The sequence below is a fragment of the Microbacterium sp. ARD31 genome (genome assembly GCF_031844425.1).
This window is the reverse complement of the sequence record NZ_JAUZVE010000056.1, coordinates 1-44537: the sequence shown is the minus strand read 5'-3', so window position 1 is coordinate 44537 and position 44537 is coordinate 1. Positions and strand designations below refer to the sequence as shown.

The following is a 44537-nucleotide window of genomic DNA, read 5'->3' as shown; positions in this document are numbered from 1 at the left end:
GTACAACGCGCTGGTCAAGGTCTACTCCATCAACGGGCTGTCCCCGGAGGACGCCGGCAACCGCGTCGAGTTCGGCAAGCTCACCCCGCTCTACCCGCAGGAGCGCCTGCGCCTCGAGACGGCCCCCGAGAAGCTCACGCAGCGGATCATCGACCTGGTCGCGCCGATCGGCAAGGGCCAGCGCGGCCTCATCGTCTCGCCGCCCAAGGCCGGCAAGACCCTCGTGATGCAGGCCATCGCCAACGCGATCGCCGAGAACAACCCCGAGGTGCACCTGATGATCGTGCTCGTCGACGAGCGCCCCGAGGAGGTCACCGACTTCCAGCGTGCGGTGAAGGGCGAGGTCGTCGCGTCGACGTTCGACCGGCAGCCGGCCGACCACACCCTGGTCGCCGAGCTCGCCATCGAGCGGGCCAAGCGGCTGGTGGAGCTCGGCCACGACGTGGTCGTGCTGCTCGACTCGCTGACCCGCCTCGGCCGGGCCTACAACCTCGCGGCCCCGGCCAACGGCCGGATCCTCGGCGGCGTCGTCGACGCTTCCGCGGTCCACCCGACGAAGGAGTTCTTCGGCGCAGCCCGCAAGATCGAGGACGGCGGGTCGCTCACCGTCCTGGCGACCGTGACGGTCGGCACCGGGTCGGCGACCGACGAGTTCTTCCTCGAGGAGCTCGCCGGGACGGCCAACCTGGAGCTCGTGCTGAGCGCCGAGAAGGCGGCCAAGGGCATCGTCCCGGCCGTCGACGTGGCCGCGTCGAGCACCCGGCACGAGGAGAAGCTCCTGGCCCCGGCCGAGGGCGCCGTCGTCGGCGACCTGCGCAAGCAGCTCGCCGCGGCGGACTCGCAGCAGGCGGTGGTCAAGGTGGTCGGCGGCCGCTGACCACCCCGCCGATCCACCCGCCGGTCCGCCCACCGCCGGCGGGAATCCACGGATTGGCGCCGTTGTTCAGACCGGTGGCACACTTGTGCGTCGGTTCCGGTTCACGTCACTACGCGATCCACGCGGGCGACCCGGAGCAATTCGAGAGGACACCCATGAAGAAGGACACCCACCCCGAGTACGTCGAGACCCAGGTCACCTGCACCTGTGGCGCGTCGTTCACCACCCGCAGCACCGCGACCTCCGGCACGATCCACGCCGATGTCTGCTCGCAGTGCCACCCGTTCTACACCGGCAAGCAGAAGATCCTCGACACCGGCGGCCGCGTCGCCCGGTTCGAGGCCCGCTACGCCAAGAAGGCTGCTGACAAGAAGTAGTCCACGCCAGGCGCCGGTCGCCCGCACTCGCGGGTGGCCGGCGCCTTGTCGTCTGTCCGGGCCGTGTGACCTGCAGGAGGAGCGATGTTCGAGGCCGTCGAGGGCATGCGTGAGGAGCACGCCGAGCTCGAGCGACGCCTGGCGCTCCCCGAGACCCACGCCGACCAGCGCCTGGCCAAGCAGCTCAACCAGCGCTATGCCGAGCTGACCGCCGTCGTCACGACGTGGCAGGAGTGGCACCAGCTCGGCGACGACATCGAGGCCGCCCGGGAGCTCGCCGCCGACGACCCGGCCTTCGCCCAGGAGGCCGAGGACCTCGCCGCCCGCCGCGAGACCGCGGAGGAGCGGCTGCGCCGGCTGCTGGTGCCGCGCGACCCCGCCGACGGCAAGGACGCCCTGCTGGAGATCAAGTCGGGCGAGGGCGGCGAGGAGTCCGCTCTCTTCGCCGGCGACCTGCTGCGGATGTACTCCCGCTACGCCGAGGGGCGGGGCTGGAGCGTCGAGGTGCTCGACGCCACCGAGTCCGACCTCGGCGGCTACAAGTCCGTGACCGCGGCGGTCAAGGCGAAGGGCACCGTCGAGCCCGGCCAGGCGCCGTACGCCCTCCTGAAGTTCGAGGGCGGCGTGCACCGCGTGCAGCGCGTGCCGGTCACCGAGTCGCAGGGCCGCGTGCACACCTCCGCCGCCGGCGTGCTGGTGATGCCCGAGGCCGAGCAGGTCGACGTCTCGATCGACGACAACGACCTGCGCATCGACGTCTTCCGCTCCAGCGGTCCGGGCGGGCAGAGCGTCAACACCACCGATTCCGCCGTCCGGATCACGCACGTCCCCACGGGCATCGTGGTGAGCTGCCAGAACGAGAAGAGCCAGCTGCAGAACAAGGAGCAGGCCATGCGCATCCTGCGCGCGCGCCTGCTGCAGGCCGCCCAGGACGCCGCCGACGCCGAGGCCAGCGAGGCCCGACGCTCGCAGGTGCGCACCGTCGACCGCTCGGAGCGGATCCGCACCTACAACTTCCCGGAGAACCGGATCTCCGACCACCGCACCGGCTACAAGTCCTACAACCTCGACCAGGTGCTCGACGGCGACCTCCAGCCGGTCCTCGACTCGTGCGTCGAGGCCGACATGGCCGCCCGCCTGTCCGCGCTGGAGGGTTAGGTGACGGAGAGGCTGCGCGCGAGCACCGCCCGTCGCCAGGGTGCCGTCCGGCTGCGCGAGGCGGGCGTCGCCTCGCCCGAGCGCGACGCCGACCTGCTGCTCGCCCACGTGCTCGACGTGCCGCTCGGCCGCCTGCCGCTCGTCGACGACCTCGGCCGCGACGCCCGCGAGCAGTACGACGCCCTGCTGGCGCGCCGGGCTGCGCGCGAGCCGCTGCAGCACCTGACCGGCAGCGCCGCCTTCCGCCATGTCGAGCTCGCCGTCGGGCCCGGGGTCTTCGTGCCGCGTCCGGAGACCGAGCTGCTGGCGGGCTGGGCCATCGAGTGCGCCAATCTCATAGCTGGTCGAGTAGCCGGCGAGGAACGAGTCGGCGTATCGAGACCCCCTGTCGTGGTCGACCTGTGCACCGGGTCGGGCGCCATCGCCAGGGCGGTCGCCGACGAGGTCCCCGACGCCGAGGTGCACGCCGTCGAGCTCGACGAGGGCGCGCTGGCGTGGGCCGAGCGCAACCTCTCCGGCACGGGCGTCGACCTGCGCCACGGCGACCTCGCCACCGCCTTCGAGGACCTCGCCGGGACCGTCGACGTCGTGGTGTGCAACCCGCCCTACATCCCGTTGGAGGCGTGGGAGTCGGTCGCCGCGGAGGCGCGCGACCACGACCCGCACCTCGCGCTGTTCTCCGGCCAGGACGGCCTCGACGCGATCCGCGTCCTGGAACGACGGGCCGCGGTGCTGCTGCGGCCCGGGGGAGTGGTCGGCGCGGAGCACGCCGACGTCCAGGGCGAGTCCGCACCCGGCGTCTTCGCCGCGTCCGGGCGCTGGGCCGACGTGGCTGACCACCTCGACCTCGCGGGTCGACCCCGCTATCTCACCGCGAGACTGGCACGATGAGCGCCGTGGACAGGCTTGCGACCTCGACCGAGGAGGAGCGGGAGGCGGCGGTGACCGCCGCGGCTGCCGCCGTACGACGCGGACAGCTGGTGGTCATCCCGACCGACACGGTCTACGGGATCGCCGCCGACGCCTTCTCCCACGACGCCGTCAAGGGCCTCCTCGAGGCCAAGGGCCGCGGCCGCGACATGCCGCCGCCCGTGCTGGTCTCGGCCGCGACCACCCTCGACGCGCTCGCCGACGGCGTGCCCCCGTGGGCCCGCACGCTGGTCGAGCGGTTCTGGCCCGGCCCGCTCACGCTCGTGTGCCGCCAGCAGGCGTCGCTGATGTGGGACCTCGGCGAGACCCGAGGCACCGTCGCGGTGCGGATGCCGGACGACGAGGTCGCGCTCGCCGTCCTCGAGCGCACCGGCCCGCTGGCGGTGAGCTCGGCGAACCTGACCGGCCGTCCGGCCGCCACCGACGCCGACCAGGCCGAGGAGATGCTCGGCGACGCGGTGGCCGTCATCGTCGACGGGGGCACCTCGCCCGGCGGCGAGGCGTCCACGATCATCGACGTCACGGTGCCCGAGGGGCGGGTGCTGCGGCTCGGCGCGCTGTCCCTCGACGTGCTCAACGCCGCGATCGAGGAGCACGGGGTCGTGCTCGCGGACGAGGGCTAGGGCGCGTGCGGGAGTACCTGCTCGTCTTCCTGGTCGCCCTCTCGGTGACCTACCTCCTCACCGTCATCGCCCGGGAGATCGCCCTGCGCACCGGCGCGGTGGCCGCGGTCCGCGACCGCGACGTGCACGCCGAGCCGATCCCCTACCTCGGCGGTCTGGCGATGATGGGCGGGCTCTCGGCGGCGTACCTCGTGGCGCGCGAGCTGCCGTTCCTCGGTGGCCGCAGCGAGGTCTTCGTCTTCAAGGACGCGGGCGTGGTGCTGCTCGCCGGCGCGCTGGTGTGCGCCGTGGGCGTCATCGACGACATCTACGACCTCGACGCGCTCACCAAGCTCGGCGGGCAGGTGCTCGCGGCCGGCTTCCTGTTCGCGATGGGGGTGCGGTTCTACTACTTCCCCAGTCCCGACGGCACCCTCTTCTCGCTCGACGACGCCCAGAGCGCGGTGCTGACCCTGGTCGTGGTGATCGGGACGATGAACGCCGTCAACTTCGTCGACGGCCTCGACGGGCTCGCCGCGGGCGTGGTCGGCATCGGGGCCGCGGCCTTCTTCCTCTACTGCTACTTCGCCTCGGCCCAGAGCAACCTCACGCTCGCCACGACGGGTGCCCTGCTGAGCGCGGCGCTGGCCGGCGCCTGCGCGGGCTTCCTGCCGCACAACTTCCACCCGGCGCGCCTGTTCATGGGCGACTCGGGGTCGATGCTGATCGGCCTGGTCATGTCGGCGAGCGCGCTGACCCTGACGGGCCAGTTCTTCGGGATGCCGAGCACGGCGGGCAACAGCCTGTTCGTCACGGTGCTGCCCCTGCTCCTGCCGATCGCGCTGCTGATGGTGCCGATGGCCGACATGGTGCTGGCCGTCGTGCGCCGCACCCGCGCCGGCCGGTCGCCGATGAGTGCCGACAAGCAGCACCTCCACCACCGGCTCCTGGAGATCGGCCACTCCCAGCGCCGCGCGGTCCTGATCATGTGGATGTGGGCGTTCACCATCGCCACCGGCGCCGTCTTGGTGAGCCTGTTCGACACGGTCCTGGTCTGGTGGAGCCTCGGCACGATGCTCGCGCTGACGATCCTCATGACCTTCGTGCTGCCGAAGATGCACCGGCCTCCCAAGACGGGGCTCGGCAACACGGGGCTCCCGGAGAACGCCGTCGTGGAGGGCCGTGCCGAACCGCCGGCAGCAGACGACGTCGAGGCTCGCGCGGACGACCCGGATGAGGCATCGTCGGCCCTGCAGCACGAGCGCCAGGAGCACCTCCCGGGGCCCTGATTGGGGCCGGTCCCGGACTTTGTGATAGTTTTCACGAGCAGTCAGAGACCGCCCCACAACGGACAGGCCGCCGCCATGACGACCGAGTCGACGCAGGACACCCGCACCGGGTTCTCCCCGCTCCTCGGCGCGTTGGCCGCAGCTGCCGCCGCGGTCCTGGTCCTCGTGGTCGTCGCGGCCGTGGTCGACGGGCGCGCCGCCGTGGTGGGAGCCGCCGGCGGGGGAGTGCTGACGCTCGCGGTCTTCGCCTGCGGCGTCGCCGTGGTGAGCGTCGTGGCCCGCATGATGCCCTCCGCCTCGCTGCTGGTCGCGCTCATGACGTACGCCCTCCAGCTCCTGGTCCTGGCGCTCTGCGTGGCGGCCATCGAGCGCGCCGGCGTTGGCCCCGAGGACCTCTCGCGCGGCTGGTTCGCCACCGCCGTGATCGTGGTGACGCTCCTCTGGGTCGTCGGCCAGCTGGCGGCGGCCACGCGGCAGCGGATCCCGGTCTACGACCTCGGTCAGGACGCTGCCCCGCAGCCCGCTCGCGGGGCCACCGACAGCGACGATCTGGTCGACCACCCCGGGGGTGAGCGATGACCGAATCCGCTGCTAGTGTGCGGACCGCGATGGCTCGACAGCTTCCCCCGACGGCCGGACCCGACGAATCCCCCAAGGGCGACCCCTGGCACGCCTTCGGCTACATCGTCTCGGGTGTGGCTGTCTACGGGCTCGTCGGTTGGGCACTCGACCGGTGGCTCGGCACGGACTTCCTCGTGGCGATCGGCATCCTGGTCGGTGCCGGCTTCGGGATCTACATGACATACGCACGGTTCAACAAGGCAAGCCAGTAGGAGACTGACTCGATGATCGGCATCACGATGGCTGAGTCCGGAGGCGAGTTCGTCGCCCCGGGCCCCAACAGCTTCGACTTCTCCGACCAGGCGCTGGGTCACATCGGTGAAGTCGCGATCACCAAGCCCATGGTCCAGCTGGTCCTCGGCGCGGTCCTCGTGTTCGTCTTCTTCTACGCCGCGTTCCGCCGCGCGAGCCTGGTGCCGGGCCGCCTGCAGTTCGCCGGCGAGAGCGCCTACGGCATGGTCCGCAACTCGATCGGCCGCGACATCATCGGCAGCCACGACTTCATCAAGTTCGTCCCCTACCTGGTGACGCTCTTCTTCTTCATCCTGATCAACAACGCGTTCGCCTCGATCCCGCTCATCCAGTTCCCGACGTTCTCGCGCGCCTCGATGGCCTACGCCCTCGCCGGGCTGAGCTGGGTCATCTACAACGCGGTCGGCATCAAGAAGCACGGCTTCCTGGGCTACCTCAAGCTCCAGAGCGTGCCGAGCGGCGTGAGCCCCGTGATGTACCCGCTCCTGGTGCCCCTGGAGTTCTTCTCCAACATCCTCGTCCGCCCGGTCACGCTGGCGCTGCGTCTGTTCGCCAACATGTTCGCCGGCCACCTGCTGCTGATCCTGTTCTCCACCGGCGGCCTGTTCCTGATCGAGTACGGCGGCATCGGCTACGTCGCCGGCCCGCTCGCCTGGGTCCTCGCGATCGCGATCTCGTTCCTCGAGCTCCTGGTCCAGTTCCTGCAGGCCTACGTCTTCACCCTGCTCAACGCGATGTACATCTCCGGCGCCCTCGCCGACGAGCACTGAGCACCGCGCCCGAGCACGCACCCCCGGATTCCCACCCAGGATTCCACCCAGATTTCCACCCTGATTCACACCGAAGCTCCACCCCGGGCTCAACCCAGAGCCCACGCTTCACCAACCGAAAGGAAAAAGCCGTGGAAGGCTCCCTCAACATGGTCGGTTACGGTCTCGCTGCGATCGGCCCCGGTGTCGGTATCGGCCTGATCTTCGCCGCCTACATCTCCGGCGTCGCCCGTCAGCCCGAGGCCCAGAGCCGCCTCCAGTCGATCGCCATCCTGGGCTTCGCCCTCGCCGAGGCGCTCGCCATCATCGGTATCGCGCTCGCGTTCGTCCTCTGACACGACCCGCTTGCACGACTGACGAAGGACTGCCATGCAGAATCTGATCTTCCTCGCGGAAGGGGCCGAGCCGACCGAGGGCGGCCACGCCCCGGAGAACCCGCTCGGCTTCGTTCCCGTCGAGGCTGCCCTGTCGCTGGTCGTCTTCGGCCTGCTGCTGTTCCTCATCTGGAAGTTCGTGGCTCCGCGCTTCGAGCAGACCTTCGCCGAGCGCACGCAGGCGATCGAGGGCGGCATCGCCGCGGCGGAGTCGAAGCAGGCCGAGGCCGACGCGAAGCTCGCCGAGCTGGAGAAGCAGCTCGCCGACGCGCGGCACGAGGCGGCGCGCATCCGTGAGGAGGCGCGTGAGCAGGGTGCCCAGATCGTGGCGGAGATGCGGGAGGCGGCCCAGGCCGAGGCCAACCGCATCGTCGAGCACGGCAAGACCCAGATCGAGGCCGAGCGCCAGCAGGCGGTCACCTCGCTCCGCGCCGAGGTCGGCACCCTCGCGACCGGTCTCGCCGGTCGCATCGTGGGGGAGAGCCTCGAGGACGAGGCCCGCCAGAGCCGCGTCGTCGAGCGCTTCCTCGCCGACCTGGAGGCCCAGAACGGCACCACGTCGGGGAGCGTCAACTGATGATGCGAGGTGCGTCCGCAGACGCCTACGCCGCGGCAGCCGGAGTGCTGCCCGGCACGGGTGACCTGCGCAAGGTGGGTCAGGACCTGTTCGGAGCGGCGGACCTGTTCCGCGCCGAGCCGGGCCTGCGCCGGGTCGCCACCGACGTGTCCGTCCCCGGCGAGGCCAAGGCCGGGCTGGTCCGCGACGTGCTGGCCGGCAAGGTGTCCGACGAGGCGCTCGAGGTGGTGACCACTGCGGTCGCCCAGCGGTGGACCGCGGGGCGCGACCTCGCCGACGCCCTCGAGCAGCTCGGTGTGGTCGCCGTCGTCCGGTCCTCGGCCGACCAGGCCGACCGGCTCGAGGACGAGCTGTTCGCCGTGGGCCGGCTGGTCCAGGGCAGCCCGGAGCTGCGCCAGGCGCTCTCCGACCCGGCCCGGAGCCGCGCGGACAAGTCCACGCTGGTGAGCGGGCTGCTGGCCGACAAGACGCTGCCGGCGACCGTCACCCTGGTGCAGCAGTCCCTCTCGGGCAGCCACCGCACCGTCGGGGTGGCCCTCGAGGAGTACCAGAAGGTCGCCGCGGAGGTCCGCGAGCAGCGGGTCGCCACGGTGCGCGTCGCCCGGCCGCTGGCCGAGACCGACCGCGAGCGGCTCCAGGCGGTGCTCTCGCGCACCTACGGCCGCACGGTCCACCTCAACGTCGTCGTCGACCCCGAGGTCATCGGCGGCATCCGCGTCGACATCGGTGACGACGTCATCGACGGGACCGTCGCGAGCCGCCTCGACGACGCCGGGCGCAAGCTCGCCGGCTGACCCGCACCACCAGACACCCAGACCCAGCAACAACTTTCGAGCAGACCCAGAGAAAACAGGTGAGTGAAATGACGGAGCTGTCCATCCGTCCGGACGAGATCCGGGACGCGCTGCAGCGCTTCGTGTCGGACTACAAGCCCGAGTCGGCGACCACGGAAGAGGTCGGCACCGTCGCGGAGGCTGCTGACGGCATCGCCCGCGTGAGCGGACTGCCCTCGGTCATGGCCAACGAGCTGCTCGAGTTCGAGGACGGCACGCTGGGCATCGCCCTGAACCTCGACACCCGCGAGGTCGGTGTCGTGGTCCTCGGCGACTTCGACAAGATCGAGGAGGGCCAGGCGGTCCGCCGCACCGGCGAGATCCTGTCGGTGCCCGTGGGCGAGGGCTACCTCGGCCGTGTCGTCGACCCCTTGGGCCAGCCGATCGACGGCCTCGGCGACATCGAGACCAGCGGCCGCCGCGCGCTGGAGCTGCAGGCGCCCAGCGTGGTGCAGCGCAAGTCGGTGCACGAGCCGCTCGCCACCGGCATCAAGGCGATCGACGCGATGACCCCGATCGGCCGTGGCCAGCGCCAGCTCATCATCGGTGACCGCGCGACCGGCAAGACCACCATCGCGATCGACACGATCATCAACCAGAAGCAGAACTGGGAGTCCGGCGACCCGGACAAGCAGGTCCGCTGCATCTACGTCGCCATCGGCCAGAAGGGCTCGACCATCGCCTCCGTGCGTGGCGCCCTCGAGGAGGCCGGCGCGCTCGAGTACACGACCATCGTGGCCTCCCCGGCGTCCGACTCGGCCGGCTTCAAGTACCTCGCCCCCTACACCGGCTCGGCCATCGGCCAGCACTGGATGTACGAGGGCAAGCACGTCCTGATCGTGTTCGACGACCTCACCAAGCAGGCCGAGGCCTACCGCGCCGTGTCGCTGCTGCTGCGCCGCCCGCCGGGTCGCGAGGCCTACCCGGGTGACGTCTTCTACCTGCACAGCCGTCTGCTCGAGCGCTGCGCGAAGCTGTCCGACGAGATGGGCAAGGGCTCGATGACCGGCCTGCCGATCATCGAGACCAAGGCCAACGACGTCTCGGCGTTCATCCCGACCAACGTCATCTCGATCACCGACGGCCAGATCTTCCTGCAGTCCGACCTGTTCGCGGCCAACCAGCGCCCCGCCATCGACGTGGGTGTCTCGGTCTCGCGCGTGGGTGGCTCGGCGATGACGAAGGCGATGAAGGCCGTCACCGGCTCGCTCAAGGTCGACCTGGCGCAGTTCCGCGCCATGGAGGCCTTCGCGATGTTCGCCTCCGACCTCGACGCCGCCTCGCGCCAGCAGCTCGACCGTGGTCAGCGCCTGATGGCCCTGCTCAAGCAGCCGCAGTACTCGCCGTACCCGCTCGAGGAGATGACCGCGTCACTGTGGCTCGGCACCACCGGCCGCCTCGACAAGGTCCCGACCGACGACGTGCTGCGCTTCGAGTCGGAGTTCCTCGACTACCTCCGCCGCAGCCACGAGGGCATCCTCGCCGGCATCCGCGAGACGCAGAAGTTCGACGACGACGCCGAGGCCGAGCTCGCGAAGGCCTACGACTCCTTCCTCGACCAGTTCGAGACTTCCGACGGCCAGAGCATCAAGGCCGGCAAGGAAGAGCACGTCGCCCTCGAGGACGAGGACGTCGAGCAGGAGCAGATCGTCAAGCAGAAGCGGGGCTGACGCCATGGCTCTCTCCGTACGCGAGTACCGCGCGCGGATCAAGTCGACGGAGTCGATGAAGAAGATCACGCGAGCGATGGAGCTCATCGCCGCGTCGCGGATCATCAAGGCTCAGCAGCGGGCCCAGGCGGCAGCGCCGTACGCCCGTGAGCTGACCCGCGCGGTGTCGGCCGTGGCGACGTTCTCCAACGTCGACCACGCGCTGACCACCGAGCCCGAGGACCCCAAGCGGGCCGCGGTGCTCGTGGTCACCTCCGACCGTGGTCTGGCCGGTGCCTACTCCTCGAGCGTCATCAAGGAGGCCGAGCGCCTCGTCGAGAAGCTCAAGGAGGAGGGCAAGTCCGTCGACCTCTACACCAGCGGTCGCAAGGGCGAGGCGTACTTCAAGTTCCGCCAGCGCGCGATCGTGCAGGCGTGGACCGGGTTCTCCGACCAGCCGACCTACGACGTGGCCGCCGAGATCGGCGCGACGCTGATCTCGGCCTTCCTCGGCGAGACCGGCGAGGACGACCGGGCCGTCGACGAGGTGCACGTGGTCTACACGCGGTTCCGCTCGATGCTCAGCCAGGAGCCGACCGCCGTACGGCTCCTCCCGCTGGAGGTCGTCGAGGGCACCGAGGCTCCGGCCAAGGACGACGTCCTGCCGCTCTACGAGTTCGAGCCGTCCCCCGCGGAGGTGCTCGACTCCCTGCTCCCGCGCTACGTCCAGAGCCGGATCTTCTTCGCCCTGCTGCAGGCGGCCGCCTCCGAGCTCGCCGCCCGCCAGAAGGCGATGAAGTCCGCCACGGACAACGCCGACGAGCTCATCAAGAAGTACACCCGAATCGCCAACCAGGCCCGTCAGGCCGGCATTACCCAAGAGATCAGCGAGATCGTCGGTGGCGTCAACGCCCTTGCCGACGCCAACGCCGGGAGTGAGTGAGAGAAATGACTGCCACTGTTGAAGAGACCCAGACCTCCGGCGCGGCCGGCTCGGTCGGTCGCATCACGCGCGTCATCGGCCCGGTCGTGGACATCGAGTTCCCGACCGACGCGATGCCGGCGATCTACAACGCCCTCAAGGTCGACCTGACCCTCGGCGGCGAGACCACCACCATCACGCTCGAGGTCGCCCAGCACATCGGTGACGGCATGGTCCGCGCGATCTCGATGAAGCCCACCGACGGCCTGGTCCGCGGCGCCCAGGTGACCGACACCGGTGAGTCCATCACCGTGCCGGTCGGCGACGCCACGCTCGGCAAGGTGTTCAACACCACCGGTGACGTGCTGAACCTCGAGGAGGGCGAGACCTTCGAGGTCAACGAGCGCTGGGGCATCCACCGCAAGGCGCCTGCCTTCGACCAGCTCGAGGCCAAGACGCAGATGTTCGAGACCGGCATCAAGGTCATCGACCTGCTCACCCCCTACGTCCAGGGCGGCAAGATCGGCCTGTTCGGTGGCGCCGGCGTCGGCAAGACGGTGCTCATCCAGGAGATGATCGCCCGTGTCGCCAAGGACCACGGTGGTGTGTCGGTGTTCGCCGGCGTGGGTGAGCGCACCCGCGAGGGCAACGACCTCATCGTCGAGATGGAGGAGGCCGGGGTCCTCGGGCAGACCGCCCTCGTCTTCGGCCAGATGGACGAGCCGCCGGGCACCCGCCTGCGCGTCGCCCTGTCCGCGCTGACCATGGCGGAGTACTTCCGCGACGTGCAGCAGCAGGACGTGCTGCTCTTCATCGACAACATCTTCCGCTTCACCCAGGCCGGCTCCGAGGTCTCCACCCTGCTCGGTCGCATGCCGTCCGCGGTGGGCTACCAGCCCAACCTCGCCGACGAGATGGGCCAGCTCCAGGAGCGCATCACCTCGACGCGTGGTCACTCGATCACCTCGATGCAGGCGATCTACGTCCCCGCCGACGACTACACCGACCCGGCGCCGGCCACGACGTTCGCGCACCTCGACGCGACCACCGAGCTCTCGCGAGAGATCGCCTCGCTGGGCATCTACCCGGCCGTGGACCCGCTGACGTCGACCTCGCGGATCCTCGACCCGCAGTACATCGGCGACGAGCACTACCGCTGCGCCGTGCGGATCAAGCAGATCCTGCAGCGCAACAAGGAGCTCCAGGACATCATCGCGATCCTCGGTGTCGACGAGCTCTCCGAGGAGGACAAGATCATCGTCTCCCGGGCCCGTCGCATCCAGCGATTCCTGTCGCAGAACACCTACGTCGCCAAGCAGTTCACCGGCATCGAGGGCTCGACCGTCCCGGTGGCCGACACCATCGAGGCGTTCAACAAGATCGCCGACGGCGAGTACGACCACGTGGCCGAGCAGGCCTTCTTCATGTGCGGCGGTCTGGACGACGTCGAGCAGAAGTGGGCCGAGATCCAGAAGAGCCTCTGATGGCCGAGTCGACCGACAAGGTCCTCCAGGTCGAGCTGGTCGCTGCCGACCGGCTCGTCTGGTCGGGCCAGGCCACCATGGTCATCGCCCGCACGACCGAGGGCGACGTCGGCATCCTCCCGAACCACGCTCCGCTGCTGTCCTCGATCATCGAGGGCGTCGTGGACGTGCAGACCGTGGAGGGGGAGACGTGGGTCGCCGCGGTCGACGCCGGCTTCCTGTCGGTGGCCGACAACCGCGTCTCGATCCTCTCCGAGCGGGCCGAGATGTCGCACGAGATCGACCTCGAGCAGGCCCGCGCCGAGCTCGAGCGGTGCAAGCAGGCCGGCGAGAACGACGACGAGGCGCAGGAGAAGGTACGCCGCGCCGAGGCGCGTGTGCGTGCCGCGGAACGGGCCTCCTGAGGGGTCTTCCCACGCGACCGCTAGGGTGAGCGCACGAACCACACGGTTCGTGCGCTCACCTGTTTTCTGTCGGCGTGTGGAGGGTGTGGATGCCGGTCTGGGAGTGGATGCTCGACATCGTCGGGCTCGTCCTCCTGCTGGCCCTGCTCTACGGCATCTCGCTGATCGTGCGGCGTCGCTTCCTGGCCCGCAACGGCGGCACCTTCGAGCTCAGCTACCGCGCCCGCAGCGAGCACCCCGGACGCGGGTGGCTGCTCGGCATCGGCCGCTACTCCGGGCAGTCCTTGGAGTGGTTCCGGATCTTCTCCCTCTCCCCGCGCCCCAAGCGGGTCTGGGCGCGCGAGCACCTGGAGTACTCAGGCCGGCGCTCGCCAGCCGGGGCGGAGGAGCTGTCGCTCTACGACGGCCACGTCGTGGCCTCGTGCCACTACGCCGGCGAGCCGCTCGAGATCGCCATGAGCGAGGCGTCGCTCACCGGCTTCCAGGCCTGGCTCGAGTCCGGCCCGCCCGGCACCGACTGGAACCGTCGCTGACCCTGCGGAGCGGGGTTCAGGCCGGGCCGGTCGACTGACCGACCCGGAGCTCCACGGGGAGCACCACGTCGTCGACGCGCTCGCCGGCGATGCGGGCCAGGGCGGCGTGGGCGGCGGTGCGGCCCTTCGCCGCGATGGGCTGCACGACGGTGGTGAGCTCCAGGTCGAGCCACGGGGTCGCCACGCCGTCGAAGCCCCCGACGCTGAGGTCGGCGGGCACGGAGAGGCCCAGGCGTCGGGCCGCGAGGACGGCGCCCGCCGCCTGCACGTCGCTCTGGCAGACGATCGCGGTCACGTCCGGGGACGTGCTGAGGTAGTCCGACACCAGCGCCTGGGCGGCCGCGAGGTCGCTGGCGCACTCGCCGACGATCCGCGCGTCGGGGAACACCTCCCGCACCCCGGCCTCCCGCTCGCGCTGGGGGTGGGACTGCTCGAGGGTCACCAGCGCCACCCGGCGGTGGCCGAGGTCGTGGAGGTGCCGCGACAGCGCGGCCGATCCGGCGCGGTGCTCGATGTCGATGAAGGTGGTGCCGGGCCACGACGGACCCTCCACCACGACCAGGGGCACGTCTCGCGCGACCAGGTCGTCGTACGGCGTCCAGCCGTCCTCGCGCCCGCACACGTCGTAGATGACCGCGTCGAGCGGGAGCCGGGCGTGGCCCTCGTCGTCGCCCATCAGCAGCAGCCCCAGCCCGGCGGTGCCGAGCACCTCCGAGACAGCGTCGAGCATGGGCAGCGCCGCCGGGTCGCGGAACGCCGTGCTGAGCCGGCCGACCGCGATCCCGACCACGCCGCTGCGCCCCTGCCGCAGGTTGCGGGCGAGGGGGTTCGGGCCGGAGTAGCCGAGCTCGGCCGCAGCGGCCAGGACGCGGGCGCGGGTCGGCTCGGAGACGGGCTTGTTGCCCGAGAAGGCGAGCGAGGCGGTCGACAGCGAGACGCCCGCCGCCGCTGCGACGTCGGCCAGCGTGGGCGTGCGCGACGCCGCGGGAGTTGGACCGGACACGGGGGAGAGGCTAGCATCGAAACGATTCGATCACACGTCCCGTCGCGGTGCCGCGGCGATCCCCGCCAGGAGTGCCCGTGCCCACGCTGACCGCCGCCCGCAACGCCGTCGGGCTGTCGTTCTTCCTCAACGGGCTGGTGTTCTCCAGCTGGGTCTCGCGGATCCCGGAGGTCAGGTCCAGCTTCGACCTCTCCAACGGCGGGCTCGGGCTGGTGCTGCTGGCGATCGCGCTCGGCTCGGTGCTGGCGCTGCCGACCAGCGGTGCGCTGATCAACCGGTGGGGCACGGTGGTGATCGTGCGCTTCGGCGCGACGGCGGCCACGATCGGGATGGTCACCGCGGCCCTCGGCCTCGGCCACGTCCTTCCGGTGACGGTGCTCGGGCTCTTCGTCTACGGCCTGGGCATCGGCGTGTGGGACGTCGCGATGAACGTCGAGGGGGCCGAGGTCGAGCGCGGCCTGCGCCGCACGATCATGCCCCGCTTCCACGCGGGCTTCAGCGCCGGTACGGTCGTCGGCGCGCTCCTCGGCGCCCTCCTGATCGAGCTGTCCGTCCCCGGGGTGGTGCACCTCGTGGCGATCGTGCTCCTCTCGGTCGCCCTCGTCTTCCGCACCTCGCCGTCCTTCCTCCCCGTGGCCGAGTCCCACGACGAGCACCCCACCTCGGCCGCCCGGGCGTGGCTGGAGCCGCGCACCCTCCTGATCGGCGTCATGGTGCTGGCCCTCGCGATGACCGAGGGCACCGCGAACGACTGGCTGGCGGTGGCCCTCGTCGACGGCCACGACGTGTCCCACGCCGTGGGGGTGGCCGGTTTCGCCGTGTTCGTGCTCGCCATGACTGCAGGCCGCTTCGTCGGCACGGGCCTGATCGACCGCTTCGGACGGGTCGCGGTGCTGTGGAGCACGATGGTCCTCGCTGGCGCCGGCGTCCTGCTGATCGTCTTCGCCGACCACCCGGTCGTCGTGGTCACCGGCATCGTGCTGTGGGGTGTGGGCGCCTCGCTGGGCTTCCCGGTGGGCATGAGCGCGGCGGCGGACGACCCCGTTCGGGCGGCGTCCCGGGTGAGCGTGGTCTCCACCATCGGGTACGCCGCCTTCCTCGCCGGGCCGCCGTTCCTCGGCTTCGTCGGCGACCAGGTCGGCACCCTCAAGGCGCTGCTCGTCGTCGCGGTGCTGCTGATGCCGGCGGCGCTCGTGGTGCCCTCGGCGCGCGAGCGGCGCAGCGAGGTGCCCGCCGGGCGCTGAGCGCCCGCCGAGGTCAGCGACGCGCGCGCTTGTCGGCGTACATCGCCGCGTCCGCGATCGCCTCGGTCTCGGCCATGGTGCCGACCTGGTCGAGGGTGGCCGACCCGATGCCGGCCGACAGCCCGGCGGCGGCCAGCTCGGCGCTCAGGCGGGCGACGACCGTGGCGACCTCGTCGGCCGTGGTCTGGGGGCAGAGCACGGCGAACTCGTCGCCGCCGAGCCGCGCCACGACGTCGGTGTGCCGACAGCTCGACCTGATCACGCCGGCGGCCCGCTGGAGCATCGCGTCGCCCGCGGCGTGCCCGTCGGTGTCGTTGACCTGCTTGAGCCCGTCGAGGTCGAGCAGGATGATGCCGGCGTGGTCGCCGAGGCGGTGGTGCCGTGCCTCCTCGACCTCGCAGGCGCGCTGCCACGCCCGGCGGTTGCGCAGGCCGGTGAGCGGGTCGGTCTCCGCGTCCTTCAGGGTCGCCTCGAGCTGCCGCGACAGCCACACCGCCTGCGCGTCGAGGCTGCGGACCACCGACAACATCTGCCCGAGCAGCTCGAGCTGCGGCGCGAGGTCGACGAGGGCGTCGTCCTGCACGGACGTGTCGATCCCGCAGACCGTGCCGAACAGCGTGCTGTCCTCGTTGAAGAGCGGGATGCCGACGTAGCTGGCGACCGACAGCTCGCGGGCGGCCCGGTTGGAGGCATAGGCCGGGACGCGGGACACGTCGGGAGCCACGCGGGGGCCGCCCTCGTCCCACATCGCGTGGCACAGGGAGTCCTCCCACGAGGGGCCGTCGCCCACGCCGAGCTCGAGGTCGTTGGGGGTCACGTCGAGGTAGACCTGGCGTCCGTCGATCACGCGCGAGACGGTCCAGAAGTCCATCGGGACCTGCTTCTGCAAGTAGGCCAGCACCAGTCGGGTCGCCTCGTCGAAGGTGGACACCCCCGACAGGTTGGGCATCGCCCTCGGGGCATGGGTGGGCTCCGCGGACACGTGTCTCCTCTGAGCTGGGTGGGAGCGGGTCGGACCATTGTGGGCCACCGATGCCCGGTCCCGGGCGGGAATGGCGCCGTGCGAGGCAGTCAGCGCTCGCCGCCGGGCACCCAGAGCACGTCGCCGTTGTGGCGGTTGGCGTGGCGGGCGAGGATGAACAGCAGGTCGGAGAGGCGGTTGAGGTAGGTGATCGCGAGGGGGTTCATGGTCGCCTCGTGGTCAGCCCACGCCACCCACGCCGCCCGCTCGGCACGACGCACGACGGTGCGCGCCACGTGCAGGTGGGCGGCGGCCACGGTGCCGCCGTTGAGGATGAAGGACCGCAGCGCGGGCAGCGACTCGTTGTAGTGGTCGCACCACGCCTCGAGGCGGTCGACGTAGTCCTGCTCGACGCGCAGCGGCGGGTACTTCGGGTCGGGCACGACCGGCGTGGACAGGTCGGCGCCGACGTCGAAGAGGTCGTTCTGGATCGTGGTCAGCACGGTCACCACGTCGTCCTCGAGCCCGCGGTCGGTGGCGGCGTGCGCCAGCGCGACCCCGATGTGGGCGTTGCCCTCGTCCACGCACGCGTAGGCCTCGAGCCGCGCGTCGGTCTTCGCCGTCTCGCTCATGTCGCCGAGCCGGGTGCGCCCGGCGTCGCCGGTGCGGGTGTAGATGCGCGTGAGGTTGACCATGACCGGAGAGCCTACTGGCGAGGACTCGCCGAAAAGGTGAGGCATCGATGCAACCTGATCGGGTACACATGCGTCGTAGGAAGTGACAGCGGTCACGGGCCTGGCGTCGGGGGACGTCAGTGAGGAGCACCAGATGGACATCGTCTCGGACGGGAACATCCTGGTCCTGCACGGCGCGTTCGACGTGCGCAGCACGTGGGAGGTCCGCGACGCGATCTACCGCCACCTCGAAGGCCTCGACGACGACGTCGTCATCGACATGACCGAGGTGACGACGATCGACCTGACCGCGCTCCGGCTGCTCGCGGTCGCCACCCGCCACGCCTGGCTGAGCGGGCACCACCTCACGGTGCGCAACCCGGGCCCCGCCGTGCGCCGCATGGCCCACCTCGCCCGCCTCGCCCACGCGATCGAGGTCGAGCGGGTCGCCGCGACCGCCTGAGCCCCGCTCGATCCTGAGGGATCCGTCACACCTCCAGCCCGGTGACTCCCGGGTAACCGCGTCCTACCCTGTCGCCATGAGCGACACCGATCGGCCCGCCAAGGACCGCCCCTGGGTGATGCGCACCTACGCCGGCCACTCCACGGCCGAGGCGTCCAACGCGCTCTACCGCACCAACCTGGCCAAGGGCCAGACCGGGCTCAGCGTGGCGTTCGACCTGCCCACGCAGACCGGCTACGACCCCGACAGCCCGCTGAGCCGCGGCGAGGTCGGCAAGGTCGGCGTACCCGTCCCGCACCTCGGCGAGATGCGCAAGCTGTTCGCCGACATCCCGCTCACCGAGATGAACACCTCGATGACCATCAACGCGACCGCGATGTGGCTGCTCGCGATGTACCAGGTCGTCGCCGAGGAGCAGAACCCCGACCTGTCCCCGGACGAGGTCGCCCACCGGCTCGCCGGCACCACGCAGAACGACATCATCAAGGAGTACCTCTCCCGCGGGACCTACGTCTTCGGCCCCGAGGCGTCGCTGCGCCTGATCGCCGACATGATCGCCTACACCGTCCACGAGATCCCGAAGTGGAACCCGATCAACATCTGCAGCTACCACCTGCAGGAGGCCGGCGCGACGCCCGTGCAGGAGCTGGCGTACGCCATGTGCACCGCCATCGCGGTGCTCGACCAGGTCAAGGGCTCCGGTCAGGTCTCCGAGGACGACTTCGAGAAGGTCGTCGGGCGCATCTCCTTCTTCGTCAACGCCGGGGTGCGCTTCATCGAGGAGACCTGCAAGATGCGGGCCTTCGTGCAGCTGTGGGACGAGATCACCCGCGAGCGCTACGGCGTCACCGACCCGAAGATGCGCCGTTTCCGCTACGGCGTGCAGGTGAACTCGCTCGGCCTGACCGAGGCCCAGCCGGAGAACAACGTCCAGCGGATCGTGCTGGAGATGCTCGGGGTCACCCTGTCCAAGGACGCCCGCGCCCGGGCGGTGCAGCTGCCGGCCTGGAACGAGGCCCTCGGCCTGCCGCGCCCCTGGGACCAGCAGTGGTCGCTGCGCTTCCAGCAGGTGCTCGCCTTCGAGTCCGACCTGCTTGAGTACGACGACATCTTCGCCGGCAGCCACGTGATCGAGGCGAAGGTGGCCGAGCTCGTCGAGGGCGCCAAGGCCGAGATCGACCGGGTCCAGGCGATGGGCGGTGCGATCGCCGCCGTCGAGTCCGGCTACATGAAGCAGAACCTCGTCTCGGCCCACGCCGCGCGCCGCGCCCGCATCGAGTCCGGCGAGGAGGTCATTGTCGGCGTGAACCGGTTCGAGACGACCGAGCCCTCGCCGCTGACCGCCGACCTCGACGCCGCGATCCAGACCGCGGACCCCGAGGCCGAGCGCGCCGCGCTGGCCAGCCTCGAGGCGTGGAAGGCCCAGCGCGACGAGGCCGAGGTCACCGAGGCGCTGCGCGCGCTCGCCGAGGCCGCGAAGACCGACGCGAACCTCATGCGCCCCACCCTGGCCGCGGCCCGCGCCGGCGCGACCACGGGGGAGTGGGCCGGCACGCTGCGCGAGGTCTTCGGGGAGTTCCGCGCCCCCACGGGCGTGTCCGGTGCCGTCGGCGTCGCCGAGGCCGGCGCCGAGCTGAGCGCCGTGCGCGAGCGGGTGCGGGCGACGGGTGAGGAGCTCGGCGGCCGCCTGCGCGTACTGGTCGGCAAGCCCGGGCTCGACGGGCACTCCAACGGCGCCGAGCAGGTCGCCGTCCGGGCCCGCGACGCCGGCTTCGAGGTCATCTACCAGGGCATCCGCCTGACGCCCGAGCAGATCGTCGCCGCGGCGGTCGCAGAGGACGTGCACCTCGTGGGCCTGTCGATCCTGTCCGGGTCGCACATGGAGCTGGTGCCCGACGTCCTCGAGGGGCTCGAGGCAGCCGGGCTCGGCGACCTCCCGGTCATCGTCGGCGGCATCATCCCGAGCTCGGACGCCAAGGCGCTCGTCGAGCGCGGTGTCGCGGCGGTCTACACGCCCAAGGACTTCGGCCTCACCGAGATCATGGGCGGCTTCGTCGACGTGATCCGCGCGGCCAACGGGCTGGACTGACCCGCACCGGACCGGCTGGCACACTGCACGTCATGCGACGCGTGATCGTGGTGGGGGCCGGCGTGGTCGGGCTGACGTGCGCCGTCCGCCTGCTGGAGGCGGGCCATCGCGTCGACGTCGTCGCCCGGGACCTCCCGCTCGAGACCACGTCGGCGGTCGCGGCAGCGCTCTGGTACCCGTTCCGCGCGACCGCGCAGGACCGCGTCACGGCCTGGTGCACGACGTCGTACGCCGTGCTCGAGGCGCTGGCCTCCGACGAGCGGAGCGGGGTGCGGATGCTCACGGGCACCGAGGTGCTGCGCGAGCACCGGCCGGACCCGTGGTGGCGCGCGGCCGTGCCGGCCCTGGACCGCGAGACCGCGCTGCCCCCGGGCTACGCCGACGGCTGGACGTTCGTCAGCCCCGTCGTCGACATGCCGGTGCACCTGCGCTGGCTGGTCGCCAGGATCGACGAGCTCGGCGGCACCCTGACCCGGATGAACCTCTCCGCACTCCCCGACGACGGCGCGCTGGTGGTCAACGCGACCGGTCTCGGCGCCCGGCACTTCGGCGCCGACCCGTCGGTCCACCCGGTCCGCGGGCAGGTGGTCGTCGTCGAGCAGGTGGGGCTGGACCGCTGGACCCTCGACGGCGACGGGCTGACGTACGTCGTCCCGCGCGCGGCGGAGGTCGTGGTCGGAGGGACCGACGTGGAGGGCGAGTGGAGTCGTACGCCGGACCCGGCCGTCGCCGAGCAGGTCCTGCACCGGGCCACGGCGCTCGTCCCGGAGCTCGAGGGGGCACGCGTGCTGCGCCACAAGGTGGGGCTGCGACCTGCCCGGCCGGAGGTCCGGCTCGAACGGGTCGGTGACGTGGTCCACTGCTACGGCCACGGTGGTGCCGGGGTGACCCTCGCGTGGGGGTGTGCCGCTGACGTGGTGGGGTTGGCTGATGACTGACCTCCAGTGCCCCGTGCGGGTGTTCGTCGCCCGGCACGGTGAGGCGCTCTACGAGAGCGAGCTGCTCAGCGACTCCGGGGGCTGGCTCAGCCCGCTGGGTCGCGACCAGTCACGCGACCTCGGGACCCGACTGGCGGCCGAGCGGGTCGCCGCGGTCTGGTCGAGCCCGATGGCCCGCGCGGTGCAGACCGCGGAGCTCGCCGCCGGCGTGCTCGGCGTGGACGTGGTGGTGCGCGAGGGCCTGCGCGAGTTCGGCGTGGGCGACCACGCCGGGGGGACGGGGGACCCCGACCCGTTCCGGGACACCTTCGCGGCGTGGCTGGCGGGCGACCTCGACGCCCGGGTGCCCGGCGCGGAGAGCGGTGCCGAGGTCGTCGCCCGGGTGTCCACGGTGCTCGAGGAGATCGCCGACACACACCGGGGCGAGGCGGTCCTGGTGGTCAGCCACGGCGGCGCCATCTGCACGGCGGTGCCGGTCCTCGCCACGAACCTGCGGGCCGACCACGGCCACGAGCGCCCGCTGCGCAACTGCGACGTGGTGGCGCTCGAGGCGGACGCCGAGGGGTGGCGGGCCCGGTCGTGGGCCGGGGACGCCCTGGGCTGATGCTGGGTCGACACTGGGCAAGACACTAGGTAAGGCTGTCCTAACTGTCCTGTAGGGTGCGGGCGTGGGCAAGTCGAAGGACACGTCGAAGAAGGCAGGCAAGGCCAAGGTCGCCAAGCTGCCGAAGAAGAAGTGCTGCGTGTCCTCGACCAAGTGCGGGCGCTGCCCGCTGCGGATGCTCAAGGAGGGCACCCTCCCGGCCGGCTACACGGTCAAGAAGCGCAAGCTCGTGAAGGTCGACGTCGTCACCGCCAAGGGCGGCAAGAAGGGCAAGAAGGCCGCCTGAGCCTCAGGCCATCCGCTGGGCGAGCAGCACCACTGCGGCCACCAGCGCCATCACCAGCAGGGCGATCCCCATCCGTCGGGCCATCTCCTTGACCCACAGCGTGGTCACCGTCTCGGGCGTGCCCTTCCGGCTCAGGGGCGCCACGTCGACCACGGCCCGTCGGTCGATCGGCCCGTAGACGTGGGGGTAGGTGTCGGTGCCGACAGGCTCCACGCGCACCTCGGACGTGAGCCGGGCCGGGTCGATCGTCAGCAGGACCAGGTCCTCGCGAAGCGATCGGTAGTACCTGTCGAACACCCCCTGGACCTGGTCGCGACGACTGGCGTGGATGAAGCCCTCCTCCGCCAGGCTCACGCCCACCGTCGAGGTGGTGTAGCGCCCGGTCTCCAGCGCTTGGCGCCAGTCCGCGGCGGTCGCGATGTGGAAGATGCGCTCGGGCGCCGGATCGCTCACCGTGTGAGGGTAGCGATGCAGTGCTCAGAACAGGCGGTGCTCCGCGTCGTCCATGCCGCGCAGGGCGTCGTAGTCGACGAGGGCGCAGGCGATGCCGCGGTCGGTGGCGAGGACGCGCGCCTGGGGCTTGATCTCCTGTGCGGCGAAGATGCCGCGGACCGGGCCCTTGGCGCTCAGCAGCGGGTCGCGGTTGAGCAGGTCGAGGTAGCGGGTGAGCTGCTCCACGCCGTCGATCTCACCGCGGCGCTTGATCTCCACGGCGACGGAGAGGCCGTCGGCGTCGCGGCACATCAGGTCGACCGGGCCGATCGCGGTCATGTACTCGCGGCGCACGAGGGTGAGGCCGTCGGCCAGGGTGGCGGGATGCTCGGCGAGCAGCTCCTGCAGGTGCTTCTCGACGCCGTCCTTCTGCAGGCCGGGGTCGACGCCGAGGTCGTGCGAGCTGTCGTGCAGGACCTCGTCGATGAGGATGCGCAGGGTGTCGTCGGACTTCGTCGCGGTCACCAGCCACTCGGGGCGGCCGTCCTCCGACACGCCCTCGCGCACCGTGCAGGGGGGTGACATCCAGTTCAGCGGCTTGTAGGAGCCGCCGTCGGAGTGGATCAGCACGGAGCCGTCCGACTTCAGCATCAGGACGCGGGTGGCGAGCGGCAGGTGGGCCGAGAGCCGCCCGGCGTAGTCCACCTGGCAGCGTGCGACGACGATCCTCACGACGGGCGAATCTACAGTGACCCCGTGACCGACCACGCAGTACGCCCCGCGCGCCAGCGAGACATCGCGCAGCTCGGCCTCGACCCGGCGCCCGACCACCCGGGCTTCGTGATGGTCGCGGGGGACCCGCCGGTGGGCCACGTGCGCGTCGACCTGCTCGACGGGCACGCGCACCTGCACGAGGTCGTCGTCGGGGTGGACCTCGACGGCAGCACCACGCGGGCGTTGGTGGAGGCGGCCTGCGAGCGGCTGTCCGTGCGCGGGCACGGCCAGGTGACCGCGTCGCCGTACGCCGGTCCGGAGGCCGGCGCCTACGCCGCGCTGGGGTTCGCGGAGATCGCCTCGGGGGAGCCGCTGCCGCGACCGCTCGAGCGGGTCCGCGAGCAGCCCGGCCGCACGCTGGTGCGGAGGGTCCTGAGGACGCACCGCAGCACCGACGACCTGACCGCCTTCCTCCCGGACGTGGACCGCTCACCGCGCGACGTGGGCGTGCTGCGCGCCGTGGTCCGGCGACCCGCGCCCGGGCAGCGCGAGGTGCTGGAGGTCGGCCACCTCGACGTCACCGAGGGCCTGGTCGGCGACACCTGGGCCGTGCGGGGCAGCCGGCGCACGCCGGACGGCTCGGCGCACCCCGACATGCAGCTCAACCTGATGAACCACCGGCTCGTGGAGTTCCTGGCGCAGGACCCCGAGCGCGAGCCGCTGGCGGGCGACCAGATGTTCCTCGACCTCGACCTCTCCCACGACAACCTGCCCGCGTGGAGCGAGCTCCACATCGGTGGCCCCGACGGGGCGGTCATCGTGGTGACCGACCAGCCCCACACCGGCTGCGGCAAGTTCATCGCCCGCTTCGGCAAGGACGCGCTGGCCTTCGTCAACGGTCCCGAGGGCAAGCCGCGACGACTGCGCGGGCTGTGCGCGAAGGTGGTCCGTCCCGGCCCGGTGCGCCCGGGGGACGAGGTCGTCGTCGTACGCCCTCCCGAGCCGTCCGGGACGTGACGGTTGCCACACCCGCACGGGCGAGGAGGCGTGGGAGCATGCGTCCATGACTGAGGAGACTTCCCGCGAGTTCACCACCGTCGGCGTGATCGGCCTGGGCACCATGGGCGCCGGCATCGCCGAGGTCTTCGCCCGCAACGGCTACGACGTGATCGGCGTCGAGGTCAACGAGGCGGCGCTCGAGCGGGGACGCCAGCACCTCGAGCACTCCACCGGCCGAGCGGTGAAGCGCGAGAAGATGACCGAGGAGCAGCAGGCCGAGCTCCTCGGCCGGATCACCCTCACCACCGCGATGGAGGACCTGGCGAAGGCCGATCTCGTCGTCGAGGCCGTCGTCGAGTCGCTCGAGGTCAAGAAGGCGATCTTCCGGACGCTGGACGACATCGTCCGCCCGGACGCCGTGCTGGCCACGAACACCTCGTCGTTGAGCGTCACCGAGATCTCCACCGCCAACGCCAAGCCCGGGCGCGTGGTCGGCGTCCACTTCTTCAACCCCGCGCCGGTGCAGAACCTCGTCGAGATCGTGCGCACGGTCGTCACCGAGCCGGAGGTCCTCGCCCGGGTGCAGGGCCTGCTGCGCGACCTCGGGAAGAACCCGGTCGTCTGCGGCGACAAGGCCGGGTTCATCGCCAACACGCTGCTGTTCGGCTACCTCAACCACGCCGTGTCGATGTACGAGGGCAAGTACGCCTCCCGCGAGGACATCGACGCCGCCATGCGGTTCGGCTGCGGCTACCCGATGGGCCCGCTGGCCCTGCTCGACCTGATCGGGCTCGACACCGCCTACGAGATCCTCGACACGATGTACAAGCAGGGACGCGACCGCCTCCACGCCCCGGCACCCATCCTCAAGCAGTACGTCACCGCCGGCCTCCTGGGTCGCAAGTCCGGGCGCGGCTTCTACACCTACGAGGCCCCCGACTCGCCGGTCGTGGTGGCCGACGCGCACACCCCGAGCGAGGACGACAAGCCCCAGCTGCACCACGACATCTCGCTCGTCGGCGTCGTCGGCACCGGGACCATGGCCTGCGGCATCGTCGAGGTCTTCGCCAAGGCGGGCTACGACGTGCTGTTCACCGGTCGGGGCCAGGACAAGGTCGACGGCGTGCTCGCGACGATCACGAAGAACTTCGACAAGCAGATCCAGCGCGGCCGGGCGACCGAGGAGCAGAAGGCCGAGGTGCTCGGCCGGGTGCGCGGCACGACGTCGCTCGACGACCTCAGGGACGTCGACATCGTCGTCGAGGCGATCGCCGAGGACCTCGCGATCAAGACGACCCTGTTCGAGAACCTCGACGAGATCTGCAAGCCGGGGGCGATCCTGGCGACCACCACCTCTTCGCTGCCCATCATCGCGATGGCCAAGGTGACCAAGCGTCCGCAGGACGTCATCGGCATGCACTTCTTCAACCCGGCGGCGATCATGAAGCTGGTCGAGGTGGTCTCCACCGTCGCCACCGACGAGTCGGTGACCGAGAGCGTCCTGGCGCTGTGCGACCGGGTCGGCAAGGTGGCGGTGAGGTGCGGCGACCGGTCCGGCTTCATCGTCAACGCCCTGCTCTTCCCCTACCTCAACGACGCCGTGAAGATGCTCGAGGCGCACTACGCGACGGCCGACGACATCGACACCGCGATGAAGCAGGGCTGCGCGCTGCCGATGGGACCCTTCGAGCTGCTCGACGTGGTGGGCAACGACGTCTCCCTCGCGATCCAGCGCGAGCTCTACCTCGAGTTCCGCGAGCCCGGCTTCGCACCGGCTCCGCTGCTCGAGCACCTGGTGACGGCGGGCTACCTCGGCCGCAAGACCGGGCGGGGCTTCCGCGACTACAGCGCGCGCTGAGGCCGGGCAGGCTGTCGAGAGCCCACCCCGGGGCGGTCAGACACCCGTCGTGATCGTGCGGCTCACCGAGGTCGCCTGTGGTGAGGTCGCCGAGGCGGTGAGGGTGGTGCTCGTCGTGGCCACGCTGGTGCGCTTGACGTGGAAGAGCAGCTCCGACGTCGACTGGGTGGTGTTGTCGAGCCTGCCGGTCCACGTGAACGTGTAGGTGTACGCGCCGTTGGCGGGACCGCTGACCGGGCCGGCGGCCCAGCCGGTGCCGGACACGGAGACGGGCTTGCCGCCCGCGGCGACGGTGGTGGGGAACGACACGGTCACGGTGATGCTGGTGACGGCGGGAGCGGACGCCGTCCACTCGCGCCGGACCTGGACCTTGGTCTCGATCCGGGAGGGCGTGCCGGCGCCGGTGTAGGCGGCGCCGTAGGACGTGAAGGTGTCGATGGCGAGCCGTGCCGCGGCGGAGGCGGCGTAGGCCGGGGCGGTGCCCACCGCGACGACCACGGGCGCCGTCCACGCGGCTCCGAGCAGGGCCCGGCGCGACGGCGCGGGCACGCGCGGCTCCTGGGCGGCGAGGTCTGTCATCCGGTGCGGGTCCTTCTCCTGCGGCGAGCGCTCGACGGCTCTCCTCGAGTAAAGCACGGGCTTCGCTGCCCGTGATCGGACCAGGTCGAGCTCAGTCCAGGCAGAACTCGTTGCCCTCGGGGTCGGCCATCACGAGGTGGCCGGCCGTCATCGGCGGGGCGGGCTCGTGCCTCTCGACGCGGGTGGCGCCGAGGGCGACCAGGCGCTCGGCCTCGGCCTCGAGCGCCGCCATCCGCTCCTCGCCCTGCAGCCCCGGGGCGGCCCGCAGGTCGAGGTGCACGCGGTTCTTGGCGGTCTTGCCCTCCGGCACCCGCTGGAAGAACAACCGCGGGCCGTCGCCGTCGGGGTCCTCGGCCGCAGAGGCGGAGTTCCACTCCGACTCCGGGACCCCGACCTCGCCGAGGAAGGCGTGCCAGGCGTCGAAGGGGTCCTGGCCCGGCTCGAGCTCGCGCCCGGGCGGTGGTGGGTTGACGTAGCCCATCGCGTCGGCCCAGAAGCGGGAGAGCGACTGCGGGTCGTGGGCGTCGAAGGTGACCTGGATCGTCCGGCTCATGCCCTCATCATGCGCACGGACCACCGACAGTGGGCCGCCGAGCCGTCAGAGCCGCTGCGACTGCTCCATCACCAGCGCCGCCAGCCGCGCCCGCGTGTTGATGTCGAGCTTGCGGTAGATGTGCGTGAGGTGCGCGTCGACGGTCCGGGGGGAGACGAAGAGCTCCTCGGCGATCTTGCGGCTGGTCAGGCCGTGGGCCACCCGCTCCGCGACCTGCCGCTCGGCTGCGGTCAGGGCGTCCAGCACGGAGGGCGGTGCGGTCGCCGGCCGGTTGAACACCGCGGTGATCAGCGGCACCGCCGCGGCGGACAGGTCGTCGCCGTCGAGCCAGTCCGCCGGCGCGCTCCCTGCGGGGGCGACGTCGTAGTCGGCGGAGTAGCCCCAGCGGACCGCCATCCGCGGCGTGCGGAGGGCGAAGGCGGCCGCGGCCAGTGCGCGCGCCTCGGGCAGCTCGCGTGCGCGGGCCACGCCGGCGAGGCCGTCGAGCACGTCGGCCGCCCGCAACGGCAGGCGCATCGTGCGGCACTGGTCGAGCGCGGTGAGGTACGTCGTCGTGGCCTGGTCGAGGTCGCCCAGCTCGACCAGTGCGCGGCCGAGGAGCAGCCGCGCCTCGACACCGTCGCGACCCAGTCGGGCGGAGTCGGCGAGGGCCACGACGTCGGCGGCCAGGCCCGCGGCCTGCCGGGCCTCGCCCCCGGTCAGCAGGTCGCGACCGTCCTGGGCCAGCACGGGGAGGCGGACGGCCCAGGGGAGGGTCTCGCGGACGACCTCCGTGGGCTGCCAGGACGGGTCGAGCGCGCGCAGCAGGGTCTCGGCGAGCAGGCCGACCCGGTCCTCGGCCAGCTCGCGCGCCTCCGCCACCACGGCCCTGGTCGCCGCGACCGCCTCGGCGATGCGCCCCTGCTCCAGCGCGATGCGGGCCAGGAGGGTGCGTGCGGAGAGGTCGATCCAGCGCTCGTCCCGGCTCGTCCGGGCGGTCATCGCCTCGCCCGCGGCCTTCGTCGCCTCGGCGAAGCGGCCCTGCGAGGTGTAGAGGTCGGCCAGGGTGCGGGTGGCCTGGCGGCGCATCGACCCCTCGGGGTCGAGCTCGATGGCGCGCAGCGCCTCGCTCTCGGCGCGCGCGAGGTCGCCCGCGTCGAGGTGCATCTCGGCGCGGATCGACGCGGTCTTGGCCAGCTGCTCCTCGGGGCGCGGCGCCGACGACGCGTGCTGGTCGGCCCGGTCGAGCAGCCACAGGCCCTCGTAGGTGCCGCGCATCTCCGAGGCGGCGATCCCGGCGCGCCGCGCCATCTGCGCGCCGATGCCCGGCGGGCCGTCGCCGCTGGCGAGGACACCTTCCATGATCTCGACCGCCTCGCGGGTGCGCATCGAGGTGTAGAGCGAGGAGTAGATCCGGTTGGCGACGTGGTAGCCCTCGTCGCGCGTCTCCGGCCGGGAGCACGCGGTCAGCACCGCGTGCCGCATGGCCGGGAGGTCGCGCAACCACTCCGCGTCGGCGGCGCCGAAGTTGTCGTGCTCGGGCGCGTTGCGCTGCGCCCACCGCAGCAGGCCCCCCTCGACGGCGTCGGCGTCGTCGGGGTGCGCCAGCACCCGGGCGCGGCCCCGGATCGGGGAGAGCATGTCGAAGCGCCCCTGGTGGTCGACCTCCAGGAGGCTGCGGCGGACCAGCCCGCCGGCCAGCTCGGCGGCCTCGGCGACGGGGAGGTCGAGCACCTCGGCGAGCACGCCGAGCCCGACCGGGAAGTCGAGCAGGCCGATCCGGCGCAGCGCGGTGGCGCTGGCGTCGTCGAGGAGGTCGTGCGCCGAGTCGACCGCCTGGTCGAGGCTCACGGTCGACATCGCGTTGCTCAGCCCGACCAGGGCCGACTGCACCGCGACCTGCTCGATCAGGAGCGGGAGGCCGCCGGTGGCGCTGAGGAGGCGTCGTACCTCGTGGGCCTGGGCGGCGAGGTCGACCTGCTGGCCGCCCGCGGCGCGGATGCGGCGCAGGAACAGCTCGACGGCCGGTCCCTCGAGGGGCGAGCGCGGGGTGGGCACCGGCAGCGGCCCGACGCGCACGACGGACTCGTAGGGCTCGCCCGCCGTGGTCCGGGCCGTCACCACGACGCGCGCGTCGCTCGTGCTCTCCAGCACCGCCTGCAGCACCGGGCCGGCGCCCGTCGCGTCGAGGTCGAGGCCGTCCAGGACCAGCAGCGTGTCGTGACCGTCCACCGCGCGCCCCAGCGCGCCCGTCAGCGAGTCGCCCGGCGCCGTCTCCGACTCCAGGCTCTCCAGGGCCGCGACCAGCACGTCGTCGATCGTGTGCAGGTTGCGCGCGTCGACCCACGACGCCGGGGTGGCCTCGGCGACGTGGCGCACGAGGAGCGTCTTGCCGCTGCCGGGCGGCCCGACCACGGTGACCCAGCGCGACTCCTCGATCGCCTCGCTCAACGCGCGCTGGACGTCGTCACGACCGAGGCACGGGGACAGCACGAGGCTGAATCTATCGGCTTACGTAGGAGAGATACGTACTACTACGGATGCCGGTCCCTGCCGTTTCGCGGGAATCTTCTCTCACGCCGGGAGCGGCGGGACCGCACAGGGGAGGGTCCCGCTGCCCGGCCGCTTCTCGAGAGCAGGTCGCACGTCGTCGGGGGTCGGCGCGCGACCTGCTCTTCGCGTACGGCGGTGGTTGTCGCCGCTGCGTAGGCTGTCGGCATGGAAATCGTCCTCCTGCTGCTCGTCCTCGGCGGTCTCACCGCGGTCGCGGTGGCGGCCGGCAGGTCGGGCAAGAAGCGCGAGCTGGCACGCGCCGAGGCCGAGGTGGCGCCGGTCAAGAAGCTCGCCGAGGAGGACGTGACCGCGCTCGGCGTGGAGCTCCAGGACCTCGACATCGACCTCGCCGGCCAGCAGCTCGACCCCGGCGCCAACGCCGACTACCAGCGCGCGCTCGACGCCTACGAGTCGGCCAAGGTGGCGGCCGCCGGCCTCACCCGGGCCGAGGACGTCAAGCACGTCACCGAGATCCTCGAGGACGGCCGCTACGCGATGGCGTGCGTGCGCGCCCGGGTGGCGGGCGAGCCGCTGCCGCAGCGGCGACCGCCGTGCTTCTTCGACCCCCGCCACGGCCTGTCGGTCGCCGATGTCCCGTGGACGCCGCCGGGCGGCACGTCACGCGACGTGCCCGCCTGCGCCCTCGACGTCGAGCGGGTCCGCGCCGGCGCCGAGCCCGACATCCGCAAGGTGATGGTCGGGTCCCGCCGGGTGCCCTACTGGCAGGGCGGCCGCGCCTACCAGCCCTACGCCGCGGGTTACTTCGGTGCCTTCAGCCCGATGGACTGGATGTTCATGGGCATGCTCTTCGGCGGCGGCTTCGACGGTCTCGGAGAGGGCATCGGTGCCATCGGCGAGGGCCTCGGCGACATGTTCGGTGGGATCGGCGACGGCATCGGCGGCATGTTCGACGGCTTCGACGGCTTCGACTTCTGACCGTGCGCGCGGGCCAACGCCCGGGCACTGCGAGGATGGTGCCGTGAGCCTGCACACCACGGTCCTCGGCGCCGACGGCCCGACCGTCGCCTTCTGCCACGGTCTCTTCGGCCAGGGCAAGAACTGGACCCAGATCGCCAAGGCCCTCAGCGCGGACCACCGCGTGGTCCTCGTCGACATGCCCAACCACGGTCGTTCCCCCTGGACGGAGACCTTCGACTACCTCGACCTGGCCGACCAGGTCGCCGAGACGTTGCGTCCGGAGGGCCCGGTCGCGCTCGTCGGTCACTCGATGGGCGGGAAGATCGCCATGTGCCTCGCGCTCAGGCACCCCGAGCTCGTCGAGCGGCTCGCCGTCGTCGACATCGCCCCCGTCGCCTACGACAGCGGCCGCGAGTTCGTCGGCTACATCGAGACCATGCGGGCGCTGGACCTGTCGACCATCGAGCGACGCGACGAGGCCGAGGAGGCGCTGCGCGAGGCGGTGCCCAACAGCGTGGTGCGCAGCTTCCTGCTGCAGAACCTGCGGCGCACCGACGACGGGTGGCACTGGCAGGTCAACCTCGACCTGCTGGGCGAGGAGATGGCAGGGCTCACCGGCTGGCCGTCCGAGGAGCTCGGCGAGGTGACGTACGACGGACCGGTGCTGTGGGTCGGTGGGGCCGACTCCGACTACATCACCGACGAGTCCGCGGTCGAGATGGACCGGCGGTTCCCGCGCAACCGGCGGGTGCTGGTCAAGGGTGCGGGGCACTGGGTGCACTCCGAGCAGCCGCAGGTCTTCCTCGAGGTGATGAAGCGCTTCCTGCCCTGAGCCCGTGACGGCTCAGGAGCGCTGGCGGGCGCGGTAGGCCGCGACGGCCTCGCGGTTGCCGCAGGTGGTCGAGCAGTAGCGGCGCGACCGGTTGCGCGACAGGTCCAGCACGACGTCCTCGCAGTCGTCGGCCGCACAGGTGGCGAGCCGCGACATCTCGTCCGCGCGGATGACGTCGACCATCGCCATCGCGGTCTCCACCACGACGCGCTCCTCCAGGGGCCGGTCCGGGTCGACGGCGTGCAGGTGCCAGTCCCAGTGGTCGTGGCGCTGGAGCTGGGGGAGCGCCCGGGACCGCGCCAGCATGCGGTTCACGATCTCGGCGGCCTCGTCCCGCTCCGCCAGCAGCAGGCTCCGCAGCGCGGGGCGGAGACGTCGTACGGCGTCGAGCTCGGCGGGCGTGGCGTCGTGACGTCCGGTGTAGGACCACCCCACGAGGAACGCCGTCAGGTCGTCCACCGACCCCAGCGGCTGGCCCGGCTCGTCCGTGGAGTTCGCCAGTGCCACGGCGGCCTGGAGCGCCGCGTCGGTGTCATCTGTGAAAAGCACGTTGACACATTACACCAGCGAGTCCTAGTGTCATGACCGTGAGCGCTATGACCCATGACACCTCGTCGCGTACCGCTGCCGGGCTGGGCCTGGCGGTCGCCTCCGCCACGTCCTTCGGGCTGTCGGGGGCGCTGGCCCGCGGCCTGCTCGACACCGGGTGGAGCGCTGGGGCGACGGTGGGCCTGCGGATCGCGATCGCCGCACTGGTCCTCGTCGTCCCGGGCGCGCTCGCGCTCCGGGGCCGCTGGCACCTGGTGCGCGACAACGCCGGGATCGTCGTGGTCTACGGCCTGGCGGCGGTGGCCGGCGCGCAGCTGTGCTACTTCTACGCCGTCACCTACATGCAGGTCAGCGTGGCCCTGCTGCTCGAGTACACCGCTCCGGTGGCGGTCGTGGTGTGGCTCTGGCTGCGCCACGGGCACCGCCCCTCCGCGCTCACCCTGCTCGGGGCGGCGATCGCCGCGGCCGGCCTGGTGCTGGTGCTCGACGTGGTCTCGGGTGCGGAGCTGAGCACGGCCGGTGTGCTGTGGGCGCTCGGCGCGATGGTCGGCGCGGCGACGTACTTCGTCATCTCCGCCGACGAGGACAACGGACTGCCAGGCATCTCCCTGGCCGCCGGCGGGCTGCTGGTCGGCGGCGCGGTCCTGCTGGTGGCGGGTGCGACCGGGCTCCTGCCCTTCCACGCCTCCACGGCGGACGCTGTCTACGACGGCCGTGCGGTGGTGTGGTGGGTGCCCGTCATCGCGCTGGGCCTGGTCACCGCGGCGTTCTCCTACGTCACCGGCATCGCGGCCGGGCGCCGCCTCGGCAGCCGGCTGGCGTCGTTCGTCGCGCTCGGTGAGGTGCTGGCTGCGGTCGTGTGGGCCTGGCTGCTCCTCGGCGAGCTGCCGCGCCCGGTGCAGCTCGCTGGCGGCCTGCTGGTGCTCGCCGGCGTCGTCGTGGTCAAGCTCGGGGAGGGGCGCGCCGGACTCGTCGTCGAGCCGCTGCCCGAGGACCGTGGCGCGGACGAGGGCAGCTCGCCGAGCCTCAGCGGGCGTCCTGGCGCTTGAGGAACACCTCACGGTGCAGCAGGAGGAGCGCGGCCGCGGTCGGCACGGCCAGCAGTGCGCCGATCACGCCCATCAGCGAGCCGCCCACGAGCGCCGCCACCACGGTCACCGAGCCCGGCAGGTCGACCGACTTCTTCATGATCCTGGGGTAGATGACGTAGGACTCGAACTGCTGGTAGGCGAGGTAGTAGACCAAGGTGACCAGGGCGACCGTCGGTGAGACGGTCAGCCCGAGCAACGTCATGATCGCTCCGGACACGAAGGCGCCGACGATCGGGATGAGCGAGAACAGGCCGACCACGAAGGCCAGCGCGAAGGCGTATTCGCCCAGTCCCACGACGAACGAGAAGAGCAGCGTGCTGACCCCGGCGCAGGACGCGACGAGGAAGGCTCCGGCGACGTAGGCGCCCGTGGACCGGATGATGCGGTCACCGAGATCGCTCACGCGGGGCCGCCTCGAGGCGGGCGCCAGCGAGTAGGCGGCGTGCTTGATGCTCGGCAGCGACGCGAGGAAGTAGATCATCAGCACGAGCACGATGAGGCTGTTGGTGACGACGCTGAGCACCTTCAGGCCGAATCCCAGCGCCCCGCCGAAGATGCGCTGCCCGAAGTCGCCGTTCTGGATGTAGTCGCGGATCTTCGCGATGACGTCGTACTTGTCGTCGAGCTTCTGCACCTGGCTGTTGGCCTGGAGGTCGTCGAGCCACCCGGGTGCGTTGCGGGTGATCTGCGCGATCTGGTCACTGATCACCGGTGCCACGGCGACGACGAAGAGCGCCAGGACGCTGATCACCACGACGAGCACCAGCAGCACGGACAGGCCGCGCCGGATGCCGCGGCGCATGAAGAACTCCACCACCGGGTTGAGCCCGATCGCGAGGAACATCGACATCACCAGCAGCACCAGGACCGAGGAGATGCTCAGCAGCTGCTGGGACAGGAACACCGCGACGAGCGCGCCCAGCGCGCCGAAGAAGCCGATGTTGAAGGGGGAGTGCCGCAGCAGCTGGGACGGCTGCGTCGTGGCCTCCACGGGGACGTACGGCGCCGGCGTCTCCTCGTCGACGACGAGGTCGGTCGCGTCGTCGATCTTCTCCGCGATGTCGGCCGCCGAGCGCGCGGACTCCTCGGCCGACTCGGCCGCCGCCTCCGCGCGATCGGCGTGGTCGCTGGCCTGCTCGACGACCTCCTGCGCCACCTCCTGCACGGCACCGGGCGAGGTCGCGCCGCCGGCGTCGGCGCGCGCCTGGACGGCGGCGGCCACCTCGGGCTCGGCGTCGCGAGGCGCCAGGGCCTCCCGCAGCCGGGACCGCCAGCTCAGGACTCGTCCTCGCCGAAGCCGGCCACCACGTCGCGCAGCGCGCCGAGCTGGGCGGTGATGGCGTCGCGGCGCTTGGCCACCCGCTCGACCTCGGCCTGGATGTTGGCCAGCTCACGCTCGGCCTCGGCCTGCCGGGTCGCGTTGATGGAGTCGGCCTGGGTGCGTGCGGACGCGACGATCTGCTCGGCCTCGCGCCGCGCCCGGCTGAGGAGGCCCTCGGCCTCGCTCTGCGCCTGGGAGCGGTGCGTGTTGGCCTGGGCGGTCGCCTCGCGGGCCCGCTGCTCCGCGGCGCTGGCGCGGGCCTCGGCCTCGGCGACGAGGCGCTGCGTCTCGGCGGTGGCATTGCTGTGGTGCTCGGCCGCCTCCCGGGCCAGGCGCTCCTTCTCCACCGCGAGCGTGCGGCGGGCCTCCTGGACCTCGCGGTCCGCGGCGGCGCGCGCCTGCTCGGCCTCACGGGTGGCCGTGGTGCGCATCTCGTTGGTCTCCTGCTGCGCAGCGAGGCGGAGCTGGTCGGCCTCACGCTTGGCGGCGGCGAGGAGGTCGGCCGCCTCCGCCTTGGCCAGGGAGCGCTCGGTCTCGGCGTCGGCGGTGAGCCGCGCGCGCATCTCCTCGAGCTCCTTGAGCTGGACCATCCGCATGTCGTCGGCCTCGCGCGCGGCGTCGGCACGGATGCTCTCGGCGTCGCGGCTGGCCGCCCGGCGGATCTCCTCGGCGTCGCGCCGTGCGGCCGTGCGCACGTCGTTGGCCTCGTCCTCGGCGAGCTTGAGCATCGAGGTGGCGCGCCCGCCGAGACCTGCGTAGGTCGGGTTCGCGTTCTCCTCGAGCTCGGCGCGCAGGCGGGTCAGCTCGGACTCGAGCTCGATCACCCGCTCCTCGCTGCTCGCCAGGCTGGTGGCGAGCCCCGACTTCTCCGACATCAGCTGGTGCACGCGCTGGTCGACCGCGGCCTTGTCGTAGCCACCACGCCGCACCTGCGGCAGCGGGGCCGCTGCCGGGACCGGCGGCGGCACCACGGGTCGCGTGGAGACAGGGGTCGGGGTCGGCTCCCGGCGCTGGGAGGCGGCCGGAGCCGAGGTCGGGACCGGGCCCGGGTCGGCGGTCGGTGCCGGCGGGGGGATGACGGGCGTCCGCCGGGTCGCCTCCAGGTCGGGGTCCGGCGTCGGGTCCGGCTTGCGGGCGGGTTCCCCGACCGGGGTCGCGGCCGGAACTGGGGCCGTCGTCGCGGCAGGCTTCTCGGCAGGCTCCTGGGCCGCCTTCGCGGGAGCCTTCGCCGGAGCCTTCGCCGGAGCCTTCGCCGGGGCCTTCGCGGGCGCCCCGGTCGACGCGGCCGCCCGCTTGCCCGCGGCCGCGGGTTCGTCCTTCGGCGTCACCGGGAGCACCTGCGTCTCCTCGGCCGAGTCGTCGGACGACTCCGGCTCGTCGAAGATGGACAGGCCCTGGTCGGAGCTCATGCTGCGACACCCACTCTCACGTCGTACGGACTGCGTCGGTGCCAGTCTCTCCGATGCCGCGGGACAAACACACCCCGGCTCGCGGGTGACCCGCGAACCGGGGTGTGAGCAGCCCCAGAAGGGCCCCGTAGGGGTGGGTCAGACGCCGCGGAACCGGTTGATCGCGGTTTCGTGCTTCGCGCGCATCTCGTGGTCGAGGACGCCGAGCCCCTCCTCCGGGGCGAGGCACAGCACGCCGACCTTGCCCTGGTGGGCGTTCTGGTGCACGTCGAGCGAGGCCTGCCCGACCTCGTCGAGCGTGTAGGTCCTCGACAGCGTCGGGTGGATCTTGCCCTTGGCGATGAGGCGGTTGGCCTCCCACGACTCGCGGTAGTTGGCGAAGTGGCTGGAGATGATCCGCTTGAGGTTCATCCACAGGTAGCGGTTGTCGTACTCGTGCATGTAGCCCGTGGTGGACGCGCAGGTGGTGATGGTGCCGCCCTTGCGGGTCACGAAGACCGACGCGCCGAACGTCTCGCGGCCGGGGTGCTCGAAGACGATGTCGATGTCCTCGCCACCGGTGAGCTCACGGATGCGGGCGCCGAACCGCTTCCACTCGCGCGGGTCCTGCTCGGTGCCCTCGTCGTTCCAGAACTTGTAGCCCTCCTCGGAGCGGTTGATGATCAGCTCCGCGCCCATGCTGCGGGCGATCTGGGCCTTCTCCTCGTTGGAGACCACGCACACCGGGGTCGCGCCGCCGTTGAGGGCGTACTGGGTCGCGAAGCCGCCGAGGCCGCCGGAGGCGCCCCAGATGAGGACGTTGTCGCCCTGCTTCATGTTGCCGCCGTTGGTGCTCACGAGCTGGCGGTACGCCGTGCAGTTCACGAGGCCGGGGGAGGCGGCCTCCTCCCAGGTGAGGTGCTCGGGCTTGGGCATCAGCTGGTTGGCCTTGACCATCGCCACGTCGGCCAGGCCGCCGAAGTTCGTCTCGAAGCCCCAGATCCGCTGCTCGGTGTCGAGCATCGTGTCGTTGTGGCCGTCGGGGCCCTCGAGCTCGACGGAGAGGCAGTGCGCGACGACCCGGTCGCCCGGCTTCCAGCGGGTCACGCCGGCGCCGACCTTGAGCACCACGCCGGACAGGTCGGAGCCGACCACGTGGTAGGGCAGGTCGTGCCGCTTGGTCAGCTCGGAGCTGCGGCCGTAGCGCTCGAGGAAGCCGAAGGTGGAGACGGGCTCGAAGATCGAGGTCCACACGGTGTTGTAGTTGATGGCGCTGGCCATCACGGCGACGAAGGCCTCGCCGGGTCCGAGCTCGGGGAGCGGGACGTCGTCGACGTGGAGGGACTTGCGCGGGTCCTTCTCCTTCGAGGTCAGGCCCTCGAACATGTCGACCTCGTCCTTCTTCACGAAGGCGGCGCGGTAGGACTCAGGCAGCTCGAGGCTGGCGAAGTCCTCCGAGGTGGCGTTCCCGGACTGGATGGCTTCGAGGATGTTCTGCACGGGTGTCTCCTGGGATCAGGTGAGGCATCGGTGGCACGATCGGGGTGGAAGATACCGGCGAGTAACCTCGCGCGGGTGGAGGTGTGAGATACCTCGCGCTCAGTGCGGGTCCGCGGCGGGCTCGACCAGCTCGACGAGCACCCCGCCGGCGTCCTTCGGGTGGATGAAGTTCACCCGGCTGTTGGAGGTGCCGCGCCTCGGGGCGTCGTACAGCAGGCGCAGCCCGCGCTCGCGCAGCACGCCCGCGACGTGCTCGACGTCGTCCACGCGGAAGGCGAGCTGCTGGATGCCCTGTCCGTTGCGATCGAGGAACTTCGCGATGGTGGACTCGGGGGAGAGGGGCGCGAGCAGCTGGATGCACGACCCGGAGTCGCCCACGCCGACCATGGCCTCGCGGACGCCCTGCTCCTCGTTCGTCTCCTCGTGGAGGACCTGCATGCCGTAGGCGTCGCGGTAGAACGCCATGGCCTCGTCGAGGTCGGGCACCGCGATGCCGACGTGGTCGATGGCGGTGAAGAGGTGGTGCACGTCAGCAGGCAGGTCCGGGGTCATGGAGCACATGGTGTACGACGCCGCGCCCGGGGGCGAGGGGGTGTGACGGTCGCCACTCCGGACACCCGTCCTGGAGTGGCTCGGGCTCAGCCCAGGGTGGCGGTGCGGTCGTAGGTCCCGAGCACGGCGGCGGCGTCGATGTCGCCGACGAAGCCGAGCGGGGTGGCGCACGGGCCGCTGTAGTCGCCGAGGTAGAAGTCGTCGCCGGTCGGCATGCCGTAGTAGACGCTCACCGGCGCCGCGACGGGGGACCCGACGATCCGGCCGTCGACGTAGAGGCGGATGGTCCCGCCGTCGAAGGCGCCCATCACGGTGTGCCAGGCGCCGTCCCAGATCCCCGCGCCGGCGTCGGCGGACAGGTGGACCCGGGTGCCGTCGGAGACGTAGAAGACCAGTCCACCGTCCGCGCCGGTGTAGAGGCCGTAGGAGGCGTTCTCGCACTGGAAGGCGCCCTTGGACATCAGGTAGCGGAAGCTGCCGGCGCCGGTGCTGCGGACCCGGGCCAGGACCGTGACGCCGTCGGGCTCCAGGCTCGGGGCGTCGGCCATGCGGACGCTCTGCGCCCCGTTGAAGCGCAGCGCGGACCGCTTGAAGAACAGCAGGCGGGGAAGGGCGACCCACGTGGGGTCGGCGGCGTCGGCGCCCGAGGTCGAGCCGAGCTGGCCACGGTTGCCGTTGAAGGACAGGTCGTAGGCGACCTGGCCGGTGCCCTCGTCGAGCAGCCACAGTCCCCCGAGGCCGCCGGCACGCGCGCTCGCCGGCGGTGCGGCCAGGACGGTGCCGAGCAGGGCAGCCGTGGCCAGCGCGACCGCGGCGGTCAGGGTGCGGCGGACTCGTGACATGACGTGCTCCTCGGTGACGACGTGTGGCCGGCCCCGAGGCCGCGTGCGCCCACCTCACCACCGGCGTGCCGGTCGGGGTGCGCCGCGCGGACGCGCTCCCTCAAATTGGTGAGCCCGTAGGGGTGTGTCGGTCGGTGCGGCACGGATGTGACGTGTGCCTCACGGGTGAATGGGCGTTCACCCCTGCCGGACCCCTCACGCTGGTGGGTATCGTCCGAAGCAGGCACCACGCCTGCCGGACCCACCCCGCACCGCCTGGAGGAGAACCATGACCACGTCCGTGATCGTCGCGGGGGCTCGCACCCCGATCGGCCGCCTGCTCGGCGGCCTCAAGGACCAGTCGGCGGCCGACCTCGGCGGCGTCGCCATCAAGGGCGCGCTGGACAAGGCGGGCGTGAGCGGCGACCAGGTCGACTACGTGATCATGGGCCAGGTCATCCAGGCCGGCGCCGGCCAGATCACCGCCCGCCAGGCCGCGGTCAAGGGCGGCATCCCGATGACCGTCCCCTCGATCACGATCAACAAGGTCTGCCTGTCGGGCATCAACGCCATCGCGATGGCCGACCAGCTGATCCGTGCCGGTGAGCACGAGATCGTCGTCGCCGGCGGCATGGAGTCGATGACCCAGGCGCCCCACCTGCTGCCGAAGAGCCGCGAGGGCTTCAAGTACGGCGACACCGCGCTGGTCGACTCGATGGCCTACGACGCCCTCTACGACCAGTTCACCGACCAGGCGATGATCAACCTGACCGAGGGCTGCAACGCCGCCGGCGCGAACCTGACCCGCGAGGAGCAGGACGCCTTCGCCGCCCAGTCGCACCAGCGCGCGGCCCTGGCCTGGAAGAACGGCCTGTTCGACGACGAGGTCGTCCCGGTCACCATCTCCACGCGCAAGGGCGACATCACCGTGGCTGAGGACGAGGGCGTGCGCGGTGACACCACCGTCGAGACCCTCGCCGGCCTGCGCCCGGTCAGCAAGGACGGCACCATCACCGCCGGGTCCGCCTCGCAGATCTCCGACGGTGCCTGCGCCGTGCTGGTGATGAGCAAGGCCAAGGCCGAGGAGCTCGGCCTCACCTGGATCGCCGAGATCGGCGCGTCCGGCCAGGTCGCCGGCCCCGACTCCTCGCTCCAGCTCCAGCCGGCCAACGCGATCGCCAAGGCAGCCGAGAAGGAGGGCATCGCGGTCTCCGAGATCGACCTCTTCGAGCTCAACGAGGCCTTCGCGGCCGTCGGCATCGAGTCGGCCCGTCAGCTCGGCGTGAGCGAGGACAAGGTCAACGTCAACGGCGGCGCCATCGCGCTGGGCCACCCGGTCGGGATGTCCGGCGCCCGGATCGTGCTGACCCTGGCCCTCGAGCTCAAGCGTCGCGGTGGCGGCGTCGGTGCGGCCGCGCTCTGCGGTGGCGGCGGCCAGGGCGACGCCCTGATCATCCGCGTCCCCGCCTGAGCGGGCCGATGGCGCGCGCGACCCGGCGGGGCCCCCTCGCGGTCCCCGACCTGGTCGCCCGCGCGCGCGAGGGCGACCCGGCCGCGGTCGCCCGGCTGATCACCCTGGTGGAGGACGCCTCCCCGCACCTGCGGGAGGTGATGTCCGCGCTGCGCGAGCACGTGGGCGGCGCCCACGTGCTCGGCATCACGGGTGCGCCCGGCGTCGGCAAGTCCACCTCGACGAACGCCCTCGTGGCGGCGCTGCGGCGGGCCGGCAAGCGGGTCGGGGTCCTCGCGATCGACCCGTCCTCACCGTTCTCCGGGGGTGCGCTCCTGGGTGACCGGGTGCGGATGGGTGACCACGCGCTCGACCGCGACGTCTACATCCGCTCCATGGGCGCCCGCGGCCACCTGGGCGGTCTCGCGTGGTCGACGCCGCAGGCCGTGCGCGTCCTCGACGCCGCCGGCTGCGACGTGGTGGTCGTCGAGACGGTCGGGGTGGGGCAGAGCGAGGTCGAGGTGGCCGGCCTGGCCGACACGACCCTGGTGCTGCTCGCGCCAGGCATGGGCGACGGCATCCAGGCGGCCAAGGCCGGGATCCTCGAGGTCGGCGACGTCTACGCGGTCAACAAGGCCGACCGCGAGGGCGCGGACCGCACGCGTCGCGAGCTGCGCACGATGCTCACCATGGCCGAACGTCGCGACGGCGCCTGGCGACCGCCCGTGCTGCAGACCGTGGCCAGCACCGGGCAGGGCATCGACGAGCTGCTGGGCGAGATCGACCGGCACGCCGCCTGGCTGGGGGAGTCCGGCGAGCTGGTGCGGCGTCGTACGGCACGGGCGCGGCGCGAGGTCGAGGCGATCGCGCTCGCCGCCCTGCGCGAGCGCTGGGGGCAGGCCGGCGGCGCGGCCGACCTGGACCGGCTCGCGTCACGGGTGGCGTCGGGCGACGTGGACCCCTACGCCGCCGCCGACGAGCTGCTCGCTCAGGACTGAGGCGCCAGGAGGCCGGCGAGCTCCGCGGCCGCGCGACGCGTGTGGGCGACCACGGGTGCCGCGTTGGCCTCGACGGCCGTGACCGCGAGGGCATGGGGACCCATCTCCGTGCCGGGGACCGGCGCGACGACGGTGTGCGTGTGGCCGGCGGAGAGGTGGACCGCGTCGGGCTCGGAGCCGTTCAGGGCGGCGGCCGCGCCGAGCAGCACGCCGGTGAGGTTCGAGGCGCGGTCCTCGTCGGACGACCCGAGTCCGTACGTCGCCACGGTCGCGCCCGCCGAGGTGCACAGCACCACCGAGGACACGCTCTCGAGCTCGCGGCACAGGGCCTTGACCACCGGGAGCCAGCTCTCCTGGACGCGCGTGGCCCAGGCGACGCGCACCCGCGCGAGGTCGAGCACCAGCCGGTCCGACTCGACCGGCCCGGTCGGACCGCCGGGGCTCACCGGGTGGGCGAGCCGTGCCGCCACCTGCTCGCGGCGGTGCTGGGAGACCCGGCCCGACCATGCGGAGCGACTGGGCGAGAGGAGCTCGGTCACGGGTGTTGCCTTCCTGTGGATGGCTTGTGGCCTGACGTGCCCGAACTGTAACCGCGCGTCGCGGCGGCCGAGGGGGATTCGCCGAACCGTGTTTGCACCACCGTGCAAAGTTGCACTAAGGTGCATCTCATGACCGTGCAGATCTCCGGCGCCCGCGAGCGCCGCAAGCTCGAGACGCGGGCCGCGCTCACCGCTGCGGCCATCCAGGTCCTCGCCGAGGAGGGGCTCGAGGCCCTGACCGCCGACCGGATCGCCGAGATCGCAGGCGTCTCGCGCCGGACGCTGTTCAACTACTTCGCCCGGGTCGAGGACGTCCTCACCGCGTCGCTGGAGGCGGCGACGCTGGAGACCATCGACGCCATCGTGGCCCGCCCCGCCGACGAGCCGCTGCGCGCGTCCGCGCTGGTCGTCCTCGAGGAGCTGGTCGACGGACCGGTGTTCGCCCAGGCGCGCGAGCTGGAGAGGGCCGCCGGGCGCTCCGCGGCGACGCGCCGCTTCCTGCTGGAGTTCGAGGACCGACAGCGTGAGGCCCTCGAGGAGGGGCTGCGGCGGCGGCTCGGCGAGGAGGCCGACCCCATCTACGTCGCCAGCCTCGCCGCAGCGTCGTTCGGCGCCCTGTGCGCCGTGACCCGGCTGGCAGTGGAGGCCTCGTCCGACGAGGCGGAGGCCGCCGAGCTCCACCGGACCTGGATCCGCCGCGCGATGGAGCACCTCTTCGCCGGCTTCGACGAGGCGGCCGCCGTGCGGCCCGGGACGGAGGACTGACGTGGCGACCCTGCTGCACCGGCTCGGGCTGTTCGCGGCCCGCCGCCCGATCGCCGTCCTGCTGGCGTGGGTGTTCGTGATGGCCGCCGCCGTCGGCGGGATGGCCGCCTTCTCGCGACCGCTCAGCAACGAGTTCGAGATCCCCGACAGCGAGTTCGGCCGCGTGCTCGACGAGCTCGGCCGTGAGATCCCGCAGGTCGCCGGCGGCACCGGCACGGTCGTGGTGCACAGCGCCGACGGCTTCACCGCCGAGCAGAAGGCGGCATTGCGCAACACCATGCAGGCATGGGAGGAGCTCCCGCACGTCACCGAGGTGATGGACCCGTTCGCGCTCCAGCGGCGCCTCGACGCCTCCGACGACGAGCTCCGTCGCGGGGAGCGCCGCCTGGTGAAGGGCCAGGAGCAGTACGACACCGGCCGCGCGCAGCTCATCGGCCTCGAGAACTACCTCGCCGACCACCCCAGCAAGGCGACGGCCGAGCTCGAGCAGCAGCTCGTCGACGGGCGGGCACGGCTCGCCGACGCCGAGGACGAGCTCACCGCCGGCTGGGACGCCTACCACGCGGGACGCGACCTGCGGTCCGCCGGCGAGGACGTGTCCTTCGTCAGCCGTGACGGCACGACCGCCCTCGTGCAGGTCCGTTTCGACACCCAGACCCAGGAGCTCGACCCGGCAGTGCTCGAGGCCGTCCCCGAGACGGGCGAGCAGCTCGCCGAGGCCGGGCTCGAGGCCGACTACGGCCAGGAGCTCACCATGGCCCGCGAGGTCGGCGGGATCGGTGAGGTCATCGGCGTCGCGGTCGCGGGCGTCGTGCTGCTGGTGATGCTCGGGTCCCTCGTGCTGGCCGGCCTCCCGCTGGCCATCGCGCTGGTGGGCGTCGGCGTGAGCCTGACCGCGGGCATCGCCACCACGCACTGGATCGACCTCCAGCAGATGGCCCCGGTGCTGGGCATGATGCTCGGCCTGGCCGTCGGCATCGACTACGCGCTCTTCATCGTCAACCGGCACCGCCGCCAGCTCGCCGCCCTCACCGCCGACGGCACCGAGCCGACGCGGGAGCAGCTGCGTGCCAGCGTCGCGCTGGCCACCGGCACGGCCGGCTCGGCGGTCGTGGTCGCCGGCACGACCGTGGTGATCGCGCTCGCTGCCCTCGCCGTGTCCGGCATCCCCACCCTGCTCCAGATGGGCCTGCTGGCTGCCTTCACGGTCGCCGTCACGGTGCTCGTCGCGCTCACCCTCACGCCCGCCCTGCTGTCGCTGGTCGGGCGGCGCGCCGTGCCGCGCCGGCGGCGCCGGCGCCCGGCGCCCCCCACCCACGACGGCTGGCCGCAGCGCTGGGTCGACGTGGTCACCCGTCGCCCGCGTGCGGCGACCGCAGTGGTCGCCCTGGTCATGCTGGTGCTCGCGCTCCCCGCGCTGTCGATGCGGCTCGGGCTGCCCGACGGCTCCTCCGAGCCGCAGGACTCGACCGCCTACCGGGCCTACGAGCGCGTGGCCGAGAGCTTCGGCCCCGGCAGCAACGGCCCGCTGCTGCTGGCCGCGGAGTACGACGCCCCGGTGGCTCAGGACGACCTCGTCGCCGAGCAGGCCGAGGTCGCCCGCGCGGTGCTCGCGGTGGACGACCGCGTCTCCGTGCTGCCCATCGGCACCAGCGAGGACCGTCGTACGGTCGCGTTCCAGGTCGTGCCCGCCGAGGGCCCGTCCGCCGAGTCGACCGTGGAGCTGGTCCAGGGCCTGCGCCGGCTCGCCGACGGTGACGCCGTGCGCGAGGGCTCCTGGCTCGACCTGCGCCAGGTGGTCGGCGACGCGAACCCGACGGGAGATCAGCTCCTCGGCGACGACGTCGAGCTGGGCCTGACCGGTGCCACGGTCGCCAACATCGAGGTCTCGGAACGGCTCGCCGGCGCGCTTCCTTTGTACCTGACCATGGTCATCGGGCTCTCGCTCGTGCTGCTGACGATCGTGTTCCGCTCGATCCTGGTGCCGCTCGTGGCGACCGCCGGCTTCCTGCTCTCGGTCGCGGCCAGTTTTGGTGCGATCGTCGCGGTCTACCAGTGGGGCTGGCTGGGCTCCGTGTTCGACGTGCACGACCCCTCGGCCGTGTTCAGCTTCATGCCCACGCTGCTGATCGGCATCCTCTTCGGGCTCGCCATGGACTACCAGATGTTCCTCGTGTCGGGCATGCACGAGGCCTACGTCCACGGCAGGGACGCGCGTACGGCGGTCCGCGA

At 71.9% G+C, this 44537-nt stretch carries 47 protein-coding genes; 32 read left to right on the top strand and 15 right to left on the bottom strand.

Annotated elements, in window-relative coordinates; translation table 11 throughout:
* From rho to Q9S36_RS45055, 17 genes are all read left to right on the top strand, one after another.
* On the top strand, nucleotides 1-877 hold an 877-nt coding region (gene rho, locus Q9S36_RS45135; protein ID WP_311291293.1), incomplete at its 5' end, for a transcription termination factor Rho.
* Nucleotides 878-1032: 155 nt separating this feature from the next.
* Nucleotides 1033-1254, top strand: a complete 222-nt coding sequence (gene rpmE, locus Q9S36_RS45130; protein WP_311291292.1) for a 50S ribosomal protein L31 — start codon at nucleotides 1033-1035, stop codon at nucleotides 1252-1254.
* A gap of 84 nt (nucleotides 1255-1338) precedes the next feature.
* Nucleotides 1339-2412 (top strand): peptide chain release factor 1, encoded by a 1074-nt coding sequence (gene prfA, locus Q9S36_RS45125; protein ID WP_311291291.1) that lies wholly within the window; start codon nucleotides 1339-1341, stop codon nucleotides 2410-2412.
* Nucleotides 2413-3303, top strand: coding sequence for a peptide chain release factor N(5)-glutamine methyltransferase (gene prmC, locus Q9S36_RS45120; protein ID WP_311291290.1), 891 nt, complete (start codon nucleotides 2413-2415; stop codon nucleotides 3301-3303). It begins immediately after the preceding gene.
* Complete coding sequence (locus tag Q9S36_RS45115) at nucleotides 3300-3965, top strand: L-threonylcarbamoyladenylate synthase (protein WP_311291289.1); 666 nt, start codon at nucleotides 3300-3302, stop codon at nucleotides 3963-3965. The genes prmC and Q9S36_RS45115 overlap by 4 nt, the downstream gene beginning before the upstream one ends.
* 5 nt (nucleotides 3966-3970) lie before the next feature.
* Nucleotides 3971-5233 (top strand): MraY family glycosyltransferase, encoded by a 1263-nt coding sequence (locus Q9S36_RS45110; protein WP_311291288.1) that lies wholly within the window; start codon nucleotides 3971-3973, stop codon nucleotides 5231-5233.
* 75 nt (nucleotides 5234-5308) lie between these two features.
* Nucleotides 5309-5812 (top strand): hypothetical protein, encoded by a 504-nt coding sequence (locus Q9S36_RS45105; RefSeq protein WP_311291287.1) that lies wholly within the window; start codon nucleotides 5309-5311, stop codon nucleotides 5810-5812.
* Nucleotides 5813-5841: 29 nt separating this feature from the next.
* Complete coding sequence (locus Q9S36_RS45100; RefSeq protein WP_311291286.1) at nucleotides 5842-6066, top strand: AtpZ/AtpI family protein; 225 nt, start codon at nucleotides 5842-5844, stop codon at nucleotides 6064-6066.
* Nucleotides 6067-6078: 12 nt separating this feature from the next.
* Entirely contained in the window at nucleotides 6079-6876 is a 798-nt protein-coding gene (atpB, locus tag Q9S36_RS45095; RefSeq protein ID WP_311291285.1) for a F0F1 ATP synthase subunit A, read from the top strand.
* Nucleotides 6877-7025: 149 nt separating this feature from the next.
* Complete coding sequence (gene atpE / locus Q9S36_RS45090) at nucleotides 7026-7211, top strand: ATP synthase F0 subunit C (RefSeq protein WP_236404967.1); 186 nt, start codon at nucleotides 7026-7028, stop codon at nucleotides 7209-7211.
* Nucleotides 7212-7245: 34 nt separating this feature from the next.
* A complete protein-coding gene (locus Q9S36_RS45085) occupies nucleotides 7246-7827 on the top strand; it encodes a F0F1 ATP synthase subunit B (RefSeq protein ID WP_311291284.1) in 582 nt (193 codons plus the stop codon).
* Nucleotides 7827-8621, top strand: a complete 795-nt coding sequence (locus tag Q9S36_RS45080) for a F0F1 ATP synthase subunit delta (RefSeq protein ID WP_311291283.1) — start codon at nucleotides 7827-7829, stop codon at nucleotides 8619-8621. Before Q9S36_RS45085 ends, Q9S36_RS45080 begins: the two co-directional genes overlap by 1 nt.
* 68 nt (nucleotides 8622-8689) lie before the next feature.
* Nucleotides 8690-10330 (top strand): F0F1 ATP synthase subunit alpha, encoded by a 1641-nt coding sequence (gene atpA, locus Q9S36_RS45075; RefSeq protein WP_311291282.1) that lies wholly within the window; start codon nucleotides 8690-8692, stop codon nucleotides 10328-10330.
* Nucleotides 10331-10334: 4 nt separating this feature from the next.
* Nucleotides 10335-11252 carry a F0F1 ATP synthase subunit gamma gene (locus tag Q9S36_RS45070; RefSeq protein ID WP_311291281.1) on the top strand — a complete coding sequence of 306 codons (918 nt, stop codon included), beginning with the start codon at nucleotides 10335-10337 and terminating at the stop codon, nucleotides 11250-11252.
* A 5-nt stretch (nucleotides 11253-11257) separates the two neighbouring features.
* Nucleotides 11258-12715 carry a F0F1 ATP synthase subunit beta gene (atpD, locus tag Q9S36_RS45065; RefSeq protein ID WP_311291280.1) on the top strand — a complete coding sequence of 486 codons (1458 nt, stop codon included), beginning with the start codon at nucleotides 11258-11260 and terminating at the stop codon, nucleotides 12713-12715.
* The gene (locus Q9S36_RS45060) at nucleotides 12715-13119 is read left to right on the top strand and encodes a F0F1 ATP synthase subunit epsilon (protein ID WP_311291279.1); all 405 of its coding nucleotides are present in this window, start codon (nucleotides 12715-12717) and stop codon (nucleotides 13117-13119) included. The genes atpD and Q9S36_RS45060 overlap by 1 nt, the downstream gene beginning before the upstream one ends.
* Before the next feature lie 89 nt (nucleotides 13120-13208).
* Nucleotides 13209-13652 carry a DUF2550 domain-containing protein gene (locus Q9S36_RS45055; RefSeq protein ID WP_311291278.1) on the top strand — a complete coding sequence of 148 codons (444 nt, stop codon included), beginning with the start codon at nucleotides 13209-13211 and terminating at the stop codon, nucleotides 13650-13652.
* Nucleotides 13653-13668: 16 nt separating this feature from the next.
* Here Q9S36_RS45055 and Q9S36_RS45050 read toward each other — a convergent pair whose 3' ends face one another.
* Nucleotides 13669-14655, bottom strand: coding sequence for a LacI family DNA-binding transcriptional regulator (locus tag Q9S36_RS45050; protein WP_311291277.1), 987 nt, complete (start codon nucleotides 14653-14655; stop codon nucleotides 13669-13671).
* Between the two features lie 77 nt (nucleotides 14656-14732).
* Here Q9S36_RS45050 and Q9S36_RS45045 point away from each other — a divergent pair, with 77 nt between their 5' ends.
* Nucleotides 14733-15899, top strand: coding sequence for an MFS transporter (locus Q9S36_RS45045; protein ID WP_311291276.1), 1167 nt, complete (start codon nucleotides 14733-14735; stop codon nucleotides 15897-15899).
* Nucleotides 15900-15912: 13 nt separating this feature from the next.
* On the opposite strand, the gene Q9S36_RS45040 is transcribed toward Q9S36_RS45045, so the two are convergent.
* The gene (locus Q9S36_RS45040) at nucleotides 15913-16830 is read right to left on the bottom strand and encodes a sensor domain-containing diguanylate cyclase (RefSeq protein WP_311291275.1); all 918 of its coding nucleotides are present in this window, start codon (nucleotides 16828-16830) and stop codon (nucleotides 15913-15915) included.
* Nucleotides 16831-16970: 140 nt separating this feature from the next.
* Entirely contained in the window at nucleotides 16971-17555 is a 585-nt protein-coding gene (locus Q9S36_RS45035) for a cob(I)yrinic acid a,c-diamide adenosyltransferase (protein WP_311291274.1), read from the bottom strand.
* Between the two features lie 133 nt (nucleotides 17556-17688).
* Here Q9S36_RS45035 and Q9S36_RS45030 point away from each other — a divergent pair, with 133 nt between their 5' ends.
* The 5 genes from Q9S36_RS45030 (at nucleotide 17689) to Q9S36_RS45010 (ending at nucleotide 21914) form a co-directional block, all read left to right on the top strand.
* The gene (locus Q9S36_RS45030) at nucleotides 17689-17997 is read left to right on the top strand and encodes an STAS domain-containing protein (protein WP_311291273.1); all 309 of its coding nucleotides are present in this window, start codon (nucleotides 17689-17691) and stop codon (nucleotides 17995-17997) included.
* A 76-nt stretch (nucleotides 17998-18073) separates the two neighbouring features.
* Nucleotides 18074-20086: a protein meaA gene (locus Q9S36_RS45025; protein ID WP_311291272.1), complete on the top strand. Its 2013-nt coding sequence runs from the start codon at nucleotides 18074-18076 to the stop codon at nucleotides 20084-20086.
* A gap of 32 nt (nucleotides 20087-20118) precedes the next feature.
* Entirely contained in the window at nucleotides 20119-21024 is a 906-nt protein-coding gene (locus Q9S36_RS45020; RefSeq protein ID WP_311291271.1) for an FAD-dependent oxidoreductase, read from the top strand.
* Nucleotides 21017-21628: a histidine phosphatase family protein gene (locus tag Q9S36_RS45015; protein WP_311291270.1), complete on the top strand. Its 612-nt coding sequence runs from the start codon at nucleotides 21017-21019 to the stop codon at nucleotides 21626-21628. Before Q9S36_RS45020 ends, Q9S36_RS45015 begins: the two co-directional genes overlap by 8 nt.
* 64 nt (nucleotides 21629-21692) lie before the next feature.
* The gene (locus tag Q9S36_RS45010) at nucleotides 21693-21914 is read left to right on the top strand and encodes a hypothetical protein (protein ID WP_311291269.1); all 222 of its coding nucleotides are present in this window, start codon (nucleotides 21693-21695) and stop codon (nucleotides 21912-21914) included.
* Nucleotides 21915-21917: 3 nt separating this feature from the next.
* Here the strand turns inward: Q9S36_RS45010 and Q9S36_RS45005 are convergent, their stop codons facing one another.
* Both Q9S36_RS45005 and nucS read right to left on the bottom strand, forming a co-directional pair.
* Nucleotides 21918-22367, bottom strand: a complete 450-nt coding sequence (locus Q9S36_RS45005) for a DUF952 domain-containing protein (RefSeq protein ID WP_311291268.1) — start codon at nucleotides 22365-22367, stop codon at nucleotides 21918-21920.
* Between the two features lie 24 nt (nucleotides 22368-22391).
* Complete coding sequence (gene nucS, locus Q9S36_RS45000; RefSeq protein WP_311291267.1) at nucleotides 22392-23078, bottom strand: endonuclease NucS; 687 nt, start codon at nucleotides 23076-23078, stop codon at nucleotides 22392-22394.
* 24 nt (nucleotides 23079-23102) lie between these two features.
* On the opposite strand from nucS, the gene Q9S36_RS44995 reads away from it, so the two are divergent.
* Together Q9S36_RS44995 and Q9S36_RS44990 are read left to right on the top strand one after the other, a co-directional pair.
* A complete protein-coding gene (locus Q9S36_RS44995; protein WP_311291266.1) occupies nucleotides 23103-24077 on the top strand; it encodes a hypothetical protein in 975 nt (324 codons plus the stop codon).
* A gap of 46 nt (nucleotides 24078-24123) precedes the next feature.
* Complete coding sequence (locus Q9S36_RS44990) at nucleotides 24124-25917, top strand: 3-hydroxybutyryl-CoA dehydrogenase (protein WP_311291265.1); 1794 nt, start codon at nucleotides 24124-24126, stop codon at nucleotides 25915-25917.
* 36 nt (nucleotides 25918-25953) lie between these two features.
* Here Q9S36_RS44990 and Q9S36_RS44985 read toward each other — a convergent pair whose 3' ends face one another.
* The 3 genes from Q9S36_RS44985 to Q9S36_RS44975 all read right to left on the bottom strand — a co-directional run bounded on the left by Q9S36_RS44985 (nucleotide 25954) and on the right by Q9S36_RS44975 (nucleotide 29521).
* Complete coding sequence (locus Q9S36_RS44985) at nucleotides 25954-26496, bottom strand: hypothetical protein (protein ID WP_311291264.1); 543 nt, start codon at nucleotides 26494-26496, stop codon at nucleotides 25954-25956.
* A 91-nt stretch (nucleotides 26497-26587) separates the two neighbouring features.
* Nucleotides 26588-27049, bottom strand: coding sequence for a VOC family protein (locus tag Q9S36_RS44980; RefSeq protein WP_311291263.1), 462 nt, complete (start codon nucleotides 27047-27049; stop codon nucleotides 26588-26590).
* A 45-nt stretch (nucleotides 27050-27094) separates the two neighbouring features.
* On the bottom strand, nucleotides 27095-29521 hold the full coding sequence (locus tag Q9S36_RS44975) for a LuxR C-terminal-related transcriptional regulator (RefSeq protein WP_311291262.1): 2427 nt from the start codon (nucleotides 29519-29521) through the stop codon (nucleotides 27095-27097).
* A 225-nt stretch (nucleotides 29522-29746) separates the two neighbouring features.
* Between Q9S36_RS44975 and Q9S36_RS44970 the strand changes: the two genes are divergently transcribed.
* Entirely contained in the window at nucleotides 29747-30517 is a 771-nt protein-coding gene (locus Q9S36_RS44970; protein ID WP_311291261.1) for a hypothetical protein, read from the top strand.
* A 43-nt stretch (nucleotides 30518-30560) separates the two neighbouring features.
* Entirely contained in the window at nucleotides 30561-31331 is a 771-nt protein-coding gene (locus Q9S36_RS44965; protein WP_311291260.1) for an alpha/beta fold hydrolase, read from the top strand.
* Between the two features lie 12 nt (nucleotides 31332-31343).
* Here Q9S36_RS44965 and Q9S36_RS44960 read toward each other — a convergent pair whose 3' ends face one another.
* Complete coding sequence (locus tag Q9S36_RS44960; protein ID WP_311291259.1) at nucleotides 31344-31880, bottom strand: CGNR zinc finger domain-containing protein; 537 nt, start codon at nucleotides 31878-31880, stop codon at nucleotides 31344-31346.
* Nucleotides 31881-31927: 47 nt separating this feature from the next.
* Here Q9S36_RS44960 and Q9S36_RS44955 point away from each other — a divergent pair, with 47 nt between their 5' ends.
* Nucleotides 31928-32929 carry an EamA family transporter gene (locus tag Q9S36_RS44955; RefSeq protein WP_311291258.1) on the top strand — a complete coding sequence of 334 codons (1002 nt, stop codon included), beginning with the start codon at nucleotides 31928-31930 and terminating at the stop codon, nucleotides 32927-32929.
* On the opposite strand, the gene Q9S36_RS44950 is transcribed toward Q9S36_RS44955, so the two are convergent.
* The 5 genes from Q9S36_RS44950 to Q9S36_RS44930 form a co-directional block, all read right to left on the bottom strand.
* On the bottom strand, nucleotides 32907-34193 hold the full coding sequence (locus Q9S36_RS44950; RefSeq protein ID WP_311291257.1) for an AI-2E family transporter: 1287 nt from the start codon (nucleotides 34191-34193) through the stop codon (nucleotides 32907-32909). The genes Q9S36_RS44955 and Q9S36_RS44950 overlap by 23 nt on opposite strands.
* Before the next feature lie 53 nt (nucleotides 34194-34246).
* A complete protein-coding gene (locus Q9S36_RS44945; protein WP_311291256.1) occupies nucleotides 34247-35701 on the bottom strand; it encodes a hypothetical protein in 1455 nt (484 codons plus the stop codon).
* 138 nt (nucleotides 35702-35839) lie between these two features.
* Nucleotides 35840-37180 carry a crotonyl-CoA carboxylase/reductase gene (ccrA, locus tag Q9S36_RS44940; protein ID WP_311291255.1) on the bottom strand — a complete coding sequence of 447 codons (1341 nt, stop codon included), beginning with the start codon at nucleotides 37178-37180 and terminating at the stop codon, nucleotides 35840-35842.
* 99 nt (nucleotides 37181-37279) lie between these two features.
* A complete protein-coding gene (mce, locus tag Q9S36_RS44935) occupies nucleotides 37280-37732 on the bottom strand; it encodes a methylmalonyl-CoA epimerase (protein WP_311291254.1) in 453 nt (150 codons plus the stop codon).
* 86 nt (nucleotides 37733-37818) lie between these two features.
* Nucleotides 37819-38574 carry a LamG-like jellyroll fold domain-containing protein gene (locus tag Q9S36_RS44930; RefSeq protein WP_311291253.1) on the bottom strand — a complete coding sequence of 252 codons (756 nt, stop codon included), beginning with the start codon at nucleotides 38572-38574 and terminating at the stop codon, nucleotides 37819-37821.
* Nucleotides 38575-38842: 268 nt separating this feature from the next.
* Between Q9S36_RS44930 and Q9S36_RS44925 the strand changes: the two genes are divergently transcribed.
* Nucleotides 38843-40024 (top strand): acetyl-CoA C-acetyltransferase, encoded by a 1182-nt coding sequence (locus Q9S36_RS44925; RefSeq protein ID WP_311291252.1) that lies wholly within the window; start codon nucleotides 38843-38845, stop codon nucleotides 40022-40024.
* An 8-nt stretch (nucleotides 40025-40032) separates the two neighbouring features.
* Nucleotides 40033-41001, top strand: a complete 969-nt coding sequence (gene meaB, locus Q9S36_RS44920; RefSeq protein WP_311291251.1) for a methylmalonyl Co-A mutase-associated GTPase MeaB — start codon at nucleotides 40033-40035, stop codon at nucleotides 40999-41001.
* Here meaB and Q9S36_RS44915 read toward each other — a convergent pair.
* Nucleotides 40992-41540, bottom strand: a complete 549-nt coding sequence (locus Q9S36_RS44915; protein WP_311291250.1) for a hypothetical protein — start codon at nucleotides 41538-41540, stop codon at nucleotides 40992-40994. The genes meaB and Q9S36_RS44915 overlap by 10 nt on opposite strands.
* A gap of 129 nt (nucleotides 41541-41669) precedes the next feature.
* Here Q9S36_RS44915 and Q9S36_RS44910 point away from each other — a divergent pair, with 129 nt between their 5' ends.
* Both Q9S36_RS44910 and Q9S36_RS44905 read left to right on the top strand, forming a co-directional pair.
* Nucleotides 41670-42305 carry a TetR/AcrR family transcriptional regulator gene (locus tag Q9S36_RS44910; protein ID WP_311291249.1) on the top strand — a complete coding sequence of 212 codons (636 nt, stop codon included), beginning with the start codon at nucleotides 41670-41672 and terminating at the stop codon, nucleotides 42303-42305.
* A 1-nt stretch (nucleotide 42306) separates the two neighbouring features.
* A partial coding sequence (locus tag Q9S36_RS44905; protein WP_311291248.1) for an MMPL family transporter occupies nucleotides 42307-44537 on the top strand: 2231 nt, incomplete at its 3' end.

Bases quoted from the DNA above. Each gene is read 5' to 3' on its own strand.
- Q9S36_RS44930 (WP_311291253.1), bottom strand. From the start codon at position 38,574: ATGTCACGAGTCCGCCGCACCCTGACCGCCGCGGTCGCGCTGGCCACG.
- atpA (WP_311291282.1), top strand. From the start codon at position 8,690: ATGACGGAGCTGTCCATCCGTCCGGACGAGATCCGGGACGCGCTGCAG.
- Q9S36_RS44990 (WP_311291265.1), top strand. From the start codon at position 24,124: ATGACTGAGGAGACTTCCCGCGAGTTCACCACCGTCGGCGTGATCGGC.
- atpD (WP_311291280.1), top strand. From the start codon at position 11,258: ATGACTGCCACTGTTGAAGAGACCCAGACCTCCGGCGCGGCCGGCTCG.
- Q9S36_RS45080 (WP_311291283.1), top strand. From the start codon at position 7,827: ATGATGCGAGGTGCGTCCGCAGACGCCTACGCCGCGGCAGCCGGAGTG.
- Q9S36_RS44955 (WP_311291258.1), top strand. From the start codon at position 31,928: ATGACCCATGACACCTCGTCGCGTACCGCTGCCGGGCTGGGCCTGGCG.
- prfA (WP_311291291.1), top strand. From the start codon at position 1,339: ATGTTCGAGGCCGTCGAGGGCATGCGTGAGGAGCACGCCGAGCTCGAG.
- mce (WP_311291254.1), bottom strand. From the start codon at position 37,732: ATGACCCCGGACCTGCCTGCTGACGTGCACCACCTCTTCACCGCCATC.
- Q9S36_RS45115 (WP_311291289.1), top strand. From the start codon at position 3,300: ATGAGCGCCGTGGACAGGCTTGCGACCTCGACCGAGGAGGAGCGGGAG.
- rpmE (WP_311291292.1), top strand. From the start codon at position 1,033: ATGAAGAAGGACACCCACCCCGAGTACGTCGAGACCCAGGTCACCTGC.
- atpB (WP_311291285.1), top strand. From the start codon at position 6,079: ATGATCGGCATCACGATGGCTGAGTCCGGAGGCGAGTTCGTCGCCCCG.
- Q9S36_RS45025 (WP_311291272.1), top strand. From the start codon at position 18,074: ATGAGCGACACCGATCGGCCCGCCAAGGACCGCCCCTGGGTGATGCGC.
- Q9S36_RS44980 (WP_311291263.1), bottom strand. From the start codon at position 27,049: ATGAGCCGGACGATCCAGGTCACCTTCGACGCCCACGACCCGCAGTCG.
- atpE (WP_236404967.1), top strand. From the start codon at position 7,026: ATGGTCGGTTACGGTCTCGCTGCGATCGGCCCCGGTGTCGGTATCGGC.
- Q9S36_RS44985 (WP_311291264.1), bottom strand. From the start codon at position 26,496: ATGACAGACCTCGCCGCCCAGGAGCCGCGCGTGCCCGCGCCGTCGCGC.
- meaB (WP_311291251.1), top strand. From the start codon at position 40,033: ATGGCGCGCGCGACCCGGCGGGGCCCCCTCGCGGTCCCCGACCTGGTC.
- Q9S36_RS45085 (WP_311291284.1), top strand. From the start codon at position 7,246: ATGCAGAATCTGATCTTCCTCGCGGAAGGGGCCGAGCCGACCGAGGGC.
- Q9S36_RS45100 (WP_311291286.1), top strand. From the start codon at position 5,842: ATGGCTCGACAGCTTCCCCCGACGGCCGGACCCGACGAATCCCCCAAG.
- Q9S36_RS45105 (WP_311291287.1), top strand. From the start codon at position 5,309: ATGACGACCGAGTCGACGCAGGACACCCGCACCGGGTTCTCCCCGCTC.
- Q9S36_RS45030 (WP_311291273.1), top strand. From the start codon at position 17,689: ATGGACATCGTCTCGGACGGGAACATCCTGGTCCTGCACGGCGCGTTC.
- Q9S36_RS45070 (WP_311291281.1), top strand. From the start codon at position 10,335: ATGGCTCTCTCCGTACGCGAGTACCGCGCGCGGATCAAGTCGACGGAG.
- Q9S36_RS44945 (WP_311291256.1), bottom strand. From the start codon at position 35,701: ATGAGCTCCGACCAGGGCCTGTCCATCTTCGACGAGCCGGAGTCGTCC.
- Q9S36_RS44910 (WP_311291249.1), top strand. From the start codon at position 41,670: ATGACCGTGCAGATCTCCGGCGCCCGCGAGCGCCGCAAGCTCGAGACG.
- Q9S36_RS44970 (WP_311291261.1), top strand. From the start codon at position 29,747: ATGGAAATCGTCCTCCTGCTGCTCGTCCTCGGCGGTCTCACCGCGGTC.
- Q9S36_RS45020 (WP_311291271.1), top strand. From the start codon at position 20,119: ATGCGACGCGTGATCGTGGTGGGGGCCGGCGTGGTCGGGCTGACGTGC.
- Q9S36_RS45035 (WP_311291274.1), bottom strand. From the start codon at position 17,555: ATGGTCAACCTCACGCGCATCTACACCCGCACCGGCGACGCCGGGCGC.
- Q9S36_RS45015 (WP_311291270.1), top strand. From the start codon at position 21,017: ATGACTGACCTCCAGTGCCCCGTGCGGGTGTTCGTCGCCCGGCACGGT.
- Q9S36_RS45055 (WP_311291278.1), top strand. From the start codon at position 13,209: ATGCCGGTCTGGGAGTGGATGCTCGACATCGTCGGGCTCGTCCTCCTG.
- Q9S36_RS45060 (WP_311291279.1), top strand. From the start codon at position 12,715: ATGGCCGAGTCGACCGACAAGGTCCTCCAGGTCGAGCTGGTCGCTGCC.
- Q9S36_RS44925 (WP_311291252.1), top strand. From the start codon at position 38,843: ATGACCACGTCCGTGATCGTCGCGGGGGCTCGCACCCCGATCGGCCGC.